Source organism: Neisseria benedictiae, assembly GCF_958267435.1.
Classification (GTDB): Bacteria; Pseudomonadota; Gammaproteobacteria; order Burkholderiales; family Neisseriaceae; genus Neisseria; species Neisseria bergeri.
Map to the genome: position 1 here is coordinate 1 of NZ_CATQFV010000049.1, position 57,671 is coordinate 57,671.

The 57,671-nt window shown below is 52.8% G+C and carries 49 protein-coding genes, 2 tRNA genes and 1 pseudogene (1 of these 52 running past the window's edge); 14 read left to right on the forward strand and 38 right to left on the reverse strand.

What is annotated here, in order from left to right; genetic code table 11:
* The 8 genes and pseudogenes from mafB to dusB all read right to left on the reverse strand — a co-directional run.
* Positions 1-1,095 (reverse strand): annotated as a pseudogene (mafB, locus tag Q3O12_RS04485) (polymorphic toxin MafB class 1); the annotation flags it as partial.
* A 160-nt stretch (positions 1,096-1,255) separates the two neighbouring features.
* A complete protein-coding gene (pepN, locus tag Q3O12_RS04490) occupies positions 1,256-3,859 on the reverse strand; it encodes an aminopeptidase N (protein WP_301669540.1) in 2,604 nt (867 codons plus the stop codon).
* Positions 3,860-4,073: 214 nt separating this feature from the next.
* A complete protein-coding gene (locus tag Q3O12_RS04495; RefSeq protein WP_301669541.1) occupies positions 4,074-4,868 on the reverse strand; it encodes a 3'-5' exonuclease in 795 nt (264 codons plus the stop codon).
* A gap of 113 nt (positions 4,869-4,981) precedes the next feature.
* On the reverse strand, positions 4,982-5,131 hold the full coding sequence (locus tag Q3O12_RS04500; RefSeq protein WP_002213096.1) for a hypothetical protein: 150 nt from the start codon (positions 5,129-5,131) through the stop codon (positions 4,982-4,984).
* A gap of 484 nt (positions 5,132-5,615) precedes the next feature.
* Positions 5,616-6,485, reverse strand: coding sequence for a lipid A biosynthesis lauroyl acyltransferase (locus tag Q3O12_RS04505; protein ID WP_301669542.1), 870 nt, complete (start codon positions 6,483-6,485; stop codon positions 5,616-5,618).
* A 50-nt stretch (positions 6,486-6,535) separates the two neighbouring features.
* Entirely contained in the window at positions 6,536-7,072 is a 537-nt protein-coding gene (gene ruvC / locus Q3O12_RS04510) for a crossover junction endodeoxyribonuclease RuvC (protein WP_301669543.1), read from the reverse strand.
* 2 nt (positions 7,073-7,074) lie between these two features.
* Entirely contained in the window at positions 7,075-7,314 is a 240-nt protein-coding gene (locus Q3O12_RS04515; protein WP_003711291.1) for a Fis family transcriptional regulator, read from the reverse strand.
* Between the two features lie 30 nt (positions 7,315-7,344).
* On the reverse strand, positions 7,345-8,355 hold the full coding sequence (gene dusB / locus Q3O12_RS04520) for a tRNA dihydrouridine synthase DusB (RefSeq protein ID WP_301669616.1): 1,011 nt from the start codon (positions 8,353-8,355) through the stop codon (positions 7,345-7,347).
* 368 nt (positions 8,356-8,723) lie between these two features.
* Between dusB and Q3O12_RS04525 the strand changes: the two genes are divergently transcribed.
* Both Q3O12_RS04525 and Q3O12_RS04530 read left to right on the forward strand, forming a co-directional pair.
* A complete protein-coding gene (locus Q3O12_RS04525) occupies positions 8,724-10,097 on the forward strand; it encodes a DEAD/DEAH box helicase (protein ID WP_004467465.1) in 1,374 nt (457 codons plus the stop codon).
* A 178-nt stretch (positions 10,098-10,275) separates the two neighbouring features.
* Positions 10,276-11,514, forward strand: a complete 1,239-nt coding sequence (locus Q3O12_RS04530) for an NAD(P)/FAD-dependent oxidoreductase (protein WP_301669544.1) — start codon at positions 10,276-10,278, stop codon at positions 11,512-11,514.
* Positions 11,515-11,586: 72 nt separating this feature from the next.
* Here Q3O12_RS04530 and lysS read toward each other — a convergent pair whose 3' ends face one another.
* On the reverse strand, positions 11,587-13,098 hold the full coding sequence (gene lysS, locus Q3O12_RS04535; protein WP_301669545.1) for a lysine--tRNA ligase: 1,512 nt from the start codon (positions 13,096-13,098) through the stop codon (positions 11,587-11,589).
* A 154-nt stretch (positions 13,099-13,252) separates the two neighbouring features.
* On the reverse strand, positions 13,253-14,506 hold the full coding sequence (locus tag Q3O12_RS04540; protein ID WP_025457551.1) for an NRAMP family divalent metal transporter: 1,254 nt from the start codon (positions 14,504-14,506) through the stop codon (positions 13,253-13,255).
* A 316-nt stretch (positions 14,507-14,822) separates the two neighbouring features.
* On the opposite strand from Q3O12_RS04540, the gene Q3O12_RS04545 reads away from it, so the two are divergent.
* Positions 14,823-16,619 carry an aminopeptidase P family protein gene (locus tag Q3O12_RS04545; protein WP_301669546.1) on the forward strand — a complete coding sequence of 599 codons (1,797 nt, stop codon included), beginning with the start codon at positions 14,823-14,825 and terminating at the stop codon, positions 16,617-16,619.
* 848 nt (positions 16,620-17,467) lie between these two features.
* Here the strand turns inward: Q3O12_RS04545 and pntB are convergent.
* The 3 genes from pntB to Q3O12_RS04560 form a co-directional block, all read right to left on the reverse strand.
* Positions 17,468-18,853: a Re/Si-specific NAD(P)(+) transhydrogenase subunit beta gene (pntB, locus tag Q3O12_RS04550; protein WP_301669547.1), complete on the reverse strand. Its 1,386-nt coding sequence runs from the start codon at positions 18,851-18,853 to the stop codon at positions 17,468-17,470.
* A 79-nt stretch (positions 18,854-18,932) separates the two neighbouring features.
* Entirely contained in the window at positions 18,933-19,316 is a 384-nt protein-coding gene (locus Q3O12_RS04555; protein ID WP_301669548.1) for an MAPEG family protein, read from the reverse strand.
* 3 nt (positions 19,317-19,319) lie between these two features.
* Positions 19,320-20,861, reverse strand: coding sequence for a Re/Si-specific NAD(P)(+) transhydrogenase subunit alpha (locus Q3O12_RS04560; protein ID WP_301669549.1), 1,542 nt, complete (start codon positions 20,859-20,861; stop codon positions 19,320-19,322).
* A 289-nt stretch (positions 20,862-21,150) separates the two neighbouring features.
* On the opposite strand from Q3O12_RS04560, the gene serB reads away from it, so the two are divergent.
* The 3 genes from serB (at position 21,151) to purH (ending at position 25,078) form a co-directional block, all read left to right on the forward strand.
* Positions 21,151-21,984 carry a phosphoserine phosphatase SerB gene (gene serB, locus Q3O12_RS04565; RefSeq protein WP_301669550.1) on the forward strand — a complete coding sequence of 278 codons (834 nt, stop codon included), beginning with the start codon at positions 21,151-21,153 and terminating at the stop codon, positions 21,982-21,984.
* 63 nt (positions 21,985-22,047) lie between these two features.
* Positions 22,048-23,271, forward strand: a complete 1,224-nt coding sequence (locus tag Q3O12_RS04570) for a chloride channel protein (protein ID WP_301669551.1) — start codon at positions 22,048-22,050, stop codon at positions 23,269-23,271.
* Positions 23,272-23,497: 226 nt separating this feature from the next.
* Positions 23,498-25,078, forward strand: coding sequence for a bifunctional phosphoribosylaminoimidazolecarboxamide formyltransferase/IMP cyclohydrolase (purH, locus tag Q3O12_RS04575; protein ID WP_301669552.1), 1,581 nt, complete (start codon positions 23,498-23,500; stop codon positions 25,076-25,078).
* A 171-nt stretch (positions 25,079-25,249) separates the two neighbouring features.
* On the opposite strand, the gene Q3O12_RS04580 is transcribed toward purH, so the two are convergent.
* Positions 25,250-25,870 carry an L-threonylcarbamoyladenylate synthase gene (locus Q3O12_RS04580; RefSeq protein ID WP_107863058.1) on the reverse strand — a complete coding sequence of 207 codons (621 nt, stop codon included), beginning with the start codon at positions 25,868-25,870 and terminating at the stop codon, positions 25,250-25,252.
* A gap of 186 nt (positions 25,871-26,056) precedes the next feature.
* Between Q3O12_RS04580 and Q3O12_RS04585 the strand changes: the two genes are divergently transcribed.
* Positions 26,057-26,446 carry a UCP019853 family protein gene (locus tag Q3O12_RS04585; protein ID WP_301669553.1) on the forward strand — a complete coding sequence of 130 codons (390 nt, stop codon included), beginning with the start codon at positions 26,057-26,059 and terminating at the stop codon, positions 26,444-26,446.
* A gap of 100 nt (positions 26,447-26,546) precedes the next feature.
* Here Q3O12_RS04585 and Q3O12_RS04590 read toward each other — a convergent pair whose 3' ends face one another.
* The 19 genes from Q3O12_RS04590 to mraZ form a co-directional block, all read right to left on the reverse strand.
* A complete protein-coding gene (locus tag Q3O12_RS04590) occupies positions 26,547-27,857 on the reverse strand; it encodes an NCS2 family permease (protein WP_301669554.1) in 1,311 nt (436 codons plus the stop codon).
* Between the two features lie 137 nt (positions 27,858-27,994).
* Positions 27,995-29,173 carry a cell division protein FtsZ gene (gene ftsZ, locus Q3O12_RS04595; RefSeq protein ID WP_107819919.1) on the reverse strand — a complete coding sequence of 393 codons (1,179 nt, stop codon included), beginning with the start codon at positions 29,171-29,173 and terminating at the stop codon, positions 27,995-27,997.
* 118 nt (positions 29,174-29,291) lie between these two features.
* Positions 29,292-30,536, reverse strand: a complete 1,245-nt coding sequence (gene ftsA / locus Q3O12_RS04600) for a cell division protein FtsA (protein ID WP_301669555.1) — start codon at positions 30,534-30,536, stop codon at positions 29,292-29,294.
* Positions 30,537-30,621: 85 nt separating this feature from the next.
* On the reverse strand, positions 30,622-31,350 hold the full coding sequence (locus tag Q3O12_RS04605; RefSeq protein WP_301669556.1) for a cell division protein FtsQ/DivIB: 729 nt from the start codon (positions 31,348-31,350) through the stop codon (positions 30,622-30,624).
* Positions 31,340-32,254, reverse strand: coding sequence for a D-alanine--D-alanine ligase (locus Q3O12_RS04610; RefSeq protein ID WP_301669557.1), 915 nt, complete (start codon positions 32,252-32,254; stop codon positions 31,340-31,342). Before Q3O12_RS04610 ends, Q3O12_RS04605 begins: the two co-directional genes overlap by 11 nt.
* Positions 32,255-32,404: 150 nt before the next feature.
* Entirely contained in the window at positions 32,405-33,811 is a 1,407-nt protein-coding gene (murC, locus tag Q3O12_RS04615) for a UDP-N-acetylmuramate--L-alanine ligase (protein ID WP_301669558.1), read from the reverse strand.
* An 83-nt stretch (positions 33,812-33,894) separates the two neighbouring features.
* A complete protein-coding gene (locus tag Q3O12_RS04620) occupies positions 33,895-34,074 on the reverse strand; it encodes a hypothetical protein (RefSeq protein WP_301669559.1) in 180 nt (59 codons plus the stop codon).
* Positions 34,075-34,099: 25 nt separating this feature from the next.
* A complete protein-coding gene (gene murG / locus Q3O12_RS04625) occupies positions 34,100-35,167 on the reverse strand; it encodes an undecaprenyldiphospho-muramoylpentapeptide beta-N-acetylglucosaminyltransferase (RefSeq protein ID WP_301669560.1) in 1,068 nt (355 codons plus the stop codon).
* 3 nt (positions 35,168-35,170) lie between these two features.
* Positions 35,171-36,496 (reverse strand): FtsW/RodA/SpoVE family cell cycle protein, encoded by a 1,326-nt coding sequence (locus Q3O12_RS04630; protein WP_301669561.1) that lies wholly within the window; start codon positions 36,494-36,496, stop codon positions 35,171-35,173.
* Positions 36,497-36,621: 125 nt separating this feature from the next.
* Positions 36,622-37,959, reverse strand: a complete 1,338-nt coding sequence (murD, locus tag Q3O12_RS04635; protein WP_301669562.1) for a UDP-N-acetylmuramoyl-L-alanine--D-glutamate ligase — start codon at positions 37,957-37,959, stop codon at positions 36,622-36,624.
* A 44-nt stretch (positions 37,960-38,003) separates the two neighbouring features.
* Positions 38,004-38,711, reverse strand: coding sequence for a tetratricopeptide repeat protein (locus tag Q3O12_RS04640; protein ID WP_301669563.1), 708 nt, complete (start codon positions 38,709-38,711; stop codon positions 38,004-38,006).
* A 125-nt stretch (positions 38,712-38,836) separates the two neighbouring features.
* Positions 38,837-39,919, reverse strand: coding sequence for a phospho-N-acetylmuramoyl-pentapeptide-transferase (mraY, locus tag Q3O12_RS04645; RefSeq protein WP_301669564.1), 1,083 nt, complete (start codon positions 39,917-39,919; stop codon positions 38,837-38,839).
* A gap of 93 nt (positions 39,920-40,012) precedes the next feature.
* On the reverse strand, positions 40,013-40,189 hold the full coding sequence (locus Q3O12_RS04650; RefSeq protein ID WP_003676729.1) for a hypothetical protein: 177 nt from the start codon (positions 40,187-40,189) through the stop codon (positions 40,013-40,015).
* Positions 40,190-40,191: 2 nt separating this feature from the next.
* Positions 40,192-41,550 (reverse strand): UDP-N-acetylmuramoyl-tripeptide--D-alanyl-D-alanine ligase, encoded by a 1,359-nt coding sequence (locus tag Q3O12_RS04655; protein ID WP_301669565.1) that lies wholly within the window; start codon positions 41,548-41,550, stop codon positions 40,192-40,194.
* A 64-nt stretch (positions 41,551-41,614) separates the two neighbouring features.
* Positions 41,615-43,093 carry a UDP-N-acetylmuramoyl-L-alanyl-D-glutamate--2,6-diaminopimelate ligase gene (locus Q3O12_RS04660; RefSeq protein ID WP_301669566.1) on the reverse strand — a complete coding sequence of 493 codons (1,479 nt, stop codon included), beginning with the start codon at positions 43,091-43,093 and terminating at the stop codon, positions 41,615-41,617.
* Positions 43,094-43,117: 24 nt separating this feature from the next.
* A complete protein-coding gene (penA, locus tag Q3O12_RS04665) occupies positions 43,118-44,866 on the reverse strand; it encodes a peptidoglycan D,D-transpeptidase PBP2 (RefSeq protein ID WP_301669567.1) in 1,749 nt (582 codons plus the stop codon).
* 60 nt (positions 44,867-44,926) lie between these two features.
* Positions 44,927-45,190, reverse strand: a complete 264-nt coding sequence (gene ftsL / locus Q3O12_RS04670) for a cell division protein FtsL (RefSeq protein ID WP_002220363.1) — start codon at positions 45,188-45,190, stop codon at positions 44,927-44,929.
* Between the two features lie 23 nt (positions 45,191-45,213).
* Positions 45,214-46,173: a 16S rRNA (cytosine(1402)-N(4))-methyltransferase RsmH gene (rsmH, locus tag Q3O12_RS04675; protein WP_003750280.1), complete on the reverse strand. Its 960-nt coding sequence runs from the start codon at positions 46,171-46,173 to the stop codon at positions 45,214-45,216.
* Positions 46,170-46,625, reverse strand: coding sequence for a division/cell wall cluster transcriptional repressor MraZ (gene mraZ / locus Q3O12_RS04680; RefSeq protein ID WP_211709491.1), 456 nt, complete (start codon positions 46,623-46,625; stop codon positions 46,170-46,172). Before mraZ ends, rsmH begins: the two co-directional genes overlap by 4 nt.
* A gap of 348 nt (positions 46,626-46,973) precedes the next feature.
* On the opposite strand from mraZ, the gene Q3O12_RS04685 reads away from it, so the two are divergent.
* From Q3O12_RS04685 to Q3O12_RS04700, 4 genes are all read left to right on the forward strand, one after another.
* The gene (locus Q3O12_RS04685) at positions 46,974-48,122 is read left to right on the forward strand and encodes a class I SAM-dependent methyltransferase (RefSeq protein ID WP_196428677.1); all 1,149 of its coding nucleotides are present in this window, start codon (positions 46,974-46,976) and stop codon (positions 48,120-48,122) included.
* A gap of 131 nt (positions 48,123-48,253) precedes the next feature.
* A tRNA-Met gene (locus Q3O12_RS04690) sits at positions 48,254-48,330 on the forward strand.
* A 6-nt stretch (positions 48,331-48,336) separates the two neighbouring features.
* Positions 48,337-48,412: transfer RNA gene (locus Q3O12_RS04695), tRNA-Ala, on the forward strand.
* A 307-nt stretch (positions 48,413-48,719) separates the two neighbouring features.
* Positions 48,720-49,088: a hypothetical protein gene (locus Q3O12_RS04700; RefSeq protein WP_003712418.1), complete on the forward strand. Its 369-nt coding sequence runs from the start codon at positions 48,720-48,722 to the stop codon at positions 49,086-49,088.
* A 772-nt stretch (positions 49,089-49,860) separates the two neighbouring features.
* Here the strand turns inward: Q3O12_RS04700 and Q3O12_RS04710 are convergent.
* From Q3O12_RS04710 to Q3O12_RS04730, 5 genes are all read right to left on the reverse strand, one after another.
* The gene (locus Q3O12_RS04710) at positions 49,861-50,682 is read right to left on the reverse strand and encodes an undecaprenyl-diphosphate phosphatase (RefSeq protein ID WP_301669568.1); all 822 of its coding nucleotides are present in this window, start codon (positions 50,680-50,682) and stop codon (positions 49,861-49,863) included.
* Positions 50,683-50,716: 34 nt separating this feature from the next.
* The gene (locus Q3O12_RS04715) at positions 50,717-51,361 is read right to left on the reverse strand and encodes a thiol:disulfide interchange protein DsbA/DsbL (RefSeq protein WP_301669569.1); all 645 of its coding nucleotides are present in this window, start codon (positions 51,359-51,361) and stop codon (positions 50,717-50,719) included.
* Positions 51,362-51,363: 2 nt separating this feature from the next.
* On the reverse strand, positions 51,364-52,227 hold the full coding sequence (gene ftsN / locus Q3O12_RS04720) for a cell division protein FtsN (RefSeq protein WP_301669570.1): 864 nt from the start codon (positions 52,225-52,227) through the stop codon (positions 51,364-51,366).
* A gap of 105 nt (positions 52,228-52,332) precedes the next feature.
* Positions 52,333-53,829, reverse strand: a complete 1,497-nt coding sequence (locus tag Q3O12_RS04725; protein WP_301669571.1) for a YifB family Mg chelatase-like AAA ATPase — start codon at positions 53,827-53,829, stop codon at positions 52,333-52,335.
* A gap of 13 nt (positions 53,830-53,842) precedes the next feature.
* Positions 53,843-54,163 (reverse strand): accessory factor UbiK family protein, encoded by a 321-nt coding sequence (locus Q3O12_RS04730; protein ID WP_301669572.1) that lies wholly within the window; start codon positions 54,161-54,163, stop codon positions 53,843-53,845.
* Between the two features lie 54 nt (positions 54,164-54,217).
* Here Q3O12_RS04730 and Q3O12_RS04735 point away from each other — a divergent pair, with 54 nt between their 5' ends.
* From Q3O12_RS04735 to putA, 3 genes are all read left to right on the forward strand, one after another.
* On the forward strand, positions 54,218-54,388 hold the full coding sequence (locus tag Q3O12_RS04735; protein ID WP_301669573.1) for a hypothetical protein: 171 nt from the start codon (positions 54,218-54,220) through the stop codon (positions 54,386-54,388).
* A 260-nt stretch (positions 54,389-54,648) separates the two neighbouring features.
* The gene (gene putP / locus Q3O12_RS04740; RefSeq protein WP_301669574.1) at positions 54,649-56,175 is read left to right on the forward strand and encodes a sodium/proline symporter PutP; all 1,527 of its coding nucleotides are present in this window, start codon (positions 54,649-54,651) and stop codon (positions 56,173-56,175) included.
* Positions 56,176-56,425: 250 nt separating this feature from the next.
* Positions 56,426-57,671: the 5' end (the start) of a bifunctional proline dehydrogenase/L-glutamate gamma-semialdehyde dehydrogenase PutA gene (gene putA / locus Q3O12_RS04745; RefSeq protein WP_301669617.1), read on the forward strand. It continues 2,360 nt past the right edge of the window; only the first 1,246 of its 3,606 coding nucleotides appear in the window; it begins with the start codon at positions 56,426-56,428; its stop codon lies off the right edge, out of view.

Consider the following 57,671-nt stretch of genomic DNA (forward strand, 5'->3'; position numbering starts at 1 on the left):
ATGGGCGATGGCTTTGTAGCCGTCTGCCGTTTTGACCAAGGTGCTGCCGTGGAAGGAGCAGGTGTAGGATTTAGAAAAATCCCTGCTAACCGCAGCTTTCCCCGGTTTTGCCGCCTTTGCCAACTTTGCGACTTTGGCTGCTGCGGCAACGTTGAAGACGGCTTCGACGGTTTCGGCGGCATTGGGATTTTCCTGTATCCACCGGTCAACGGCTTCGCGCGTATTCTTTTCAAAGCCCGCCACGCTGCCCAAGCCGCCGATGGCGGCGAATTTGCCCTCGGCGGGCAAGGGGGCGATGTTGCGCATCGCGGCTTTGTCTATGGCATAGCCTGTTCCGTACAGTATGTCGCCTATGCCCAAGGCTTCGCCCGCGCTGATAAAGGGGTTGAGCGCGCCGGCGGCGACGCCGTTGATAAACTCCATGCTGTTGCCCCAGCGGTCGAGCTTGGCATTGTGCTCGAACATTTTTCTGTTGGCTTCATCGGCGCGGTCAGAGAAATTGCTGCCGAGATTGTTGTAGTTGTCGGATATGCGTTGCCGGATGCTGCGGGTGTCGGTCGGATTGAGTTTGATACTGCGTGCTGTGCCGTTGACGTGATAGGTGTATTCGTCTCGTGCGCTCGTAGGTTTGGGGTAATTGATGCCTTTGGGCCCGTCGTAGGCATCGGCAGGATGGTGTTCGTGTCCTTCCCAGTTGAGCCGGTACACGGTAAAGCCTTCGTCAACGTTGCCTTTTTCTTTGCTTGCGCTGTGGCCGGCGTGGTTGTCGAAGGGGGCGTGTTCTTCGTATCCGTGTCCGGAAAAGCGGACGGTGTAACCAAGATTGTCTTGGATTGCCGCCTGCTGGATGAGCAGGTTGCCCATCTGGTGGGTATAGTCTTGGATGACGTTGATTTGACCGGTGCGGTCGGAAACGCTGCCGCGCGGGTCGCCGAAGAGGTGGTATTTGCCGCCTGGTTCGAAATTTGTCCGATCGATATTCTGCCTGATGAACGGGTCTTGCGCCAATTCTGCGGCGAGGGCGGGCTGTATGAGTGCGGCCGCCGCTACGGCGCAGGCGGCAAGGAGGTTTGTCAGTCTGCGTAGCGGTTTCACGGTTTATCCTCCTTTGCGGCGTGTGTTGACGGGATATTTGTTTTGTTTTGAACGGGTTTGAGTGTAAGGGATTTTAAGATTTTGTAAACAAAAGGAGCGAAAATGCCGTCTGAAAGCCGAATATCGTTTCAGACAGCATTGTTTTTTCTGTTTGACGGCCTCAATCCAAAATCTTGCCGACGATTTCACCCACGTCTTTCGACAATCCTTCCTGCGCCCGAATGCGCTGCAATGCTTGTTTCACCAAGTTTTTGCGGTGCGGTTCGAGCTTGTTGCAGAGGTTGAACGCCTGCACTAGGCGGGCGGCGACCTGCGGGTTAAAACGGTCGATTTCGATGACTTTGTCGGCGATGAAGCGGTAGCCGCTGCCGTCTTCTGCGTGGAAATGCGGGACGTTGCGGCTGAAGCTGCCGATGAGCGAGCGGGCTTTGTTGGGGTTTTCGAGGCTGAACTTCGGATGCTGCAAGGCGGTTTGAACCTGTTGCAGGGTGTCGCTGCGGCGGCTTGAGCCGACGAGGGCGAAATATTTGTCCATCACCAGCGCGTCGTCTGAAAACTTGTCGGCAAACTGCGCCAGCAGACGGTTGCGCGTATCGCTTTCGTTACCGTTGACGGCGGACAGGATGCCCCATTCGTGGGTCATGTTTTGCGCCATTTCGCCGTATTTTTCGGCAACGGTTTCGATGTGCGCGGGGTCGGCGCGCAGGACGAAGGCGCGGCAGACATTGCGCAACGTGCGCCAGCCGGCGGCTTCGGGGCTGTACTCGTAGTTTTGGTTTTCCTGCTTCGCCGCCTGACGGTTCAATTCGTGCCATTTCGGCAGGAAGCGGACGGCGATTGTATCCAACAAGGCTTCGCGCGCCTGATGGTAGCGCAGCGGGTCGATGTTTTCCGTGCCGTCCCACAATTCGGCTTCAGACGGCACGCCCAAAAGCAGGGCTTTGAAGGCGTTGTCCAAGAGGTCGTCTGAAATGACTTTTTCGACGGCGGCAAGCAGTTTTTCATGTTTCGGCAACTCGACGCCGTCTGAAAGCGCGGCAAGGTTGGCGGCGACGGCGCGGCGGTAGAGCGTTTGGGCGGCTTCCCAGCGCGTGAAGGCGTCGCTGTCGTGGGCGAGCAGGAGCAGCAGGTCGTCGTCGCTGTACGGATAGTTCAGATGTACCGGCGCGCTGAACCCGCGCAGCAGTGAGGGAACGACGGCTTCGGTTACGCCTTCGAGCGGGAAGGTCTGTTCGGCTTCGGTCAGCAGCAACACGGCTTCGGTCGCGCGTTTGCCCTGATAATCAAATGCCACCGCTTCGCCGTTGCGGTTCAGCAGCCCGATTTTGACGGGAATCATCATCGGCTGTTTATCCGCCATATCGGGCGTGGGCGGCACGGTTTGTTTGACGGTCAACTCGAAAATATTGTTTTTCAGACGGCCTTCCGCTTCCAAAACGGGCGTGCCTGCCTGACTGTACCACAAGGCGAACTGGTCGAGATTGATGCCGTTCGCGTCCGCCATCGCCGCGCGGAAATCGTCGCAGGTCACGGCCTGGCCGTCGTGGCGTTGGAAATAGAGCTTCATGCCTTTTTGGAAGCCCTCTTCGCCGAGCAGGGTGTGATACATCCGCACCACTTCCGCGCCTTTTTCATAAACGGTCATGGTGTAGAAATTGTTCATCTCCTCATAGCTGGCGGGGCGCACCGGATGCGCCGTCGGGCCTGCGTCTTCGGGGAACTGGTGCTGGCGCAAAAGGCGGATGTTTTCGATGCGGCGTACGGCGCGGCTGGCGCGGTCGCCGGAAAATTCTTGGTCGCGGAACACGGTCAGCCCTTCCTTCAACGAAAGCTGGAACCAGTCGCGGCAGGTCACGCGGTTGCCCGTCCAGTTGTGGAAATATTCGTGTCCGACCACAGATTCGATGCCTTCGAAATCAGTATCGGTGGCGGTGCGGCTGTCGGCGAGGACGAACTTGGTGTTAAAGATGTTCAAACCCTTGTTTTCCATCGCGCCCATATTGAAATCGCCCACGGCGACGACCATGAAAATATCCAAGTCGTATTCCAAGCCGAAGCGCGTTTCGTCCCACTTTATCGCGTTTTTCAACGATTCCACGGCAAAGCCGACCTTGGGCTTGTCCGCCTCGGTGGTGTAAAACTCGATTTTGACGTTTCTGCCGCTCATGGTGGTGAAACGGTCTTCCGTGACCGCCAAATCGCCCGCGACCAAAGCAAACAGATAACTCGGTTTGGCAAACGGGTCTTCCCATTTCACCCAATGGCGGCCGTCTGAAAACCCGCCGCCGTCGATTTTGTTGCCGTTGGAAAGCAAAACGGGATAGCGTTTTTTGTCCGCGACGATGGTGGTCGTGAACTTGGACATCACATCAGGACGGTCGATGTAAAACGTGATTTTGCGGAAGCCCTCCGGCTCGCACTGGGTAAACAGATTGCCGCCGGAAGCATACAGCCCCATCAGCGATTTGTTTTCCGCCGGCAGAATTTCGGTTTCCACTTCGACGGTGAAGCGTTCGGATGGCACGCCTGCAATCGTCAGCGTCTCACCTTCCAACACATAATCCGCCGCCGCCCCGTTGATTTTGACGGACAAGAGTTTCGCCGAACCGTCCAACACCAGTGGCTCCCCCACCCTCTGCGGCTCGACCGTCAAACGGGATTTCACGACGGTTTGCGGTTCGGCAATATCGAAATGCAGGTCGGTTTCGAGGATGCGGTAGGCAGGCGTTTGGTAATCTTTCAGATAACGGACGGTTTTGCTCATTTTTTTCTTTCAATATTGTTTGGTTTGATAAGGAAAACCGGTTTCAGACGGCACGGATACAGCTTTTAAAGCGGATTAACAAAAATCAGGACAAGGCGACGAAGCCGCAGACAGTACGGATAGTATGGGCTGTACCAGTTTGAATTTAATCCACCATATGCCGTCTGAAACCGAAACGGAGGCACAAGCGCACCGCCTTCGGACAGCAGTTTTTCTATTTCCACGCTTGGACAAATTCTGCCCAATGCGGTTTATCTTCTGTTTGGACGGAAAGATAGTTTCTGATCCGCTTGATTTCCATTTCGTATTCGTCCGCGTCGAATCTTCCGCTGACCAAACAGAAACGCAGGTACATCAGATAGGTATTTACCGCATCGGTTTCGCAATAATTGCGGATTTCCTTCAGCCTGCCCGCGTGGAACGCCTCCCAGACCTTGCTGCCGTCCATACCCAATTTACCCGGAAAACCGCACAGTTTCGCCATATCGTCCAGCGGCACATTCGCCCTCGGCTGGTAAAGCGCGAGCAAATCCATCAAATCGCAGTGGCGTTGGTGATAACGGCTGATGTAGTTGTTCCACTTGAAATCGCGGCTGTCGCCGAAATCGCCGTCGCCCATATCCCAATAGCGCGCGGCGTTGATGCCGTATATCAGGGAGCGGTAATGCAGTACGGGCAGATCGAAACCGCCGCCGTTCCAACTGACCAGTTGCGGCGTATGTTTTTCAATCAATTCGAAAAATTTAGCAATGACCACTTCCTCGCCGTCATCCATCTCGCCGATGGTGCCGACATGTACTTTATCCTGCCCCCAACGCATGCAGCACGAAATCGCCACAACCTGATGAAGATGATGCTGCATAAAATCGCCGCCCGTCTGAGCACGGCGTTTTTGCTGGGCAAACAGCACCACTTCATCGTCGGGCAGCGAGGACGGCAGCTCGTACAATGTTCGGATACCCTGGACATCAGGTACGGTTTCAATATCGAAAGCCAAAATCGTGGTCATGACAGCACCTTGTATTTAAAACGGATGCGCCTATTGTGTCATTAAAAGGCGGATAAAAAAAGAGGCAACCCCCCACAGGATTGCCCCAATACCTCAAATCAGAGATTTACGCTTCACAAACAATACAGGCTTTCGCCTGCGGCTTTGCCCGCGTAGCTCAACTCTACGCCGGCAAACTTTCGTTTCACCGTTTCCGATGAAACCCCCGACCAATCGCAAGACTGACCGGAAAATCCTTTCAGACGGCATTTCCTGCCTGTCATGTAATTCCATGTAGCGAAATGTACGCCATTTTCTACGCTTTGCCAAGCATTTTTTACAATATAAATGTCAAAACATTAATTTTATAAAATTGCTGAAAATATTAGATATATGAATTTTTATTTTTTATATTTTAATAAATATAAATTTAATTTTGATTTATATTTAAATTTAAGCATAAAATGTCAAATATCAAAGTTAATATGAAAGGCATATATTAAATATTTATTTACAACGCTATGTTTTTAAAGAAAATTAATTTTAATATATTAACTAGATTGTCTGCATATATTCATGGGCTTGCGGTATTTCTTCCAAAACCTGCTTCGAATTTCCCGACCAAGTCTTAAAAATATTGTTTTTGAGATACTTAAATAGCAGCGATTATCAAATGAAATCTGTTCATATAATCTGCCATTTCGCATTTAAAAAAACAATCAGGAATTTCAACTCGAAACGCCTGATATGTTTTGTAATTTTACGTAGTCAGTAAAAATCGGGGCTGCCTTCCGGTCGAGTTTTGAAACGCTTGTGCAGCCAAAAATACTGCTCGGGATGTTCGCGCACGCGTTCCTCGATAAAGCGGTTCATACGTTGCGCGTCGGCTTTCGCGTCTTCACCCGGAAAGGATTTCCAAGCCGGGTAGAATTGCAATGTAACCGTATTGTCCGCCTCGCGGACAGGGATGGCGGGTATCACTTTTGCATTTGCAAGCGCGGCAATGCGGCTCAATCCGGTAATCGTTGCCGTCTGAATACCGAAAAAATCCACAAAAACCGAATCGTTGCGTCCGAAATCCTGATCGGGCAGATACAGAAACGGCGCGCTGCTTTTGCGGAACTGTTTGACGAGGGCGCGCAGCCCTTCGGTGCGCCCGATGAGGAAGACGTTGTGATAGCGGTTGCGGCCTTTCAAAATCTGTTCGTCCAATATCTTGTTTTTTTGGTGGGAATACATACTGATCAGCGGTACATCCTGATTAAGCGCGTACACCGCCATCTCGAACGCGGTAAAGTGCGGGTACAGGATAATGACTTTTTCCCCTGCCGCCAGAGCGTCGTCCAAATAATGTTTGTTGCGGTAGCGCACCAGTGATTTCAAACGCCCGGCGGGCGCGTACCAATATAAACCGTATTCCAACATCAGTTTCGCCATATGTTTGAAATGCTGTTTCAACACGGTTTTACGCTTTTTTCCGTCCCACTCGGGAAAGCATTTTGCCAAATTGATTTCGCCGATACGGCGGCGGGGTTTGACCAAAAGGTAGGCGAGCAAGCCTGTCAGATCAGCAAGTTTGTGCAGCAGCGCAAACGGCAGAAACTGCAAAACATACAGTACAAAAAATATAAATTTCATCTCGATACACATTTTCTTTTCAGGCGGCAAAATACAAATGCCGTCTGAAACTATTGAAACCTGCCGCGCTTGACCTGCATCCCCGAAGGATTGAGTTTGGCGGCAAGCCCGTGGTTGCGTAAGGCGTGGGTCAGCGCGACGGCAAGACCATCCGCCGCATCCGCCTGCGGCGTTCCCGATAAGCCGAGCATCTGCACCACCATATGCTGCACCTGTTCTTTCGCTGCCTTACCCTTGCCGACCACCGCCTGTTTGACCTGCAAGGCGGTGTATTCCGAAACGGGCAGCTTATGGCTGACCAATGCCGCCAATGCCGCGCCCCTAGCCTGCCCCAGCATCAGCGTCGATGCCGGATTGACGTTGACGAACACCTGTTCCACCGCCGCCTGTTGCGGCTTGTAAACGGCAACGACTTCGCCGATATGCCGCACAATCACGGCAATCCTGTCTGCCAGAGGCGCATCGGCAGGCGTTTTGATGCAGCCGGAGGCGACGTAAGAATGATCGCGCCCCCTGACATCGATGATGCCGAAACCCGTTACACGGCTGCCCGGGTCGATGCCCAAGATACGGACGCTTGCAGCCATATTCACAACAAACCGTGTTGAATCAGCTTCTTACGCAGGGTATTGCGGTTCAGCCCCAGCATCACGGATGCTTTGGACTGGTTGCCGCCGCATTGCCCCATCACGCACACCAGCAGCGGTTTTTCCACCTGATGCAAGACCATATCGTACACGCCGCAAGGTTCGGTACCGTTCAGATCTTTGAAATATTGTTCCAAATTTTGTCTGATACATTGGGAAATATCGGGAAGGGTATGGGGCATAATCGCGCTTTCAAAAGGATAATCGGGTGTTCAGACGGCATTTTGGCGGTAGGCGCACGCCCAACCGTCGGTTTTTTCGGCAACTCTTTCAAGATAACCGGCAAGTGTGTCGTATTGCGCCGCCGCACTGTCCAATCGGTTGATGTCGCGGCGCGTCTGCTCGCCGTCGGGCATTTCGCCGATGTACCAGCCTATGTGTTTGCGTGCGATGCGCACACCGGCGGTCTCACCATAAAACGCGTGCATGGCGCGGATGTGGTTCAAAATAGTGGCGGTGCATTCTGCCAAACTCAAGGCAGGCGGCAAAACACCGTGTTCGGCATAATGTTTCAAATCGCGGAAGAACCACGGCCTGCCTTGCGCGCCGCGCCCTATCATGATGCCGTCTGCGGCGGTTTGTTTGAGGACGGTTTGGGCTTTTTGCGGCGAGGTAATGTCGCCGTTGACCCAGACCGGGATGTTCAGACGGCATTTGGTTTCGGCGATGAGTTCGTAACGCGCTTCGCCTTTGTACATTTGCGTACGCGTGCGTCCGTGGACGGCAAGGGCGGCGATGCCGCAATCTTCGGCGATTTTGGCGATAACGGGCAGGTTTTTGTGGTCGTCGTGCCAGCCCAAACGGGTTTTGAGGGTAACGGGTACACCCGCCGCTTTGACCACCGCCTCCAAAATGGCGGCAACCAGCGGCTCGTTCTGCATCAGCGCGCTGCCGGCTTGGACGTTGCACACTTTCTTGGCGGGACAGCCCATATTGATGTCGATAAGCTGCGCCCCGAGGCTGACGTTGTAACGCGCGGCATCAGCCATCTGCTGCGGATCGCTGCCGGCAATCTGCACGGCAACGATGCCGCCTTCATCGGCAAAATCGCTGCGGTGCAGGGTCTTTTTGGTATTTCTGAGCGTCGGGTCGCTGGTCAGCATTTCGCACACCGCCCAACCTGCGCCAAACGCCCGGCAAAGGCGGCGGAACGGCTTGTCGGTAATGCCTGCCATCGGCGCAAGTGCGATGGGGTTGTCGATAAAATAGCCGCCGATGTGCATAATGGGTCCGCGTTCCAAAAAAGTGCGACATTGTACATTTTTTAAGCAAAATTTCCAATCTCTGCCTGCATCCGCGATTGGGGCAGACACCGTTTTATGGCATAATCCGCACACAGATTCCCTGCCCCGCCACTTACAGGAAGGCAGTTTATAGTGGATTAACAAAAACCAGTACGGCGTTGCCTCGCCTTAGCTCAAAGAGAACGATTCTCTAAGGTGCTGAAGTACCTTAGAGAATCGGTTCCGTACTATTTGTACTGTCTGCGGCTTCGTCGCCTTGTCCTGATTTTTGTTAATCCACTATACTTTCCCCATCCTATCAGTTTCCCGCTTCAGACGGCATAAGGTCTGAAAGAAAGACTACAATTATGAGCAACCCATTTTCCTCTTTAGGCCTGGGTACGGAACTGGTTTCCGCACTCGCGCTTCAAGGCTATGAAACCCCGACCCCCATTCAGGCCGCAGCCATTCCGAAGGCGCTGGCCGGACACGACCTGCTTGCCGCCGCCCAAACCGGCACGGGCAAAACCGCCGCCTTTATGCTGCCCTCGCTCGAACGCCTCAAACGTTACGCCACCGCCAGCACCTCGCCCGCGATGCACCCCGTGCGTATGCTCGTCCTCACCCCCACGCGCGAACTTGCCGACCAAATCGACCAAAACGTGCAGGGCTACATTAAAAATCTGCCGCTGCGGCATACCGTCTTGTTCGGCGGTATGAATATGGACAAACAGACCGCCGATTTGCGCGCCGGCTGCGAAATCGTCGTCGCCACCGTCGGACGGCTGCTCGACCACGTGAAACAGAAAAACATCCATTTGAACAAAGTCGAAATCGTCGTTTTGGACGAAGCCGACCGTATGCTGGATATGGGTTTTATCGACGACATCCGCAAAATCATGCAGATGCTGCCCCGCCAACGCCAAACCCTGCTCTTTTCCGCCACCTTCTCCGCCCCGATACGCAAACTGGCGCAAGACTTCATGAACGCGCCCGAAACCGTCGAAGTCGCCGCGCAAAACACCACCAACGCCAACGTCGAGCAGCACATCATCGCCGTCGATACCTTCCAAAAGCGCAACCTGCTCGAACGGCTGATTGTCGATCTGCATATGAACCAGGTTATCGTCTTTTGCAAAACCAAACAAAGCGTCGACCGCGTAACGCGCGAACTGGTGCGCCGCAACCTGTCCGCACAGGCGATACACGGCGACCGTTCCCAACAAAGCCGGCTCGAAACGCTCAACGCCTTCAAAGACGGCAGCCTGCGCGTCCTCGTCGCCACCGACATCGCCGCGCGGGGGCTGGACATTGCCGAACTGCCCTTCGTCATCAATTACGAAATGCCCGCCCAGCCCGAAGACTACGTCCACCGCATCGGGCGCACGGGGCGCGCGGGCGCGGACGGCGTGGCGATTTCCCTGATGGACGAATCCGAACAGAAAATGTTTGAAGCCATTAAAGAACTGACCGGCAACAAGCTGCTCATCGAACGCATCGAAGGCTTTGAGCCCCGATGGTGGGAACAGGAAGGCTCAAAACCGGAAAAAACCGAAACAAGCGAACCGAGACAACGCAACCGCTACGAATCCGCCAAAGCGCAACGCGAAAAAAACACCCGGCCGGAAAATGCGGCAAACGATGCGGGCGCGGCCTGCGGAAAAATTGCCGGACGCAGCCGCCGAAGCCGCCGGGAACACCGGACGTGCGCCCTGCTCCAACCGCGTTACGGCGTAAAATAGTCCTGAAAATCAAATGCCGTCTGAACATTCCCGTTTCAGACGGCATTTTTCAAACCGGACTGACGCATTGGGCGCAACCGCCCATACCGGATAAATTTCTTCCGCAAACAGTTTCAGACGGCATTTGCTGTCTGTACAATATCATTTCCTTTTCCACTCAAACCATCAGGATTTCCCAATGTCCACCCAATTCGATGTCGCCGTAATCGGCGCAGGTCCGGCAGGCTCGGTCGCATCCGCCCTGCTCCGCAAAAAAGGTTATCAAGTCTGCGTGTTGGAAAAACAGCACTTTCCGCGCTTCGTCATCGGCGAAAGCCTGCTGCCGCACTGTATGGAAATGCTGGAAGAAGCCGGATTTACCGATGCCGTGCGCGCCGAGCCCGGCTTTCAGTTGAAAAACGGCGCGGCGTTTTCGTGGGGCAGCCGTTATACCGAATTTGATTTTACCGATAAATTTTCAGACGGCCCCGGCACGACTTATCAAGTGCGCCGCGCCGTGTTCGACAAAATCCTAATTAACGAAGCCGCCAAACAAGGCGTTGAAGTACGTTTCGGGCACGGCGTAACCGCGTTCGACAACAGCGGCGATTTTGCCCGCTTGAACATCGAAACCGACACCGGCGAGAGCTATGAACTGACCGCGAAATTCGTCTTGGACGCAAGCGGTTACGGACGCGTGCTGCCGCGCCTGCTGGATTTGGAAACGCCCTCGCACCTGCCGCCGCGCCAAGCGCATTTCACGCACATCGACGACAACATCACCAACCCGAAATTCGACCGCAACAAAATCCTGATTACCACCCATCCGCAACACCGCGACGTGTGGATTTGGCTGATTCCCTTCGGCGACAACCGCTGTTCCGTCGGCGTGGTCGGCACGCCCGACAAACTTGTCGGCGAATCGGAAACGGTGTTGAAAAAATTTGTTTACGAATGCCCGATGCTGAATGAAATTCTGGATAAAGCCGTTTGGGAAAACGATTTTCCGTTCCGCTCCATCCAAGGCTATTCCGCCAACGTCAAATCGCTGCACGGCAGGCATTTCGCGCTGTTGGGCAATGCTGCCGAGTTCCTCGATCCCGTGTTCTCGTCGGGCGTAACCATCGCGCTGCACTCCGCCAAACTGGCTGCCGATTTATTGGCGAAGCAGCTTGAAGGCGGCACGGCGGATTGGGATACTGAGTTTGCCGAACCCTTGATGATCGGCGTGGACACATTCCGCACCTATGTGGACGGCTGGTACGATTTCCGCTTCCAAAACGTCGTGTACGCGCCCGACCGCAGCCCGGAAATCAGCCGTATGCTTTCTTCGATTTTGGCAGGCTACGCGTGGGATACCGAAAACCCGTTCGTGGCGAAATCCGAACAACGCCTGTCGGCCTTGTCCGAATGGGTCGGTCAGTTGGAAAGCGAATAAATCCTGCCATACAAAATGCCGTCTGAATCCAATCGGGTTCAGACGGCATTTCTATTTCAACTGTTTTTATGATTACTCGGGACGCATCTGCGGAAACAGAATCACGTCGCGGATGGTTTGCGAATCGGTCAGCAGCATCACCAGGCGGTCGATGCCGATACCGCAACCGCCGGTCGGCGGCAAACCGAATTCCATCGCGCGGATGTAGTCGGCATCGTAGTGCATCGCTTCGTCGTCGCCCGCGTCTTTTTGCGCCACTTGCGCTTTGAAGCGTTCGGCTTGGTCTTCCGGATCGTTCAACTCGGAATAGCCGTTTGCCAGCTCGCGGCCGACAACGAACAATTCGAAACGTTCGGTCAGACCTTGTTTGGTATCGGAAGCGCGTGCCAACGGGGAAACCTCAACCGGGTAATCGACGATAAAGGTCGGGTTCCACAATTTGCCCTCGGCACAACCTTCAAACAGGGAGAGTTGCAGGCTGCCGATGCCGGGAGACGGCGGCAGGCTTTCGCCGTGTTTGACGATTTCTTTTTTCAGCCATTCCGCATCGTTCAACTGCTCGTCGGTGTAGTGCGGATTGTATTTTTTGATGGCTTCGAGGATGGTCAGACGCTCGAACGGGCTTTCCAAATCGACTTCTTTGCCGTTGTAAGTGATGTTTGCCGTACCGTTTATCGTGCGCGATGCGTTGCGGATGATGTCTTCCGCCATCTGCATCATACGTTCGTAATCGGAGAAGGCTTCGTAAAATTCAATCATCGTAAATTCGGGGTTGTGGCGCACGGACATACCTTCGTTGCGGAAGCTGCGGTTGATCTCGAACACGCGTTCCAAACCGCCGACCACCAGGCGTTTCAGATACAGCTCGGGCGCGATACGCAGGTAGAGCGGGATGTCCAAAGCATTGTGATGGGTAACGAAGGGTTTCGCCGTCGCGCCGCCGGGAATCGGGTGCATCATCGGGGTTTCGACTTCGAGATAATGCTCGCCCACCATAAAATTACGCACGGACTGGATGATTTGGCTGCGTTTGATAAAGGTATTGCGCGATTCTTCGTTGGCAATCAAATCAACGTAGCGTTGGCGGTATTTGGTTTCCTGATCGCTCAAGCCTTTGTGTTTGTCGGGCAGCGGGCGCAGGGATTTGGACAGCAGGCGGATGTCGGACACGCGCACGGTCAATTCGCCGTGGTTGGTTTTGAACAAAGTACCTTCCGCGCCGACGATATCGCCCAAGTCCCAATGGTTGAAATCGTCCAAAACTTCCTGACTCACGCCTTTGTTGTTCAGATAAAGCTGGATTTGACCGGTAACGTCTTGAATGGTGGCGAAGCTGGCTTTGCCCATTTGACGTTTGAGCATCATGCGGCCGGCAATTTTGACGGGAATGCCTTGCGGGTCGAGTTCTTCTTTGCCGATTTCGCCGTATTGGGCGTGCAAATCGGCGGCAAAGCTGTCGCGTTTGAAATCGTTAGGGTAGGCGTTGCGCTGTTGGCGGATGTTGTGCAGTTTTTCACGGCGCAGGGCGATGATTTGGTTTTCGTCCAACTGCGGCTCGGTTTGCGGATGGTTTTGTTCGCTCATAGGGTTTTCCGAAAAAATAAATCAGGCGCAGTCTGTTTCAGACGACCTGATTGAATCACAAAATTTGCGCATATTTTACGCGATGTCGGTGTTTTTTTCTAGGAAAGGGCAATGCCGTCTGAAAATATTACAGACGGCATTCAGATTTTGAAACCTATGCCAAAAGTCCGCTAAGGTTCAACAGGAACAAAACGGCAAATCCGGTCAGGTAGAGCAAGCCGACAATGGCAAGGAAATTCATACCGGCGGTAAGCTTGTGCCGTTTGTCTCCTTTGACCAGACGGTAGTTGAGCCATGCGAACACAGGGGCGGACACAAAGGCGGCAATCATGGCAAATTTGAGCAGATTCGCCATTACGCCGTCAAACCAGAAAATCACCGCCAAACCGCTGCCCGCCACCCAAATATTCCAGGCAAAGAGTTCGGCGTTGCCGGTTTTCTCACTGCCGCGCAGCAGGCGCACAGGTTCCGCAATGGCGCGTGCATAACCGTCAACAACGGTAATCGTCGTACCGTACATGCAGGCAAAAGCGATAAACGCCACCAGCGGACGCGACCAGTCGCCGATGGTTACCGCATACATATTGATCAGTTGTCCGATATATTTGCCGCCGGCCATCTGCACTTCTTCACCGTTGCCGTATTGCACGTACGCACCCAGGGCAAGGAAGACGACGGCAAGCACGGCACTGGTGATGTAACCGACGTTGAAATCAAAAATCCCGTCATGATAAGAGGAAGGTTGGAGGCGCTGTTTCTCCGTAACCCACAAAGAATTGATGGCGGAAATTTCAATCGGCGCAGGCATCCAGCCCATCAGCGCGATCAGGAAGCCCAAACCGGCCAGCGTCCACGGTGTCGGCTCGATAAAATCGGGTTTCATCTGCATACCGCGCGACATGGCGATACCGGCGGCGGCAACCGTGGCAACCGTCAGGCTGACGATGATGATTTTGGAAACATTGTCCAAAGCCTTGTAGCGTCCGCTCGCCAGGATAATCAGGCAGGAAGCCATAATCAGCGCGGAGATTGCGCCGATACCCAGTGTCAGCGAGGGAATCGCCATTTTAACGATGGCGGCAGTTACAATGGCAACCGCACCCGCGTTAATCGTCGCGGCAGCAATACACAAAATCAAAAAGACCCACAGGTAGATGCGGCTTTTCTCCGCATAACCTTCAATCAGGCTTTTACCCGTATCCAGCGTGTAATGCGCGCTGAAGCGGAAAAACGGGTATTTGAAGAGGTTGGTTAGGACGATAATCAACGCGAGCTGCCAGCCGTAAAGCGCACCTGCCTGTGTGGAGGCAATCAGGTGCGAACCGCCGACTGCCGCCGATGCCATCATAATACCCGGACCCAATGCATTGATTTTACTTTTCCAAGTCGAAATATGTTGTTCGGACATGATTTTTCCGTATTGCTGATATAAAAATGCGTATTTTAACGTAATCTAAATACACGCCAAACCGGCTTATTGAAACTTTACACCCTAATATTCCTGATTTTTCCCAATTATTTTCAGAAAAACATGCAATATGGCATTTTATGCCTGAAAGTTTACAACAAATAGCCTTGCATCGCTTTTTACCGTACAAAATATACTTTCAAATTCCCAAACGCGTTTTGCAGTCGGCAAACGATTTGATAAGATGGTTACGTTTCCCCAGCCGGTACGCCGCCATGCCGTCTGAAACCTTACACTTTCTCTGGAGAATCCGTTCATGAATACCGTATCGAATTACTTGTCCGCATTGTGTGAAGCCATGAAGGCGCAAGGCTTGGACGCACTCGTCATCCCTTCCGCCGACCCCCACCTGTCCGAATACCTGCCCGAGCATTGGCAGGCGCGGCGCGAATTGTCGGGCTTTACCGGCTCGGTCGGCACATTCGTCGTTACCGCCGATGAAGCGGGCGTATGGGTGGACAGCCGCTATTGGGAACAAGCCGCCAAACAGCTTGCGGGCAGCGGCATTGAGCTGCAAAAAAGCGGTCAAGTGCCGCCGTACAACGAATGGCTCGCGGCAAACCTGCCCGAAAACGCCGCCGTCGGCATCCCTTCCGATATGGTGTCGCTCACCAGCAAACGCACTTTGGCGCAATCCCTGACCGCCAAAAACATCCGCATCGAACACCCCGACAACCTGCTTGACCAAGTGTGGACAAGCCGTCCCGCTATCCCCGCCGAAACTGTGTTCATCCACGACCCCGCCTACGTCTCCGAAACCGCCGCCGAGAAACTCGCCCGCGTGCGCGCAGTTATGGCGGAAAAAGGTGCGGATTACCACTTGGTTTCCTCGCTTGACGACATCGCCTGGCTGACCAACCTGCGCGGCAGCGATGTGCCTTTCAACCCTGTTTTCGTGTCCTTCCTGCTGATTGGCAAAGACAATGCCGTCCTGTTTACCGAACAATGCCGTCTGAACGCCGAAGCCGCCGCCGCGCTGCAAACCGCAGGCATCACGGTCGAACCTTATGCCCAAGTTGCCGACAAACTCGCGCAAATCGGCGGCGCGCTGCTCATTGAGCCGAACAAAACCGCCGTCAGCACGCTCGTGCGCCTGCCCGAAAGCGTGCGCCTGATTGAAAGCACCAACCCGTCCACGCTGTTCAAATCCTGCAAATCCGAAGCCGACATCGCCCACATCCGCGAAGCGATGGAACAAGACGGCGCGGCGTTGTGCGGTTTCTTCGCCGAGTTTGAAGACATCATCGACAACGGTGGCAGTCTGACCGAAATCGACGTGGACACCATGCTCTACCGCCACCGCAGCGCGCGACCGGGCTTCATTTCATTGAGTTTCGACACCATCGCAGGCTTCAACGCCAACGGCGCCCTGCCGCATTACAGCGCGACACCCGAAAGCCATAGCACCATCAGCGGCAACGGGCTGCTGCTCATCGACTCCGGTGCGCAATACAAAGGCGGCACAACCGACATTACCCGCGTCGTCCCCGTCGGCACGCCGAGTACCGAACAAAAACGCGACAACACGCTCGTCCTCAAAGCTCATATCGCACTTGCCGAAGCCGTGTTCCCAGAAAACATCCCCTCACCGCTGATCGACGCGATTTGTCGCAAACCCCTGTGGCAGGCGCAATGCGACTACGGTCACGGCACCGGCCACGGTGTAGGCTATTTCCTCAACGTCCACGAAGGCCCGCAACGCATCGCCTTCGCCGCCCCCGCCACGCCCGAAACCGCGATGAAAAAAGGGATGGTAACGTCCATCGAACCCGGACTCTACCGCCCGGGAAAATGGGGCATCCGCATTGAAAACCTCGCCGCCAACCAAGCCGTCGCCAACCCCCAGGAAACCGAGTTCGGCAGCTTCCTCTACTTCGAAACCCTGACCCTCTGCCCCATCGACACCCGCCTGATGGACACCGCCCTGATGACCGACGGCGAAGTCGACTGGGTCAACCGCTACCACGCCGAAGTCCGCCGCCGCCTCGAGCCGCTGACCGAAGGCGCGGCAAAAGCGTGGCTGATCAAACGCACCGAACCGCTGGCGCGTTAAACGGCACGGCGCAACAAATGCCGTCTGAAAGCCCTTCAGACGGCATTGGTTTCCCAAAACATCCCGCACCGTTTTCATCTTGCCGCAAGCAAATATAGTGGATTAACAAAAATCAGGACAAGGCGACGAAGCCGCAGACAGTACAGATAGTACGGAACCGATTCACTTGGTGCTTCAGCACCTTTAGAGAATCGTTCTCTTTGAGCTAAGGCGAGGTAACGCCGTACTGGTTTAAATTTAATCCACTATACCAATCCGTTTTGTGGCAAATGCACAAAAAGCCCGATGCCGTCTGAAACGCCAAACAGGCTTCAGACGGCATTTATCGCGGATGAAAACAGAAAATACCCATATCGTTATTCCCGCAAAAACAGTTGCGCAGGGCGGGCTTCGGCCCGCCGGCTCCCGCCATCTTCATCCTAAAATCCCGTCATTCCCACGAAAGTGGGAATCCGATTTGTTCGGTTTCAGTTTTTTTGAGATTTTGGATAACTTTTAAACCGTCCTTACCGCCTACGCGGGAATGACGAGATTTCAGGTTTCTGTTTTTGACTTTCTGTTTTTGCGGGAATAACGAATTTCAAAGTTACAGTGTTATTAAAAGGTTGTGTTTTAGTAATCTGTTGATTTCAATTATTTACAAGGGAAAAAACAATTATTTTTTCGGTTAGGAAGAAACCTATCCTGTTGAATACATTGAAACCAAATACGCCTATCAACAATATATTAAAATACAGCCTATTAAAAAACAGGAATCTCTCCACCACCATTCCTACCTTCGCAAAATAGCGCAAAATGCCGTCTGAAACCCGTGTTCCCGGGTTTCAGACGGCATTGCGCCATGCGGATTATTTTTTCAGTTCGGACAGAATGTCATCTACGGTTTTCTTCGCATCTCCGAAACACATCACGCTGTTTTCGTTGAAGAACAGTGGGTTTTGTACACCTGCGTAGCCGGTATTCATCGAGCGTTTGAAGACGACGACTTCTTTTGCCTTCCACACTTCCAACACGGGCATACCCGCAATCGGGCTGTTCGGGTCGGTTTGGGCGGCAGGATTGACGGTATCGTTCGCACCAATCACCAAGACCACATCGGTTTCGGGGAAGTCGTCGTTGATTTCGTCCATTTCCAAAACGATGTCGTAGGGGACTTTGGCTTCGGCGAGCAGTACGTTCATATGACCGGGCAGGCGGCCGGCGACGGGGTGGATGCCGAAGCGTACTTCGGTGCCATTTTTACGCAAAAGCTCGGTGATTTCGGCAACGGGGTATTGCGCTTGTGCGACTGCCATACCGTAGCCCGGGGTGATAATGACGCTGTTTGCGCCTTTCAGCATTTCGGCAACATCGGCGGCTTTGACTTCGCGGTATTCCCCTATCTCTTGGCTGCCGGAAGATGATGTGCCGCTGTCGCTGCCGAAACCGCCGGCAATCACGGAAACAAACGATCGATTCATGGCTTTGCACATAATGTAGGACAGAATCGCGCCGCTTGAGCCGACCAGTGCGCCGGTAACGATGAGCAGGTCGTTGGAGAGCATGAAGCCTGCCGCTGCGGCCGCCCAGCCGGAGTAGGAGTTGAGCATGGACACGACCACGGGCATATCCGCGCCGCCGATGGAGGCAACCAAGTGCCAGCCGAATGCGAGGGCAATCAGGGTCATAATCAGCAGGATGAAGCCGCTGCCGTCAATGCCGACAAATACGAGCAGCAACACAAACGATACGCCAAGTGCCAGTGCGTTGAGCTTGTGTTTGGCGGGCAGTTGCAGTGGGCTGCTGCTGATTTTGCCGTTGAGTTTGCCGAATGCGACCAGCGAGCCGGTAAAGGTTACCGCGCCGATGAAAATGCCCAAATAGACTTCGACCAGGTGGATGGTGTGCATATCAGGCGAAACGTTGTCCGGCTCGATATAGCTGTTGAAGCCGACCAAAACCGCCGCCAAGCCGACGAAGCTGTGCAAGAGCGCAATCAGTTCGGGCATTTCGGTCATTTCTACTTTTTTGGCTTTGTAGATGCCGATTGCCGCGCCGATGAGCATGGCGATGATGATCCAGCCTAATCCGTGGGTATTGTCGGAAAAGACCGTTACGAAGAGGGCGACCGCCATACCGGCGATACCGGAATAACAGCCCTGCTTGGCGGTTTCCTGCTTGGACAGCCCCGCCAGTGAGAAGATGAATAAAATTGCGGCAACGATATACGCCGCTGTTACGAGTCCTGAAGACATAGAAATTCTCCGATTTTCGATGATTTGTTTTCAATGCCGTCTGAAAAATTGACGTTCGTGTTTTCAGACGGCATCTGTTTCAAGCAGCCACGACAAACAGCCCGACGGTGCAGACAAATCCGCCCGCCCACATCAGCGAGCGCAATGCTGCTTTGTCTGCGATATAGCACCAGATAAAGGCGAGGCGGAACAGGATGAACAGGCCCGCAAGCGTGTTGATGGTCGATTGCGCCGCATTGCCGGTTGCGTGTGCCGTCAAAACGGCGGCGGCAAACGGTGCAAAGACTTCAAAACCGTTTTGCTGCGCGGCGTGGGCACGGGCGGCTGTGCCTTGCGTATGTGCCAGAAAATCGCGCGGATTGTGGTTGTCTTTAAACTGGAATCCGCCCGCTTTTTTGGCATACGCTGCACAAAAAAGCGGCAATAAGCAGGCAATCAGGATGCACCAATAGGCAAAAGTCATGCTTTATCCTTTCCTAAACATATTCAACATGCGGCGCGTTACAAAGAAGCCGCCGAAGATATTGATGCTGGCAATTAGGATGGCGATGAAGGCAAGCAGGGTCACGAAACCGTTGCCTTGGCTGATTTGCAGCAGCGCGCCGACGACGATGATGCCGGAGATGGCGTTGGTTACCGACATCAGCGGTGTGTGCAGCGAGTGGCTGACGTTCCAAACGACATAGTAGCCGATGACGCAGGCGAGGACGAAGACGATAAAGTGGTTCAGGAATGCTGCGGGTGCGACCGCGCCGACCCAAAGCACCAATACGGCGGCGATGACGGCGGGCGCGAGTTTCTTCCACAGGGGAACGGGTTTCGGCTCGGGCTTGGCGGCAGGCGCGGCTTTTTCAGACGGCGTTTGCTGCGGCTGGGCGGAAACCTGAATCGGCGGAGGCGGGAAGGTGATTTCGCCGTCGCGGGTAACGGTCATGTTGCGGATAATCACGTCTTCGAAGTCCAGCGTGATTTCGCCGTCTTTGTTCGGGCTTAACAGCTTGGTCAGGTTGACCAAGTTGGTGGCGTAAAGCTGGGAAGACTGTCCGGCAAGGCGGTTTGCCATGTCGGTGTAGCCGATGATTTTCACGCCGTTGCCGGTTACGGACAATTCGCCCGGGCGGGTGAGTTCGCAGTTGCCGCCCGTCGCCGCCGCCAAATCGACGATGACGGAGCCGGATTTCATGCTTTCCACCATTTCTTTGGTAATCAGCTTGGGTGCGGGTTTGCCCGGAATGGCGGCGGTGGTGATGATGATGTCCACTTCTTTCGCTTGCTCGGCAAAGAGCTTCATCTCGGCGGCGATAAATTCGTCGCTCATCACTTTGGCATAGCCGTCGCCGCTGCCGCCCGATTCTTGCGGGAAGTCGAGTTTCAGAAACTTGCCGCCCATCGATTCGATTTGTTCCGCCACTTCCAAGCGGGTATCGAATGCGCGCACCACTGCGCCGAGCGAGTTTGCCGTACCGATCGCCGCCAAACCCGCCACACCGGCACCGATTACCAACACCTGCGCGGGCGGCACTTTGCCTGCGGCAGTAATTTGACCGGTGAAGAAACGGCCGAAGGCGTTGGCGGCTTCAATCACGGCGCGGTAGCCGCTGATGTTTGCCATCGAAGACAAAGCGTCCAAAGCCTGCGCGCGCGAAATGCGGGGCACCATGTCCATCGCCAGCGCGTTCACTTTCTTGGCGCGCAAGGCTTCGACCAAAGCCTCGTTTTGGCGCGGCCACAGGAAGCTGACGATAGTTTGCCCTTCTTTGAGCAGCGGCAGCTCGCCTTCGGACGGCGCGTTGACCTTATAAATCAAAGGGCAGGCCCAAACCGTGGCTTTGTCGGCAACGGTCGCGCCTGCTGTTTGGTAAGCGGCATCGTCCAAACTTGCCGCCAAACCTGCGCCGCTTTCGACAACGGTTTCAAAGCCCAGTTTGCCCAGCAGGGCGACGGTGGCGGGCGTGCAGGCGACGCGGGTTTCGCCGGATAATGACTCGCGTGGGATACCGATTTTCATCTCTGAATCCTTTTTCAGGTTGTTTATATGTATCGTGGGTTAAATTTAAATCAGGGTAGGGCGGAGCAACGCCGTACCGGTTTAAAGCCGATTCACTTCAAATGTTAATATATTTTAGATAATCCCCTTATAACGAATTTTCATCAGGCTGGCAATAGTTGCGGCATTTCCCCGTGTTGTCCGACACATACTGCCGTTTGCGTTTGAAGTCATTTTCCGATTGCAGTCCCGCCCGCCGTAACATTCTTTGCCGTTTCACTATATAATCCGCATTTTTTGAGCCGCCGTTATGCCGCAAGCCCTCGTCCTCCAATTTCCCTCCGTCGCAGCCCTGCCTTCCGACTTCCCCTCACGCCTGCCCGAATCTGATTGCGCCGATGAAAAGCGTATGCGTTTTATCGTTGAAGAAGGGTTTTCTTTAAGCGAAAAAGACGCGGCGTTGCTTGGCAGCCGTCAAATCGACCACGCCGTGTTGCCGGATATGGATTTCGACGAACTCGGTTTGATTGTCAGCGATATGGATTCGACGCTGATTACCATCGAATGCGTCGATGAAATTGCAGCAGGCGTGGGTTTAAAAGACAAAGTAGCGGAAATTACCGGGCGTTCGATGCGCGGCGAACTCGATTTCGAACAGTCTTTACGCAGCCGCGTTGCGCTGTTGGCGGGATTGGACGAACGGGTTTTGGCGGATGTTTATGAAAACGTTTTGAAGCTCTCGCCCGGTGCGGAATTTTTGTTGGACGAATGCAAAAGGCACGATGTGAAATTCCTACTGGTGTCGGGCGGCTTCACGTTTTTTACCGAAAGGCTGCAACAACGCCTCGGCTTCGAATACCAGCACGCCAATGTTTTGGAAATTGAAAACGGCAGGCTGACCGGCCGTCTGAAAGGCAGAATCATCGACGCGCAGGCAAAGGCGGATTTATTGCGCGAATACCGCAGCCGCCTCGGATTGCAGCCGCATCAGGTGTTAGCGATGGGCGACGGTGCGAACGATATTCCGATGCTCAAAGAAGCGGGCGTGGGCGTGGCTTACCGTGCCAAACCGAAAGCGCAGGCAGCCGCCGATGCCTGTATCAACTTCGGCGGTTTGGAGCGTGTACGCGGCCTGTTCAGGTAGGCGGATAGGAAACGGATGCCGTCTGAAAGGTTTTCAGACGGCATTTGAACGGCAGGAACGACAGTGGGACGCAGAAAACTTTGGTTTGCCCTGGCAGCAGCGGGCGTTATCGGCGGTCTGGTCGGCATTGTGCTGACGGAACTGATGCACTTCATACAGCATACCGCCTACGGTTATGGCGCGGACGGCGTGTACACTTCGTTCCGCGAAGGCGTGGCACAGGCTTCCGGTATGCGGCGCGTTGCCGTGCTGACGCTGTGCGGCGCGGTCGCAGGAGTCGGCTGGTGGCTGCTCAAACGTTTCGGCAAGCCGCAAATCGAAATCAAAGCCGCCTTGAAACAGCCGTTGCAGGGGCTGCCGTTTCTGACGACGGTTTTCCATGTTCTGCTGCAAATCATAACGGTCGGACTCGGTTCGCCGCTCGGACGGGAAGTCGCGCCGCGCGAAATGACTGCCGCGTTTGCTTCCGCAGGCGGCAAACGCTTGGGGTTGGACGAAGGCGAAATGCGGCTGCTGATTGCGTGCGCCTCGGGCGCGGGCTTGGCGGCGGTGTATAACGTGCCGCTCGCCTCCACGCTGTTTATCCTCGAAGCGATGTTGGGTGTGTGGACGCAGCAAGCCGTCGTCGCCGCATTGCTGACTTCCGTCATCGCCACCGCCGTCGCACGCATCGGCTTGGGCGACGTGCAGCAATATCATCCCACCAACCTTGCCGTAAACACTTCATTTCTTTGGTTTTCCGCCGTCATCGGCTCGATATTGGGCGCAGCCGCCGTCTTTTTCCAGCGTACCGCCCAAAAGTTCCCCTTCATTAAACGCGACAATGCCAAAATCATTCCCTTGGCAGTCTGTATGTTTGCACTCATCGGCGTGATTTCCGTTTGGTTTCCCGAAATTTTGGGCAACGGCAAAGCAGGCAACCAACTGACCTTTGGCGGTTTGACCGACTGGCAACACAGCCTTGAGCTGACCGCCGTCAAATGGCTGGTTGTTTTGATGGCACTTGCCGCCGGTGCATACGGCGGACTGATTACGCCGTCGATGATGCTCGGCAGCACCATTTCTTTTGCTGCCGCCGCCGCGTGGAACAGCGTCTTCCCCGAAATGCCGTCTGAAAGCGCGGCAGTCGTCGGAGCGGCGGTGTTTCTCGGCGTATCGCTCAAAATGCCGCTGACCGCCATTGTGTTCGTATTAGAACTGACCTACGCGCCGCTGTCCCTGCTGCTGCCTTTGTGCATCGGCATGGCGGGGGCATTGGGAACATCGGGAAAAATGGGCTTCAAATGAATGCCGACAAATGCCGTCTGAAAGGTTTTCAGACGGCATTTCTTTGTATAGTGGGTTAACAAAAATCAGGGCAAGGCGAGGCAACGCCGTACTGGTTTTTGTTAATCCACTATAAATTGTCAACAATATCTGCAAAAACCTACTGCCAAAAAACTGAAAATAGCGGATAATACTGCCCCGAAAAAGTTCCCCTTTCCCCATCCAACTGTCAGAAAAGGAAGCCCCAATGTCCGTCATCAAACGCGCCCTGATCAGCCTGTCCGACAAGGCAGGCGCGGTCGAATTTGCCCAAACCCTGCACAAGCTCGGTGTCGAAATCCTCTCCACCGGCGGCACGGCGAAACTGCTTGCCGATGCGGGCGTTCCCGTGATTGAAGTTGCCGACTATACCGGTTTTCCCGAAATGCTCGACGGCCGCGTGAAAACCCTGCATCCGAAAATCCACGGCGGTATTCTCGGTCGTCGCGATTTGGACGAACACGTCGCTAAGATGGAAGAACACGGCATCGGCAACATCGACCTTGTGTGCGTCAACCTTTACCCCTTCGCCGCCACCATCGCCAAGCCCGGCTGCACACTGGAAGACGCGATTGAAAACATCGACATCGGCGGCCCGACTATGGTGCGTTCCGCCGCGAAAAACTGGAAACACGTCGCCATCGTTACCGACACCGCCGACTTCCCCGCCATCGCCGCCGAAATGGAAGCCAACGGCGGCGCGTTGAGCGACAAAACCCGTTTCAACCTTTCACGCAAGGCGTTCAGCCATACCGCCCAATACGACGGCATGATTTCCAACTACCTAACCTCGCTTTCAGACGACGTCTTAAGCGGCCAGCCCCAAATCGGCGAATTCCCAAGCCGGTTCAACCAAAGCTGGATTAAAGTGCAAGACATGCGTTACGGCGAAAACCCGCACCAACGCGCCGCGTTCTACCGCGATATTGACCCCGCCGCAGGCAGCCTTTCCGCCTACAAACAGCTGCAAGGCAAAGAATTGTCCTACAACAACATCGCCGATGCCGATGCCGCGTGGGAAGCCGTCAAATCCTTTGACGCACCAGCTTGCGTGATCGTGAAACACGCCAATCCGTGCGGCGTCGCCGTTGCAGCCGATACATTGACCGCCTACAAACTCGCCTACGCTACCGACACTACCAGCGCATTCGGCGGCATCATTGCCTTCAACCGCGAAGTGGACGGCGAAACCGTCAAACAAATTACCGACAACCAATTTATGGAAGTCCTGATGGCACCGAAGTTTACCGCCGAAGCCCTCGAAATCGCCGCAGCCAAGAAAAACGTGCGCGTATTGGAAGTGCCGCTTGAAGCAGGCGCGAACCTCTTTGAACTCAAACGCGTCGGCGGCGGACTGTTGGTGCAAACCCCCGATATTCACCGCCTCAACCGCGCCGATTTGAAAGTCGTTTCCAAACGCCAACCGACCGAGCAGGAATGGAACGACCTGATGTTTGTTTGGAACGTTGCCAAATACGTCAAATCCAACGCCATCGTCTTCGGCAAAGGCGGTCAAACCTACGGCATCGGCGCAGGCCAAATGAGCCGCGTGGACAGCACCCGCATCGCCGCCCGCAAAGCGCAAGATGCCAATCTCGACCTCAACGGCGCATGCGCTGCCTCTGATGCCTTCTTCCCGTTCCGCGACGGCGTGGACGTAATTGCCGAGCAGGGCATCAAAGCCATCATCCATCCGGCAGGTTCGATGCGCGATCAGGAAGTTTTCGACGCGGCAGACGAACACGGCATCGCCATGGTCGTAACCGGCGTGCGCCACTTCCGCCATTAACGCAGATGAACAAGGCAATGCCGTCTGAAGGGCTTTCAGACGGCATTTTGTTTGATGTTCCGAACAGACAATCCGCCTGAAACAAAATGTGCGGCGGCATTTCGAACTTCCGTAAACGGCCAAACACCCGATACGTTTGGACGGCTGATGCTTCAGACGGCATCGGTTTCCCTACAAACCGAACACCGCCGTATCGCCGCAACCTTGGCGCACCAATTCCGTACCGTCGGTCATGTCGATGACGGTAGTCGGATCGGTTCCGCACCAGCCGCCGTCAATCACCAAATCGACGGCGTGTTCCAGCCGGTCGCGGATTTCATAAGGGTCGGTCAGCGGTTCGCCGTCTTCGGGCAGCATCAGGGTGCAGCTTAAAAGCGGTTCGCCCAATTCCCCCAGCAGGGCTTGTGCAATGGCATTATCGGGAATACGCAGCCCGATGGTTTTGCGTTTCGGGTGCAGCGTGCGCGCCGGCACTTCCTTCGTCGCCTGTAAAATAAAAGTATAAGGTCCGGGTGTGGCGGCTTTAAGCTGACGAAACTGTACGTTGTCGATTTTGGCGTATGTGCCCAACTCGCTCAAATCGGCGCACATCAAGGTCAGGTGGTGTTTCAAATCGATTTTTCGGATGGAGAGTATGCGTTCCATCGCCGCCTTATCGCCAAGTTTGCAACCCAAGGCGTAACACGAATCGGTCGGATAAACCACCACGCCGCCTTTATTGACGATTTCAACCGCCTGCTTGATGAGGCGTTCCTGCGGGTTGTCGGGATGAACAGCGAAAAATTGTGCCATAGTTTGTGTCCTTATCGTTATGTTTTCCGTTGGGTACTGATTCCAAAGGTCAATCTAAATTTATTTTTGTTGGAACCAATGAAAATGGTAGTATTACCACGATACATACAAAATCAGGAAAAGACTTTTGGAGAACTTTGAATAACAATCCAAAAAACAAAACAATTTATCCAAAGGCAAGATAAAATGTTATATAAATGTAAAATCAAAAAGTTAGATAACACCATTGAAGAGGCAGTATTGATTGAAATAAATGGTTATGAACTACATTGTTTTATATCATACTGCCCATTCAAAATATTTGAAAATCAATTTTATGAAGTGGAATTATCCTATGAAATCTTTAATGATTACATACTGGATAAATCAACTTCAAATATTGGATTTAGAAAAATAGATGATAGTTTCAAGTATGAAATAACGGCAGAATTAAAAAATAATCATCTAACCCTACAAAATATACAATTTGAAGAAGATGAGTATTTAATAAACTACTCTTATCTTGATAATTGTTTGGTTACATTAACGGTTGATAGAATAAGTGTTTTATTTATTAGAGAAATTCAGGAAACCTGAAACCTGTTGTGGATACCGTTGGCAGTTTATTGTACGCCCAAAATCCAAACAAAATGCCGTCTGAAAATTTCAGACGGCATTTGATTGATGCTTCCAACCATCAACCCAAATACCAGAATTTCAATGCCCACAATACGGCAACAACCCATACCATAGGCGGCACGTCTTTAGTTCGGCGGCACAAAAGCTTGACCACGGCATAGCTGATGAAGCCGAAGGCGATGCCGTCTGCAATCGAATAGGTAAACGGCATGAAGACAATGGTCAGGAACGCGGGCGCGGCTTCCGTCATATCGTCCCAATCGATGTCCCTCGCGCTGCGGAGCATCTGCGTGCCGACGTAAAGCAGGGCGGGCGCGGTGGCAAAAGCGGGAACACTTTTCGCCAATGGGGAGAACATCAGACAGGCGAGCATCAATACGCCGACGGTAACCGCCGTCAGACCGGTCCGTCCGCCTGCCGATACGCCCGCCGCGCTTTCCACATAAGGCGTGGTTGAAGAAGTACCCAAAGCCGCACCCGCCACAATGGCGGTAGAGTCTGCAAGCAGTGCGCGTTTCAGGCGGGGCAGCTTACCGTCCACCAGTAGTCCGGCACGGTGGGATATGCCGACCAGCGTTCCGGTACTGTCAAACAGATCGACCAAGAAGAAGACGAAAATCACACTGACCATGCTGACGGTAAACAGGCCTTTAAAATCCATCTGCATAAAGGTCGGCGCAATGCCCGGTACTTCGCCGATGATGCCGTGAAACTCGTTCAAACCCATCAGGCTGGCAATGACGGTAATCATCAGAATGGTGATGATGATTGCGCCTTGAACGCGGAAATGCCCCAATACGACCACCATAGCAAAACCGAACAACGCCAACAGTGCGCTGGGCTGATGAATATCGCCCAAACCGACCAAGGTTGCCGAATTTGCCACGATAATGCCTGCGCCTTTCAGGGAAATCAGTGCCAAGAACAGACCTATACCGGCAGCAATCGACATTTTCAAACCCATAGGCAGTGCGTTGACCAGCATTTCCCTGACTTTAAAAAAGCTGAACAGGATGAAAATCAGACCGGAGATGAACACCGCACCCAACGCAACCTGCCAAGGCACGCCCATACCTTTAACGACCGCAAAGGTAAAATACGCGTTCAAACCCATACCCGGGGCAAGCGCAATCGGATAGTTGCCGATAAAACCCATGACAAAACAGCCGATGGCGGATGCAATACAGGTGGCGACGAATACCGCCCCCATATCCATGCCGGTCTCGCCCAAAATCAACGGGTTGACGATAACGATGTAGCACATCGTCAAAAAAGTCGTCAAACCCGCCATCAATTCGGTGCGAACCGTTGTACCGTTTGCCCGAAGATTGAAAATCCTGTCCAACAGTGTTTGTTTTGAAGTGTCCATATCTGAAAGTCTGTATCAAGTGGAAAAATCTGAATCCGCCGACCGCAAACCGTACGGAATTGCAACATCTTGAAAAACATACCTCCCAAACCGGACAAACCGGTTCGGGAGGCAATGGGTTTACGGCACACGGAGCATTATTTGTCTGAATTGTACTGACGGCGCAAAATCGCAGGGATTTCAAAGTCGTCAAGTACGGACTGATTGTCGAAATCCGCTGCTGTCAGATTCATGGTGCGGATACCGCGATTGGTGCGGATCATACCTTCGACATTGTGGCTTTGCTCCTGTTTGGACGGGGCAACCGGTTCTACCTCCCTTGCCGGAGCAGGATCGACCGCGCCTTTTTCTTTCAGACCGGTAGCGATAATGGTAATCCGGATGGCATCTTCGCTCATGGTCTCGTCTTCAGCAGCACCGAATTTGCATTCCAAATCGGGATGCGCGCTTTGGTTGACGATTTTCATGACTTCAGACAACTCGGACATTTTCAGGCAACCCGGAGCAGTCGTAATATTGACCAGCACACCGCGCGCACCATCCAAAGTTACATCGTCCAGCAGCGGACTGGAAATGGCCTGGTCGGTCGCCATACGCGCACGGTCGATACCTTGGGCATAACCCGAACCCATCATAGCGATACCGCGGTTGCTCATCACGGTTTTCACGTCGGCAAAGTCGAGGTTGATGATTTCGCTCGGACAGGTAACGACTTCGGAAATGCCGGCAACCGCATCGCGCAATACATTGTCGGCGGCGCGGAAAGCTTCACGCATGGTTACGTCTTCACCCAATGCGGTCATCAGTTTGTCGTTCGGGATGATGATCAGCGAATCGACGTGTTCTTTCAACTGTTCCAGACCTGCCTGTGCGACATGGACGCGTTTGCCTTCATAAGAAAACGGACGGGTAACTACGGCAACGGTCAGAATGCCCAAAGACTTGGCAATCTCAGCAACAACCGGCGCGGAACCGGTGCCGGTACCGCCGCCCATACCGGTCGTAATAAAGAGCATGTTTGCACCGCGAATGGCTTCTTCAATGGCTTCCCTATCCTCTTGGGCGGCCGCGCGACCGATATCGGGATTGGCACCCGCACCCAAACCGCGTGTCAGATTCGTACCCAATTGGATTCTCTTCGCCGCATGGTTTTTTGCCAAAGACTGTGCATCCGTATTGGCACTGATAAACTCCACACCGCGCACATTGTTGGCAACCATGTTATTGATTGCATTGCAACCGCCGCCGCCCAAGCCGATTACTTTAATTACCGCAGGGCTGACTGCCGATTCTGCCACGTCGTAAACAAATTCCATTCAAAAACTCCTGCTCGCCCCGTTCAGAGGACGGTTTAAATAAATCATTATTTATTATATAAGAAGTATCTTGCTGCTGGCAAAATACTTCTCACCTGTCAAACGGCAATCCACCTGTTCAGAGGTTGTTTTCAATCCACCGCTTCAATCTTGCCAACAAACCGCCGCCCTCTTCCCTCTCTTGCACTGCACCGTTTTCCGGCTGCGGCAAGTTTCCTTCCAGCTTGCGTGCTGCATGAAGCAGACCGATAGCGGTAGAAAAGCGCGGTGTGCGGACACGGTCGGACAAACCGCCCATTTCTTGGGGCGCACCGGTGCGTACAGGCAGATCGAAGATTTTTTCGGCAAATTCCACAATCCCGGTCATCATGGACACACCGCCGGTCAGAACGATACCCGCATTCAGCACTTCTTTGGGGAAACCCGATTTTTGCAGCTCGCCCAGCACTACGCCAAAAATCTCCTGAATGCGTGCGCTGATGATTGCTGCCAAAACCTTACTGGAAACCTGACGCGATGTCCGGTCACCCACGCCCGGAACTTCAATCATCTCACCCAAGCCTTCCGTATCGCATGATGCCACGCCATAATGGATTTTAATGTACTCGGCGGCATCGAGAGGTGTTCTCAACGATTTGGACAAATCTTTGGTAATCAGATTACCACCGGCCGGAATGACGGACGTATGGCGGATGGCGCCGTTCATATAAACGGCAATATCGGTCGTTCCGCCACCAATGTCGATGACGCATACGCCGAGGTCTTTTTCATCTTCAGTCAGCACCGCCTGCCCGCTTGCCAACGGCTGAAGCATGATTTGATCGCTTTTCAAGCCGCACCGCTCGATACATTTTTGGACATTCTGCACTGCCGTACTTGCACCGGTAATGATGTGCACCCGCGTATCCAGACGCACACCGCTCATACCGATGGGCTCCCTCACGCCAAGTTGGGTGTCGATAATGTAGTCTTGAACCACGGCATCGAGAATTTTTTGATCGGGTGGGATATTGATTGCCTTTGCCGTTTCAATAGCGCGGTCGATGTCTGCCTGCGTTACTTCCCCGTCTTTGATTTTAACCACACCTTGCGAATTGAGGCTGCGGATGTGGTTGCCTGCGATACCTGTGGTAACGTGGGTAATTTTGGTATCTGCCATCAGCTCGGCATCATTGACCGCCTGCCTGATGGCTTGGACGGTGGCATCGATATTGGTTACCATGCCCGCGCGCAAGCCCCGTGAAGGAGCCTGCCCCAAACCGACGATGTTGATTTTGTCGTCATCTTGAACTTCCCCGATCAGTGCGAGGACTTTAGACGTACCGATATCCAGTACGCTGATATATCTTTTCTGCTGTTCCATTGTTCGTCTGCTCTTAAAACTGATTGAAATTTGCGTCGCACCGTTTCAGACGGCACGGCCGTAATCTGTCCGATACCTGTTCCCACTATTCTTCGGATTCTTTTTCGGGTAAACCGTCGGAAGCATAGCGGACTGAAAATCCGTCCTTATACCTCATATCCACATAGGATAACCGATTTTTATTTTTACGCAACAGATGTTGCCACGCTTCGGTAAAAAGCCGGAGGCGTTTCATCTCGTTTTCCCGTCCGAGCCTGACGGTGATGCCGTTGTCCAAAACGACATTCCACGCCGAACGTGCCGTATAGGTCATCTCTTTGATGCCCAAACCCTGTTTTGCCAAAACAGTCGAAAATTCGTCATAACGGCGGAGCATTTCGGCAGACGTTCCCTCACCGCCTCTGAATACCGGCATTCCGGGTCTGTCCAAACGGGCTTCAAAAACATTGCCTTCGCTGTCCACCAGTGCACGGTCGCCCCAACGTGCAACCGGCTTGCGCTCGGTCAGGACGATTTCAACCGTATCGGAAAAACGGCGGCGCACCATGACTGACGCAATCCACGGATACCGGCGGTAGGCCTCCTGTGCGCCATTGATGTCCGTCCTTAAAATATTCCCATGGATGTATTCTTTCGCCAAACTGCCCAATGCCTTCTTATCGGAATAAACCAGGTTGCCCTTCAGCGACACCTGCTTGACGGGCAGATGATTCGAATTGTAAAACCAAACCAGCCCGGACGCGGCAAGCAGCATCGCCATCATGACAAGCAGCCAGCGCGTCAGCCGTTCCATCGCTTCGGCATTATCCCACATGTGCGGTCTTCAAAATTTCAATACATAAATCGGCAAAACCCACACCCGTAACGGCAGCGGATTTCGGTACTAAACTATGGCTCGTCATACCGGGCAGGGTGTTGATTTCCAACAGATAGAGTTTGCCGTCGGTATCTTTGAGGAAATCGACGCGCACGCAGCCTTCCGCACCGATTGCCTGCGCGCCGCGAACCGCCAGTTCGCGCATCAGGCTTTCTTCGGCTTCGGTCAAATCTTCCGAAGGACATTGATAAACAGTGTCGTCTCGGTTGTACTTGGCTTCGTAGTCATAAAACTCGGTTGCAGGAATGATGCGTATGCCGGGCAGACCTTTGCCGTTCAGGACGGGGCAGGAATATTCGCCGCCACCGATGAATCGCTCGGCAATGATTTCACCTTGAAGGTGTTTCAATTCTTCGTAAACGCTTTTCAGACGGCCTTTTTCTTTCACTTTCACCACGCCAACGCTGCTGCCTTCGGCTGCCGGTTTAACGAACATGGGCAAACCGAGCTGCTGCTCGACAGCATCAAAATCGGAGTCTTCATGTAAAACGGCGAACTCAGGAACAGGCAGCCCCAAGGCTTGCCAAATCAGCTTGCAGCGGTATTTGTCCATGCCGATGGCGGAAGCGGCGACACCGCTGCCGGTATAAGGAATGCCCAACAATTCCAACGCGCCCTGAACGGCACCATCTTCGCCGTAAGTACCGTGAAGGATGTTGAATGCCGTCTGAAAACCTTGTGCCTTCAATTCAGACAATGGGGTTTCCTTGGGATCGAAGGCGTGTGCATCTATGCCTTTGCTTTTTAAGGCATTCAAAATGGCGGCACCACTATCCAGCGAGATTTCGCGTTCGCTGGAAAAGCCACCCATCAATACGGCTACTTTGCCAAAATTCTGCATTGTTTTTGTTCTTTCTTGATTGCTTTTTTGTTTGATATAGGTCGTCTGAAAACAAATCGGGTTTTCAGACGACCTTAATCTCGTTTGCCCTACCTGATAAAACATCACTTCATCGAGCAGCTATCGCGGCATCACGATAAAAGTTGCGCCTCAGGTTTTCGACAACTCCAACATCGCAGCAGGCACACGGTTGATGCTGCCTGCACCCATATTCAACACGACGTCGCCATCCTGTAAAACGTTCAACAGCATTTCAGGCAAGTCGGCAACGTTTTCGCAGTAAATCGGCTCAAGTTTGCCCAATACGCGGATAGCACGCGCCAAGGCGCGGGAATCGGCCGCGGCAATCGGCTCTTCACCGGCGGCATAAACTTCGGTCAACACCAGCGCGTCAACGGTATTGAGGACTTTGGTGAAGTCTTCAAACAAATCGCGTGTACGGGTATAGCGGTGCGGTTGGAAGGCCAATACCAAACGTTTTTCCGGATACGCGCCGCGTGCAGCGGAAAGGGTTGCCGCCATTTCGATGGGGTGGTGTCCATAGTCGTCCACCAAGAGCGCGGTTCCGCCGTTTGGCAACTTGATGTCGCCGTATTTTTGGAAGCGGCGGCCGACACCCTCAAAGTCAAGCAGCCCTTTTTGGATCGCTTCGACGGATGCGCCGACTTCAAGTGCCACGCCGATGGCTGCCAATGCGTTCAGCACGTTGTGTCTGCCGGGCATATTCAGCACGACTTCAAACGGCTCCTGCTCATGTCCTTTCATTTGGACATGGACAGTAAACTTCATTTGCGCGCCGACGTTTTCGATGTCGGTGGCGTAGATGTCGGCGGTATCATCCAAACCGTAGGTGGCGTAGGGTTTGCTCACTTTGGGCAGAATCGCGCGGACGTGTTCGCTGTCAACACACAAAAAAGCTTTGCCGTAGAACGGCATACGGTGGATGAAGTCCACAAACGCCTGATGCAGTTTCTCAACGCTGTGTCCGTAAGTGTCCATATGGTCTTCGTCGATATTGGTTACGACGGACATAATCGGGGTCAGATGTAGGAAAGAGGCATCGGATTCGTCGGCTTCGGCGACGATGTATTCGCCTTTGCCCAAACGGGCGTTGGTACCTGCGGCATTGAGTTTGCCGCCGATAACGAAAGTGGGGTCGAGTCCTGCCGCGCCGAGGATGGAAGCGGTCAGGCTGGTGGTCGTGGTTTTGCCGTGCGTACCGGCGATGGCGATGCCGTCACGGAAGCGCATCAGTTCCGCCAGCATCAAGGCGCGCGGAATAACGGGAATTTGCTGCTCCAGCGCAGCGACAACTTCGGGATTTTCTTTTTTGACGGCGGTAGAGGTAACGACAACATCCGCACCGTTAACGTGTTCTGCGGTATGGCCGGGATAAACTTGAATGCCCAGGCTGCTCAAATGCTCGGTAGCGGCATTTCGCGCCTGATCCGAACCGGAAACTTTAAAGCCCAAATTGTGCAAGACTTCGGCGATACCGCTCATGCCGACGCCGCCGATACCGACAAAATGGATGTTGGTAACTCGATTTTTCATCATAATGTTGCGTTCCGGTGGATTTCGATGCGTAAAGGCGTTATTTTAAAGGGCTATCCGCTTCTACGCCATAGTTTTCTTGTAAATTACAGATGTTTCGGCATACAGGATTTCACATTGGTTGCAATATGGGTAAAAATGAGGCTGCGTTCGGCGGTAAACCCTGCTTTCCTGCCCATTTTCATACTCGATTTCATATACCGAAACACCCGAAAAAACAAAATATAAGGCCGTCTGAAACCGGTTTCGTGGTTTTCAGACGGCATCTGTTTCGTTTATCGCATTATATCATCATGCCGTACACGCGATGGCGGCTTCCGCCACATCGTCCGCGCTGTGCGGCAGTGCCAAAGTACGGGCGTTCTCTGCCCATTTGAGACATTTTTCGCGGTTCAGGCTGCCGAGGATTTCGGCGAGTTTTTCCGCCGTCAACTGGGTTTGCGGCAACAGCAATCCCGCCTCCGCCTGCACCATAAAACGCGCGTTGGCGGTTTGGTGGTCGTCAACGGCGTGAGGATACGGCACTAACAACGCGCCCAACCCTGCCGCAGTCAACTCGGCAATTGTCAGCGCGCCGGCACGGCAAATCACCAAATCGGCATCGCGGTAGGCGGACACCATGTCGGTAATAAATTCCACGCATTCGGCCTTCACGCCCAGCGCGTCGTAATCCGCCTGCAAGCTGCCCAACTTGCCTCGACCCGATTGGTGGTACATCTGCGGACGCGCATCATCGGGCAGCAAAGCCAATGCCTGCGGTACGGTTTTGTTCAAAACGTCTGCACCCAAACTGCCGCCGACCACCAAAATTTTCAGACGGCCTTCGCGCCCTTGGAAGCGTTCGGCAGGCACGGGCAGCTTAGCAATATCGGCGCGGACGGGGTTGCCGACCAAGCCGCCTTCGTGGTTAAACGCTTTGGGGAAGGCGTACAGCACGCGTTTCGCCCAGCGCGACAGGTGGCGGTTGGACAAACCGGCCACGGCGTTTTGCTCGTGAATCACAATCGGCACGCCCAATAGCTTCGCCGCCAAACCGCCGGGGAAGGTAACGAAGCCGCCGAACCCGATAACGCACTCGACACGGTGTTTGCGGATAATCCGCTGCGCTTCGCGGACGGTTTGATACAAAGTAAACGGCAGCATCAGCTTGCGTTTGATGCCGTTGCCGCGCACGCCTTTAATCGCCAGCGTTTCGAGCAGGATGTCATATTGCGGCACGATGCGCTCTTCCATCGAATCCTTGCTGCCCAGCCAAATTACATGATGGCCGCGCGTGCGCAATGAATCCGCCACCGCCAGCGCGGGGAAAATATGTCCGCCCGTTCCGCCCGCCATCAGCATAAAGGTTTTACCGCCCATGATTTACTCCACCCGGTAACCGCGCATTTTCTGGCGGTTTTCATAATCTATACGCAACAGCAGCATCATGCTGATCAGCATGAAAAAGACTGACGAACCGCCATAGGACATCAACGGCAGCGTCAGACCTTTGGTCGGCAAAGCACCGATGTTCACACCGATATTGAAGAAACTTTGGATACCGATCCAAATGCCGATACCCGAAGCGATATAGGCGTTGAAAGTCAAACCCAAATCGCGCGACTGCTTGCCGATGGAAAACGCCCGCACCACCAGCCAGCCGTAACAGAATATCAGCACGCACATGCCGAAGAAGCCGAATTCTTCGGCGATGATGGCAAAAATAAAATCGGTATGCGCTTCCGGCAGAAAGCCGCGTTTGCTCAAACTCGCACCCAAACCCATACCGAACCACTCTCCGCGCCCGATTGCCATCAGAGAGTGGGTAAGCTGGTAGCCGGCACCCTGCGGGTCTTTCCACGGGTCCAAAAATGCCACTACCCGCTGCACACGGTAGGGAGCGGCGGTAATCATCAGCACCATCCCACCCAAGACGCTGCCTACCAGGACGAAAAAATATTTCCACGGCAATCCTGCCAGAAACAGCATTCCAACGGTAATGACGGTAATGACGACAAACGAACCGAAATCCGGCTGTACCATTATCAGCACCAAACCGAACGCCACCAGCATAATCGGCAGGATGATCGCCCGGAAACGGCCGTACATTTCTAATGTTTCACGACGTGCCTGCGGATTGGTGGCGGACATAATCAGGTTGGCCGTCCCCCGCCAAATCGACTGCCAACCCAAACTTTCCATGCTGCGCAACACTTCTTCACGGCGCGTGAACAGGCTTGCCAAATAAAGGATGACCGCCAGCTTGAACAGCTCGGTCGGCTGGAAATTCAACGGACCCAAAGGTATCCAACGGGTCGCGCCATTGATTTCGCGCCCGGCAATCAATACGACTACCAGCAACAGGCCGGATAAGGCAAAAATCCACGGCACAAGCCGCCGCCATGTCCTCATCCTGCAAAGAAACCATAAAAAACCGCTCGCTATAAGGCCGGCAACAACGAACCCCGCCTGTCTGGTCAAATAGAAAAACTGATCGCCGCCTTCCTTCGATGCCAAATACACAGAAGCCGAATAAATCATCAGCAGGCTGAACGCCGTCATCAGCACCACCATCCACAAAAGCGGCGCGTCGAATTTCCTGCCGTCGCGCACAATCGGCCTGTCGAGCAGCAGAGTGTGGACACCGTCGCCCACTTTTACCAATACTTCCGAAATCTTCAAAAAAACCACCTGCCAGTCTGTTTGCACCTGCCGCAAAGGGCAAAAATTTCAGACGGCAGACAATGCCGTCCGAACATACGATACATCCCAAATCGGTATTCTAAATCTTTACTTGCCGCCCAACAATGACGGCGTTTGCGTTTCAGACGGCATCACAAAGCCTTGAACGCTTCGATAAACACTTCCGAACGGTGCGCGTAGCCTTTAAACATATCGAAACTCGCGCAAGCCGGGCTGAGCAACACGATGTCGCCCGCTTCGGCTTGGGCGTATGCCGTCTGAACGGCTTCTTCCAAAGTGGCGCAGTCGGTCATATTCAAGCCGCAGCCGTCCAAATCGCGGCGGATTTGCGGCGCATCGACACCAATCAGGAACACGCCTTTTGCCTTGCAGGCAAGCGCGTCGCGCAGGGGCGTGAAGTCCTGCCCTTTGCCCATGCCGCCCAAAATCACGAAGAGCGGATTTTGCAAACCGGCAATCGCGGCGGCGGTCGCGCCGACGTTTGTGCCTTTGCTGTCGTCGATGAACACCACGCCGTTTTTCTCGCCGATTTTTTCCACGCGGTGCGGCAGGCCTTGGAAGGTTTTGACGTGTTCGAGCAATGCTTCGCGCGGCAAACCGACGGCTTCGCACAAGGCAACAGCAGCCATAACGTTGGCGGCGTTGTGCAAGCCTTGTAACGGAATGTCTTGCGTGGCAATCAAATCTTCATCGCCTTGTTTCAGACGACCCGTTTCGCGTTCCAACCAAAAATCGGCTTGGTGTTCCAACGAAAACCATTTTACTTCGCGCCCTGCCCGTTTCATCGCGCGGCAGAACGTATCGTCCGCATTCAAAACCTGCACGCCATCGCCACGGAAAATCTTGTCCTTGGTATGCGCATAATCAAGCAAGTCGTCGTAGCGGTCGAGATGGTCTTCGGAAATGTTCAGCACCGTCGCCGCAGTCGGGCGCAGGCTTTCGGTGTTTTCCAGTTGGAAGCTGGAAAGCTCCAACACCCACACGTCCGCCTTTTTGCCTTCACGCTGCAATTCTGCCTCCAAAACCGGCGTGCCGATATTGCCCGCGATAACGGTATCCAGCCCGCACTTGATGCAGAGATAGCCGACCAGGCTCGTTACCGTGGTTTTACCGTTGCTGCCCGTAATCGCAATCACCTTGTCGCCGCGGCGGTTCACAATGTCCGCCAGCAATTCGATGTCGCCCAACACGCGCCCGCCGTTTTGCTTGAACGCCTCGATATCCGGCTGCCGCTCGCTGATGCCGGGACTGAGCGCCAGAATATCGAAACCGTTGTCCAGCGCATCTTTCAGACGACCCGTGTAAAACACCAGCCCGTCAAACATCTTACCGATTTGCGACACGCGCTCCGGTTTCAGCTCCGCATCATAAGCGGCAACCTCCGCGCCGTTTTTGCGCAGGTAGGCAATCATGGAAATACCCGTGCCGCCGAGTCCGGCAACGAGGATTTTTTTGTTTTGGAAAGTCATTTTGGTTTTATCCTAAGTTTTTCAGACGGCCTTGGGATAAAGATTCAATATCCTGCCTGATTCAATTTTCGATAAGCATCACAACCTTGTTGCAGTCCATTATCACAAGCCTTACCAAACCACTCTTTGGCAATCTTATAGCTCTGATGAATACCTTCTCCGTTGGCATACATCACACCCAAATTATATTGGGCATTGGCCAATCCTTGCTCTGCCGCCTTGCCAAACCACTGCACTGCCTGTGTATAGTCCTGAAGAACTCCTTCACCTTTTTCATACGCAACACCTAAATTATATTGGGCTTGAGCATACACTTGTTCTGCCGCCTTGCGATACCACTGCACTGCCTGTGCATAGTCCTGACGAACTCCTCGCCCATTGGCATACATCACACCCAAATTATATTGGGCATCGGCTAGTCCTTGTTCTGCCGCCTTGCGATACCACTGCACTGCCTGTGCATGATCTTGACGGACTCCTTGACCGTTAGCATACATCACACCCAAATTAAATTGAGCTTCAGCATATCCTTGTTCTGCCGCCTTGCGATACCACTGCACTGCCTGTGCATAGTCTTGACGGACTCCTTGACCATTGTCGTACATCAAACCCAAATTAAATTGGGCTTCTGCATTTCCTTGCTCCGCAACTTGAAGCGTTTCCTTAAAATCCGATACGTCATCCGCCCACACCGCTTGTTTCAAGCCCAAGGCAATCAGGGCGTCTGCAAGCCATTTGACTGTCTGTTTCATGGTTTTACTCCTGTTTCAGTATAAGGCAGGTTTCAGCCGCCGTTAACGATAAGGCGGGGCGGATTGCCGCCGCAGGTTTATTGCGCGTTCAAATGCCGTCTGAAAGGTGTTCAGACGGCATAGGTTCAGCGGATTTTGAGGGTACTCAAACCGATCAGCACCAAGACGATGGTGATAATCCAAAAGCGGACGACGACTTGGGTTTCTTTCCAGCCTTTTTGTTCGTAGTGGTGGTGGATGGGCGCCATCAGGAAGATGCGTTTTTTGGTTCTCTTATACCAGCCGACCTGAAGCATAACGGATACGGCTTCGACGACAAATAATCCACCCATAATCACTAAAACAAATTCTTGACGGACGATGACGGCGACGGTACCGAGCGCGGCACCTAATGCCAATGCACCGACATCGCCCATAAAGACTTGCGCGGGATAGGCGTTGAACCACAAAAATCCGAGGCACGCGCCGCACATGGCGGTGCAGAATATAGCGACTTCGTTCGCACCGGCGACATAGGGAAGCTGGAGGTATTGGGAAAATTGGTAGTGTCCGCTGGCGTAGGCGAAAATGGCAAGACCGGCGGCAACGAGGACGACGGGGAAGGCGGCAAGGCCGTCCAAGCCGTCGGTAAGGTTGACGGCGTTGGATGTGCCGACGATGGTCAGGTAAGACAACACCAAAAAACCGACCACGCCCAGCGGCAGGGCGATTTGTTTGAAGAACGGGACAATCAAAATATTGTTGGCGGAATTGGCGGCAAGGTAAAACAATGCCAAACCGGCGATAATGGCAACGCTTGACTGCCACACCATTTTGAATTTGGCGGACACGCCGTTGGGGTCTTTATAGACGACTTTGCGCCAGTCGTCGTAAAAACCGAGCGCACCGGTGGCAAGCAGTACGCCCAAGAGAATCCAGATATACGGGTTCGCCCAGTTGCCCCACAACAGGGTGGACACGGTAATGGCAGTCAGAATCAGCGAACCGCCCATCGTCGGCGTGCCGTTTTTGACGAGGTGGGTTTGCGGACCGTCGGTACGGACGGCTTGGCCGACTTTAAGCGCAGTCAGCCTGCGTATCGTCCACGGGCCGAACATCAGGGAAAACGCCAAGGCGGTCAACGCCGCCATGACGGCGCGGAATGTGGTGTATTGAAAAATATTCAGGCCGGTTAACCAGTTGCTGAAATGTGCGAGCCATAAAAACATGGGGCTTCCTTTTTTTGTTTTTGTCGTTACATGGGCTTGCGCCCGTTTGAGGTTGGCTTGCCGCCCGGCAAGGTTTCGGACGGCTTTTGCTGATTAACGTGCAGGGACTTTCTCAATCACGCAAATCGGGTAACTCCCCGGATTTTTGCCGCCGCCCAAGTCTAAACATAAATCTTCATAAAGATACGCCTGCGTCCGCATTCCGGCATAGAACGCGCCGACCAGCGAGGCAATCAGCAATAAGGCTTTAAAAAAACGTCGGCTTTTCATTTTCACTTATCCTCCAATGCCTCGACCACTTCTTCCATCTGCATAAAGCGCGAACCTTTCACCAACACGGTGGCGCGTTCGGGCAAATCGTGGCTCAACACTTGAATCAACGGGTCTTTGGCGGCGAACCACAAACCGTCCGCGCCAAATTTTTCCGCCGCTTCGACGCTGTTGTCGCCGACAAAATAAGCCGCTTCGATGCCTTGGTCGCGGGCATACGCGCCGACTTCGGCGTGCATGGCAGCGGCTTCGTCCTCGCCCAGTTCGCCCATATCGCCCATTACGAAAATACGCGGCGCAGGCATACGCGCCAACACGTCAATTGCAGCCTTCATGCTGTCGGGGTTCGCATTGTAAGTATCGTCAATCAGGGTCGCGCCCTTGATGCCGGATTTGACGTTCAGACGGCCTTTGATATTGCTGAAACCTTTCAAACCTTCCGCCACATCGTTCAAACTCAAACCCGCAGCCAAAGACAGCGCGGCGGCAGCGGCGGCGTTGTGGATATTGTGGCGGCCGGGAACAGGCAGCACCACGGCTGCGCGCTCGTCGCCGCACACCAAATCAAATTCGCACGACAACGGTTTCAGCACGATATTTTCCGCGTGGACATCGCCGCTATCGACGCCGAAAGTGCGCGTATTCAAATTAAGCGTTGCCATTTTGAAGACAGCCATATTGGCATCTTCTTGAGGAATCAGTGCAATGCCGTCTGAACATAAGCCTTGATAAATCTCGCTTTTCGCTTTGGCAATATCGCCCACTCCGTCGAAACCGCAGCCGACATGGGCACGCATGGCGTTGTTAACCAATGCGGCATCAGGTTTGGCGATTTGCGTTAAAACCGCCAGTTCGCCGAAATGATTCATGCCCATTTCAATCACGGCATAGCGGTGTTTTTCGTTTAATTTCAATAAAGTCAGCGGCAGCCCGATATGGTTGTTGAAATTACCCGCAGTCGCCAACACGGCATCATCGCCGAAACGGCGGCGCAATACCGCAGCCAGCATCTCCTTCACCGTCGTCTTGCCGCCTGAACCGGTAATGCCGAACACAAACGGGTTCACATTTTCACGCCACACCTTCGCCAGCGTTTGCAAGGCGGCAAGCGTATCATCGACTTTCAACGCGCCTTTCAAAGCCGCACAATCTTTGCGCGAAACCACAACCGCCGCCGCACCTGCGGCCAATACGTCTTCAACAAAATCATGCGCGTCAAACCGCTCGCCCGCCAATGCGAAAAACACATCGCCTTCCTGAATATCGCGGCTGTCGGTTACGATGCGCGACACGGGTTTGTTTTCAGACGGTATCGGAAGCTTGAGGGCTTGGCAGATGAAATTTAAATCTAGTGGTTTCATGATTTCTTCCGTTTGTTTTTTCAGATGGTTTTAATTAAGACCGCCTGAACATTTTTGATATGGCCTAGCCCAGCTCTGCCAATGCTTTTTCTGCGATTTCAAAATCGGAAAAATGATGCTTCACGCCTTGTACATCCTGATAGTTCTCATGCCCTTTACCGGCAATCAGAATAATGTCGTTTGCGGCGGCACGTTCGACTGCGTATCGGATGGCGGCAGCGCGGTCGGCTTCAACGCATTCGGGCGCAGGTACGGCAGGCAGGATGTCGTTGATGATGTCTTGCGGATTTTCCAAACGCGGGTTGTCGCTGGTAACGACAACTTTATCCGCGCCCTGTACGGCTGCCGCGCCCATCAGCGGGCGTTTGCCTCGGTCGCGGTTACCGCCACAACCGAATACGCACCACAAAGCCGCACCCTGCGGTTTGATTTCCTGCAAGGTGGCGAGTGCTTTTTCCAATGCGTCGGGCGTGTGGGCGTAATCGACAACGACCAAAGGTTTGCCGCTGTTCATAATGCAATCCATACGGCCCGAAGCAGGACGGATTTTTGCCAGCACATCCAATACCTTATCAAGCGGATAGCCGTTAGCGCACAGCAAGGCGATGCAGGCGGCGAGGTTTTGCGCGTTGAACCGTCCGAGCAGGCGCGTGCGGCAGCGACCTTCGCCCCACGGGGTTTGGAATACGGCTTCCATGCCGTCTGAAGAAGCGGTGAAATCGGTAATGCGGATGTCGGCTTGCTCGCTGAAGCCGTAACTGTAAACGGCCAAATCAGGACAGTCTTTTTTCAGACGGCATACGAGTTCCGCGCCGTATTCGTCATCCACGTTGATAATGGCGTGCTTCAAGCCATGCCAGTAAAACAGGCGCGACTTGATGGCACCGTAGGCTTCCATGGTGCCGTGGTAGTCGAGGTGGTCTCGGGTGAGATTGGTAAAGATTGCGCTGCGGAATGGCACGCCGTTGACACGCGATTGGTCAAGGCCGTGGCTGGAGACTTCCATCGCGGCGGCTGTTGCGCCTTGTTGACGGAAACGGTAGAGCAGGGTTTGGACATCGACGGGGGCGGGGGTGGTGTGCGTGGTTTCTTTCAATGCACCCCAAAAGCCGTTGCCGACCGTGCCGATAATGGCGGTTTTTTCTCCCAACAAATCGGCGGCTTGCGCCAGCCATTGTGTGATGGAGGTTTTGCCGTTGGTGCCGGTTACGCCCCAGACTTTGAGGCCGCCTGAAACGTTGCCGTAAACTTGCGCCGCCAACATACCGGCACGGTGTTTCAAATCTTTAATACCTTGATTGGGGACTTTCCATTCAGGATTCCACGCAAATTTGCCGTCGTCGTCCCAAAAAACAAAAGCCGCGCCGTTGGCAATGGCTGCGGGGATATAACTGCGGCCGTCGGTATATTCGCCCTGACAAGCAACGAAAATATCACCTTGTTTAATTTGACGGCTGTCTGAATGCAACAAACGCCCTGCTGCGTTTGCACACAGCAGAGGCGGGATGCCGGTTTCAGCTAAAGGGGTTAACTTGCTGAACATAAAATAATCTCGTTGATACTCGGATTAAGACGGTGTTTTGACGGCTGCAACATTGGTCAGAGGTTTGGTCGGGGAAACGCCCAAGATGTTCAGGCTGCCGCCCATGACTTGCTTGAAGACCGGACCTGCCACTACGCCGCCGTAGTAACCGTTTGCAGTCGGCTCGTCGATGGTTACCGCCACAATCACACGCGGATTTTTGGCAGGAGCAAAACCGATGAAAGTGGCAACGTGTTTGTTATCGACGTAACGCCCGTTGACCAACTTACGCGCCGTACCGGTTTTTGCGCCGACGTCGAAACCATCTACCGCACCCGCCGTACCCGTACCGCCGGGTTCGGTTACAGAAACCATCAACTCACGCACCTGACGTGCGGTCGATGATTTAAATATGCGTTTGCCTTGCGGCGCAACCGCCTGCTTCTCAAAGCTGACCGGCAACAAAACACCGTCATGTGTCAACACGGTATAGGTCCGTGCCAATTGCAGCAGGCTCAACTGCAGACCGTAACCGAAAGACATGGTTGCCTGTTCGATAGGCCGCCATTTTTGCCAATTGCGCAACGCGCCCGCACTTTCTCCCGGAAAACCGGAATGCATACGCACACCGATGCCCAACTCATGATACAAATCATACATTTCTTTCGAACTGAATCGTGCAGACAGTTTGCTTGTACCGACATTGGACGATTTCTGCATGATACCGCGCACATCCAAAGAAGGATAAACATGGGTATCGCGCACCTGAGCCGGACCAATTTTATAAGGCTGCGTATTCAACCTCTCGTTCAAATTGGTTTTATCCGCATCCAGTGCTTTCGCAATGACAAAGGGCTTTATTGCCGAACCGGGCTCGATCATGTCGGTAACGGCACGGTTACGCCTCTGTTCGCTGTCTGCCTGACCGGGTTTGTTGGGCTCATAGGCAGGCGTATTGACCAAGGCGAGGATTTCCCCAGTACGGGCATCCAACACCACCACCGTTCCGGCTTTTGCCTGATGGTATTCGACCGCCTTATTCAACTCTTCATAAGCCAAAGTCTGAATCCTCTGATCCAGAGAAAGAATAATGTCTTTGCCGTTTTGCGGGGCTTTATTGCGCGGGGAGTCCAAGCTATCCACAATATTGCCCTGCCGGTCCCGCAAAACGACTTCCGCGCCGTCTTCGCCATGCAGGCTGTCTTCAAGCGAAAGTTCCAAACCTTCCTGACCTTTGCCGTCAATATCGGTAAATCCGATGACGTGTGCAAACAGGTTGCCCATCGGGTAATGGCGTTTTAATTCTTTTTCAAATACAAAGTTTTCCAAACCCAAGGCTTTAACCTCTTCGGCAACCTTGGGATCGAGCTGCCGCTTAATCCAGATAAACGACTTGCCTTTCTGTTCGAGCTTGTTCCTCAAAACATCAACCGGCACATCGACAAGCTCGGACAGGCGTTCCAATTGTGCGGCAGACGGCATTTCCTTCATATCTTTAGGCACGGCAAACAGGGACTCCGTCGGCGCACTCAACGCCAAAACCGCACCGTTCCGGTCCGAAACCGTACCGCGTGTAGCCGGCAATGTTTGAGTCCGCACAATCCGGTTGTCGCCCTGTTCTTTCAAAAATTCATACGTTACCGTCTGCAGATACAGTCCGCGGGCAATCAAACCGGCAAACAAGACCGCCATTGCCATCAGGACGAAGCTGATCCGTCCGTTACTGGTCATCGGCTTTTTGACCTGCTCTTCTTTGGGCAGCATCCGGGGCTTATATTCGCTCTTAATCAACATTTTTACTTCTCGTTATTATTATCCTGACGCAGGAATCCGATTCCGGCACACAGGCTGCTTCTATCTTTGATGTTCCACCATAAAGGTATTGCCCGAAACCGGCGGATGGAGGTTTTGTTTTTCTGCCGCCGCCCTGATCGCTTCGTGGTTCGCCAAACGCGCCTGTTGCAGCCTCATTTGCGCATAATCCTGCTCCAAGGCGATTTCCTGTTTTTTCGCCTTGTCCAAAGCTGTGAAGTTGAGCCTGTACTGGTTTTGCTGCATCACAACGGAAAAAGCGGAAACACACACCGCAAGCAGCAGAAGGAAATTCAATTTGTTCATTGCCGTTCAGACGTTTTTCTCTGTTATTGTTCCGGTATCGGACCGGCAGTCCGCTCCGCCACACGCAAAACCGCACTTCTCGCCCTCGGATTGGCGGCAATTTCCGCCTCACCCGGCTTTAATGCCCTGCCCACGATTTTCAGGGGCGGCTCGGGCAAATCCGCTTCCCTGACCGCCGCCCAGCGCGGTAGGGGCGCGTGTTGCGAATATTTTTTGACAAACTGCTTCACAATGCGGTCTTCCAACGAATGGAAAGCAATGACCGCCAAACGTCCGCCCTGTTTCAGACGACACATGACCTGCGGCAATACTGCCCCTACTTCTTCAAGCTCGCGGTTAATAAAGATGCGGACCGCCTGGAAAGTACGTGTTGCAGGATCTTGCCCCCGCTCACGAGTACGGACGTTTTGTGCCACGATCTGCGCCAGCTTGCGGGTTGTATCGATTGGACTTTCCGCCCGTTGCGCAACAATGGCGCGCGCAATCTGGCGGCTAAACCGCTCTTCACCATAATTCTTGATTACCTCGTGCAAATCCTGTTCCGACGCAACCGCTATCCACTCTGCGGCAGACATACCGCGCGTCGTATCCATACGCATATCCAAAGGGGCATCGAAACGGAAGCTGAAACCGCGGCTGCCGTCATCGATTTGCGGAGACGAAATCCCCAAATCAAACAACGCACCGTCCACCTTGCCGATACCCAAATCATCCAATGCCGTCTGAAACGAAACAAAACCACCATGCACGACACCGACCCGTTTGTCCGAACGCGCCAGCTCTTCTGCCACAGCAATCGCCTGCGGGTCTTTATCGAAAACAATCAGCCGCCCCGCATCGCCCAAACGCGACAAAATCAGCCGGGAATGCCCTCCCCTGCCGAACGTACCGTCCACATAGATACCGTCTTCGCGCACGGCAAGCGCATCCACCGCCTCATTCAGCAAGACCGTGATATGCCGGTAACTTTCTGCTCCAATCACAATTGCAAATCCGTCTGACTCAACTGGAAGGCAAGTTCGTCAGGATCGTCATCCAAAGCCTGAACCATCTCAGCCTCCCACTGCTCGCGACCCCAAAGCTCCAAACGGTTGGCCCGCCCGACCAGAACAACTTCACGGTCAAAAACCACCCTCTTCCTCAGCCCGGCAGGAACCAATACCCGACCGGCACTATCCCATTCCAAAATTTCCGCGTTATGCAGCAGAAGATTTTGAAACCGTCGTAAAACAGGGTTATCCGCCACTTTTAAGTTCAAAAGTTGCGCCGCGACCTTTTCCCACTCTGCAACAGGATACATCAACAGCTTATGCTTCGACTCGAGCGTTACCACTACGGCAGGCGTATAGAGGCGCGACAGAATATCGCGGAATTTGGCAGGAACCGCCAACCGCCCCTTACTGTCGATGCTTAATTCGTGTGCGCCGCCGAACATAACATGTCCCAAGCCGAAATCAAAATCACAAGGGTAAAAGAGACACTTTGCCCCATAATTCCCCACCAATCGACACTATAAGAAATTTTAAACACTCGGTCAAATCAGGGTATGAAAACTCATTAACATATCTGAAATTTTTATTCCTTTTAAAAACAATAAGATAAAAAATGGCGACAACGGCACGGCGGGTGCGGTACAGAGTGACCGAACCAATAAACAACTATATATGATTAATTTAATAATATAAACACAATATATAGTATTAAGGATAAAGCCATGACAGCACCCGTACCAACGTGTAATATGTCGGGAAATCCAATAAATTTACACAAGCTAACACTTATCATGCCCCTCCCCATCCCCTCTCCCGAAGCACGGCAATCCTCGCTCAAACTGCAAACCCTCATTGCCGAAGAAATCGGCAAACACGGCAACTGGATTCCATTTTCACGTTTTATGGAATTGGTTTTATACACTCCGCAATACGGCTACTACACCGGCGGCAGCCATAAAATCGGTAACGACGGGGATTTTATTACCTCCCCAACCCTTACCCCCCTGTTTGCCCGAACACTGGCGCGCCAACTTCAAGAACTCCTACCCCAAACCGCAGGCAATATCTATGAATTCGGTGCAGGAACCGGTCAACTCGCCGCCGATTTGTTGGGCAGCATTTCGGACGGCATCAACCGTTACTATATTATTGAAATATCGCCGGAGCTGGCAGCTCGCCAGAAAGACCTGATTCAGACCCTCGCACCTCAAGCCGCCCAAAAAATTGTCCACTTATCTGCACTTCCGGAAACATTTGACGGCATCATCATCGGTAACGAAGTACTCGATGCCATGCCTGTCGAAATCATCCGTAAAGATGAAGGCGGCTCATTCGAGCATGTCGGCGTTTGCCTGGATAACGACCGTTTCGCCTATTCGGCAAGACCCTTGAATGACCCGTCGCTGTCAGCTTCGGCTTCCCTTTATTTCCCCCAAACAGATTTCCCCTATACCGGCGAACTGCACCCGCAACAATATGCCTTTATCCGCACCCTTGCCTCAAGGCTTGAACGCGGAGGTATGATATTCATCGACTACGGTTTTGATGCGGCGCAGTATTACCACCCGCAACGCAATCAAGGCACATTGATCGGACACTACCGACACCACGTTATCCACAATCCTTTCGACTTCATCGGATTGGCAGACCTGACCGCACATGTCAACTTTACCGACATTGCACAAGCAGGGACGGATGCCGGATTAGATTTGATAGGTTACCTTCCCCAATCCCATTTCTTATTGAACCTGGGCATTACCGAGCTATTGGCACAGACGGGGAAAACGGATTCGGCAGCCTATATCCGTGAAGCCGCCGCTGTTCAAAAACTAATCGATCAACATGAAATGGGAGAATTGTTTAAAGTCATCGCATTCGGTAAAAATATCAATATTGATTGGACAGGATTTTGTTTTGGCGACATCTGCCACAAACTCTAATCCTCATGCCGTCTTAACCATTTTCAGACGGCATAAAATTTTTAATATTTAAAAACAGGACACTAATTTAAAATTAGAAAATACGGCTTGTCAAAAAAACAAAAAAACATATAATAGCGACTTCACGAAACGGCGAATTAGCTCAGTCGGTTAGAGCAGAGGAATCATAATCCTTGTGTCCGGGGTTCGAATCCCTGATTCGCCACCATATTTCGGGGGTATAGCTCAGTTGGTAGAGCGCTTGCATGGCATGCAAGAGGTCAGCGGTTCGATCCCGCTTACCTCCACCAGATAAAAAAGCACAGACCGTAAAAAGGTATGTGCTTTTTTATTTTGTTTTTTTATTTCGGCTGTGTTTAAATACCTGCCCGATTCCATCCCTTTGCAAGGGAAAGCCGTATTTCCGTTTGTGCAGAAATCGACCCCATTAAATAAAATGGCATTTGTACGGCTAATTAGAGCTACATCAACGGAATATTAAAACACAGCCTTTTATTTTCAATCCTTAGATAAAGGGAAAATTAAAATAGTTAACCCTAAAACGTATAATAAAACAAATGAAAAAGCAACTATCTTATATAAATGAAAGGATTATTTATGGATGAGTTATCAAATTTGCGTTGGTCTGTTGTTGCCATGACTCAAGATCCTGATACTCAGAAAAAAATTACAGGATCTAGGCATACTGCTGGGGAGGAAATTGTTTTGGAATTCACTGATGCATTTGAAGAGTGTTTAGATAAAGGAAGTATCTTGACAACTAGACAAAAAGAAATGCTATTAAATTTAAATGCATATATATCTAGCATTAGTGGAGATGGATTCGATTTCATTTGGCTTGATGAATCAGGATTATATAGTCAGGAATGGGGAAATATACGTACATTAGCCAAGCAGGTGCTTAAAGAGTTTGGTTGGGAAAATATTTGTGCTTCTCCCTTGTATGAGAAAATATATATAAAATAAAAATTAGAGCTTAATTGCAAAAACGAAGAAACATCATAGGCCAAAAGCTAAATCGACAGCCTGAAAGCCGGCGGCGACATCAATATCCGCAGCCGCGAGGGCGACATTACCGTCCAAGGCAGCAACATTGATAAACCGGCAAACAGGCTTAATTGAATGAGATTATTGTGGCAAATGCCGTCTGAAACGGCTTTTAATCGGGTTTAAAACTTATTTCGGCATATGTTTGCCGGAGGCGGTAAAAAACCGCCCCGAGGCGGGGCGGTACAGGCTAAATAAGGGAGAATAAAATCTTGAATATGCAGAGATAGGGAAGAACCCACAACCACCGCTGCCGGCGGCAGAAGAACCACATACCGAATAATGCCGTACAAAGTATCAAAACAAAAAACCCGTCTCCCATAACGAGCGTTCGGACAATCTCTTTGTCCGCCGATACCCAATAGGCGGTAAACGGCAGGCAGTACAGGTAGGCATGCCATTTGCGGTTTACTGTCAACCTGTTCGCAAGCAGTTGGATCAGTTGGATAAATTCCATGATTCTCTCCGGCATATTGCGTTTAAATGCCCATCAAAGCCATTTCGAGGCGGCTTCTCCAGTTCAAAGCCGCTGTAACGATGCAACTGCGGTAACATTGATTAGTTAGTGCAATAGAAAGTATTTTCTTTTAAACTCTGAAACAAATCAGGGTACTGATTAATCTAACATCATCTCTCTGCCGTCCGACATAAATCCGACCCGAAAATATATTCTCAAACCGGATACATGACTTTATTCCCAACTTATCCAGCCTGACAGCCACAATATAATGATGGCAATACCAAAAACAATACGGTAATAGGCAAACGGGATATAGTTTTTTTTGGAAACAAACTTCAGCAGTGCTTTGACCGCTACTAAACCGGAAACAAAAGCGGCAATAAAGCCTATCAGAATCAAACCGACATCATGCAGGGTGAAAAACCGGTAATGTTTCAGGACATCATAAGCCGTTGCTGCAACCATCATCGGAACGGCCAAGAAAAATGAAAACTCCGTTGCCGTTTTCCGCTCGATTCCCCAAAGCATCCCGCCCATAATCGTACTACCCGAACGGGACGTACCCGGAACCAGTGCAAACACTTGGGCAACGCCGATCATCAACGCATCAATCGGACGCAATGCATCAACATCGGCAATTTTAGGCTCTGCTCGGCTTTGGCGTTTCTCCACCCACAAAATAAAAAAACCGCCCAAAACCAGCATGACTGCAACACTCAAGGGGTTAAACAGATACTCTTTGATTTGTTTGCCGAACAACAGCCCCATCACGGCGGCAGGTATAAAAGCAATGGCAAGATTGAGGACGAAACGGTTGGCTTTCCGGTCTTTTCCTAAGCCGTGCAACACATTGCTGAAACGCTGCCGGTATTCAAACACTACTGCCAAAACTGCACCGAGCTGGATGGCAATTTCAAAAACCTTGTGATTGCTGTGAAAACCAATCAGATTGCCGAACACAATCAAATGCCCGGTGCTGGAAATAGGCAGGAATTCGGTAAAACCTTCTACCAAACCCATCATCAGGGCTTTCAGGACAATCATAAAATCCATTGCTTGGTTTCTTTCAGGTGTATGATGGATAAGGTTATTTTTGCGTAGAACGGTTTGACAGTTTGCGTTCTTCCCTGACTTTGGCAACCAATTCTTTAATCGTATGAACGCCGCCGTCAAAGCCATTATTGAAGATAACGCGGTATTTTCCGCCGACAATAACGGTCGGCGTGCTGTCAATACCGTATTGTTCCGTCAGTTTCTGCATTTTTAATGCTGCGGCGGCGGCCTCGGGAGAATCATAGGCGCACATCAGTTTTTTGCCGTCAAAGCCTTTTTGAGACAAAGCCCATTTTCCGGCAACCGACCTGTTTTCCAAGCGGATTTTTTGTTCGTAAACTGCTTTAAACACGGCAGGGTTTGCCTGATATTTCAAACCTGACAAATTGACGGCGGCCGCCATTCTGGCCAATCCGAGCATTTCAGGCCGCCAAACCACGTGTTCCGTCCTCAAATAGGCATCAGACGGCAATGCCTTGCCCAGCTTCAATAACAAGGGGTCGAAATGATGGCAATGTACGCAAAAATAGTCGAAAAATTCCAAAACTTCGATTTTTCCCGATTGTTGCTGCGGGACATGCTTATCCAAAACAATATAGTCTTCCCCCTCCGTCAGGGCATATGCCTGTGCGGACAACACTGCCGACAGCAACAGCGGCAACAGATGTTTGAGCTTCATAATTATTTGCCTTCAATAGCACGGATCAGGCTGGCAACCCCGTGCTTTTTCAAATCGTCCTGCATTTTTTTCACCGCATCGGCAGACATATTGCCGCTTTGCACCCGGTAAAGCGTTTTATGTCCCGCCTGATAGCCGACCACTTTGGAAGGCACGCCCAAAATTGCCAGTCTGGCACGCTGCCCTTCCGCGCTCTGACGGTCGGCATACGCGCCCATTTGCAGATAATGCGTTGCTTCCGCCTTGGCGGGCGTGTTCGGCTTCTGCCCTTCTTTGGCGGCGGCACTGCGCGCTTTTTCGATGCTGCCGCTGTTGAGGATTTGTTCCGGGGTCGGTTTGGGTGCAACTTTTTCCTTTTCCGCCTTTTTCTCTTCTTTTGAAGCTTTTTTCTCTGTTTCTTTAGACGGTTTTACCGCTTGTTTTTTAACCGTTTCGGCATCTTTCTTCTGCGCTTTTTCCCCAACGGTTTGTTCACGCTCTTCCGTCAGTGCTTTCTTGCGCACTGCCTGTCCGTCCGACTTTTCCCGCTCCGACTCGCCCGCCTTTTCCTCAACCTCGTCGGCTTTGTCGGCAACGGGCTGCTTGTCGGCAGCTTTTTCCGCATCCGACTGCTCTGCCTCTTTCGCAGCATCCAGTTCGGACAAGGCGTTTTGATCGGCCGGTTCAGGTTGGATGTCTTCCTTAGGCTGGTTTTTCGGTTTCAGGATTTCCGTTTCTGCAGGCTGCTTCGACGGAATCGGGATTTTGAACGCATTTTGACCGCTCTGGTTCAGATAAAACAAAATACCGACAATAATGACCGTTGCCAGTATCAAACCGAAGAAAAAACCGGACAGACCTTTTCCGGATTGGGAAAATTTGTTCATAAACATACCTTAATGTGTTTCAGACGGCATTAACGCCGTTTGCTTACGGGCGGATATTCTAACAATATCGCCATATTTGGGCAAAACCTGCTTCCATTCCCGTTCCTATAAAGCACGGCGGAAACCTATGGCTTTCATGACGTGGCTTCTGCCGACTTCTTCGTCGCCCGACAGGTCTGCCAGCGTCCGTGCAACACGCATGATGCGGTGAAAACTGCGGGCGGAAAGAGACAATTTTTCCAGCAGGCTGCCCAAGGCTTCCTGCGCTTCTTTTTGGATGCGGGCGGACGTGTCGAGTTCACTGACACTCAAGGCGGCATTCACTTTGCCTTGCCGCGCGTATTGTTTGTCGCGGGCGACGATCACGCGCGCCAACACGCGTGCGCTGCTTTCCCCTGCTTCCTGCTGCATCAGTTCGGCGGCGGACAGGCTGGGGACTTCGATGGTCAAATCGATGCGGTCAAGCAGCGGACCGGAAATCTTGCTGCGGTAACGCGCGACGCTTTCGGGCGTGCAGCGGCAGGGCTTGACGGGATGCCCGAGATAACCGCACGGACAAGGGTTCATGGCGGCGACAAGCTGGAATTTCGCCGGATAGACGGCTTGACGCGCCGCGCGGGAAATGTGGATTTCGCCGTTTTCCAAAGGTTCGCGCAAAACTTCTAAAACTTTGCGGTCAAACTCGGGCAGCTCGTCCAAAAACAAAACGCCGTGATGCGCCAATGAAATTTCGCCCGGACGCGGATCGGAACCGCCGCCGACCATGGCTGCCGAACTGGCACTGTGGTGCGGGCTGCGGAAAGGACGGTGGCTGTCGAGTTGTTGTTGGTGGTTGGGCAGGAGCGAACGCAACGCCCATACTTCGACCAATTCGTCTTCGGTCAAAGGCGGCAGAATACCGGGCAGCCGTTGGGAAAGCATGGATTTGCCCGTTCCCGGCGGCCCCATCATCAAGAGGCTGTGTCCTCCTGCGGCAGCGATCTCCAAAGCAAGGCGGGCAGTATGTTGACCCTTGACATCAATGAGGTCTGGCAGTTTGGCGTTTTCAGACGGCATCTGAGGAACTTGGTATTCGGTTTGCGCCAAAGGTTCGATACCGTTCAAATGGGCGGCGACTTCGCCCAAAGAGCGCGCGCCGTAAACGGTAATGCCGCGCATTACGGCGGCTTGTTCTGCGTTTTCTTCAGGCAAAACAAATGCACGTTTTGCCTGCATACCCTGCCACGCCATCGCCAACGCGCCGCGCACGGGGCGCAACATACCGGAAAGCGCCAACTCGCCGGCAAACTCGTATTGCGCGAGCTTTTCAGGTGCGATTTGTCCGGATGCGGCGAGGATGCCCAATGCAATCGGCAGGTCGAAACGTCCTGATTCTTTGGGCAGGTCGGCCGGGGCGAGGTTGACGGTGATTTTTTTGGCGGGAAAGTCGAAACCGCTTTGGATGATGGCGGCGCGCACGCGGTCGCGGCTTTCTTTGACTTCGGTATCGGGCAATCCGACGATATTGAAATGAGGCAGGCCGTTGGCAAGATGGGCTTCTACTTCAACCAACGGCGCATTCATGCCGCTCAAGGCGCGGCTGTAAACCAAGGCAAGCGACATGTTTCAGACGGCCTTATTCGACAGCTTCGGTTTGTTGTTTGATTTCTGCAACAGCTTCTTCCGCAGCAGCTTCGGCGGCTTTCAAAGCAGCTTCTTCAGGCTCTTGAGCGGCTTCGAGTTTCGCCAGTCGCTCTTCCAAAGCTGCCAGTTTGGTACGGGTTTTAATCAAAACCTGCTGCTGGATGTCGAATTCTTCGCGTGTGACCAAATCCATACGGTTGAACGCACTGCCCAACATAGCTTTAATATTTTTTTCCATATCTTTGGCAGGGCTGTTGGCGATGGTTTCGCTAATCTTCGAGCCGACTTCCTCAAAAAGCTGTTTGCCGAACATAATCTGTATCCTTCCTGAACATATTAAATTCAAACGGCTATTGTATAAGGAAAAATGCCGTCTGAAAACGGGCGGCAGGTTATCCGCGGTAAATCTGCCTCACTTCCTTTGCAGTTTCTAAATTACACTTCAAGACACCTGCCGGCAGAAAACGGATTTCATATTCAGCACCCCTTTTTGACTACAAGACACTACAAAATAACATACTGTTTTAAAAATATTTAATGCCGAGAGATGGATTTTCCTCATCTTTTTTGAACCATAAATGCTTTGCAAACAAAAAAATTTGGGTTATGCTGAGTCAAATTATTTACAATTTCATATAGTTTCATTACATATCTTGTTGTGATTGAAAATAATTTATCCGAATATCTTTACAGATTCCCCGGATTTTCCGTTGTACTTTTATTAGAAAAACATTTCAGGCATGAGTTGCTTGCAATTTCAAAGCCTGTAATTTTGAAGTTTTAGACGAGGAATAGCACATGAATCCCATGTACATTACTTTTGCAATCTATCTGATCGCAGTCCTTCTGATCGGACTTGCCGCCTATTTTTCTACGCGCAATTTCGACGATTACATTTTGGGGGGGCGCAGCTTGGGCCCGTTTGTTACCGCGATGTCGGCGGGTGCGTCCGATATGTCGGGCTGGCTTTTGATGGGGCTGCCCGGCGCGATTTATTTGAGCGGTTTAAATGAAGCGTGGATTGCCATCGGCTTGGTGATCGGCGCATATTTCAACTGGCTTTTGGTGGCAGGCCGTCTGCGCGTACATACCGAATATGCCAACAATGCACTGACCCTGCCGGATTATTTCTTCCACCGCTTCGGCGCAGGCGGACACTTGATGAAAGTGGTTTCCGCACTAATTATCTTGTTTTTCTTCACAATTTATTGCGCCTCGGGCATTGTGGCGGGCGCAACCCTGTTCCAAAGCCTGTTTGAAGGTATGACTTACAATCAGGCAATGTGGCTGGGTGCGGGCGCGACCATCGCCTATACCTTCTTGGGCGGCTTCTTGGCGGTAAGCTGGACGGATACGCTGCAGGCTTCTTTGATGATTTTCGCGCTGATTTTAACGCCGGTGATGGTCTATCTGGGCTTGGGCGGCGCGGAACAAATGTCTGCCGCGATTCAAAGCGTCGCCGCAGGCACGGGCAAAGAATACGGCAGCCTGTTTGCCGGTACGACCGTCATCGGCATCATTTCCACCGCCGCCTGGGGCTTGGGCTATTTCGGACAGCCGCACATTTTGGCGCGCTTTATGGCCGCCGAAAGCGCGAAATCGCTGGTATCCGCACGCCGCATCGGTATGACTTGGATGGCGTTGTGCCTTGCAGGCGCGGTAGCGGTCGGTTATTTCGGCATTGCGTATTTCGGCGCAAACCCCGACAAAGTTTCTTCTATGAGCGGCAACCACGAACGCATCTTCATCGCGCTTTCTACTTTGCTGTTCAACCCTTGGATTGCCGGCATTATTTTGAGCGCGATTTTGGCAGCGGTGATGTCCACCCTGTCCTGCCAGCTTTTGGTTTGCTCCAGCGCGATTACCGAAGACTTCTACAAAGGCTTTTTGCGTAAAAACGCGCAACAGTCGGAATTGGTATGGGTCGGCCGCCTGATGGTCTTGGCGATTGCCGTCATTTCCATCCTGATTGCCTCCAACCCCGACAGCAAAGTATTGGGCTTGGTTTCTTATGCGTGGGCAGGTTTCGGCGCGGCGTTCGGCCCGATTGTGATCCTGTCCGTATTGTGGAAACGCATCACTGCCTACGGCGCGTTGTCGGGTATGGTTGCAGGCGCGTTAACCGTTGTCGTGTGGGCGGAATGGGTGAAAAAACCGGCTCAAGCGGCAGGCGAAAGCGGCTTGTTGACGATGTACGAAATCGTGCCGGGCTTTATTGTCTGCTTAATCATTGCCGTGTTGGTTTCTCTGTTCAACAAAGAACCTTCCCGAGAAATCCAAGAACGTTTTGAAAAAGCCGACGCAGACTACCGCGCCACCCGATAAACCCCTTTCAGACGGCACGGCATCCCGGTTCGTGCCGTCTGAACCCGTTTCCGGGTCAAACACAAATAAACCTTGCCTGCATACAGGCCTTATTTGTGTTTTACCCGTTTCATTTTCAAAGAAACGGAAGCACCTACCCTGCCCGCATTTGAAGCCTTGTATTTCATCTGCGGATTTATTACGATATTACCGTACTCAGGCCGCACCGATGCCGTCTGAACCCCCCGAAAAACTTTGGAGAATCCAAAAAATGTTTCATTTTGCATTTCCGGCACAAACTGCCCTGCGCCAAGCGATAACCGATGCCTACCGCCGTAATGAAATCGAAGCCGTACAGGATATGCTGCAACGTGCACAGATGACCGACGAAGAACGCCAAGCCGCCTCCGAGCTTGCCCGCCGTTTGGTTACCCAAGTCCGCGCCGGCCGCACCAAAGCCGGCGGCGTGGATGCGCTGATGCACGAGTTCTCACTCTCCAGCGAAGAAGGCATCGCGCTGATGTGTCTGGCGGAAGCCCTGCTGCGTATTCCCGACAACGCCACGCGCGACCGCCTGATTGCCGACAAAATCTCCGAAGGCAACTGGAAAAGCCATCTGAACAACAGCCCTTCCCTCTTCGTCAACGCCGCCGCCTGGGGCCTGCTGATTACCGGCAAACTGACCGCCACAAACGACAAACAGATGAGTTCCGCACTCAGCCGCCTGATCAGCAAAGGCGGCGCACCGCTCATCCGCCAAGGCGTGAATTACGCCATGCGCCTCTTGGGCAAACAGTTCGTCACCGGACAGACCATTGAAGAAGCCCTGCAAAACGGCAAAGAACGCGAAAAAATGGGCTACCGCTTCTCCTTCGATATGTTGGGCGAAGCCGCATACACTGAAGAAGACGCCAACCGCTACTATAACGACTACGTTCAAGCCATTCACGCCATCGGCAAAGATGCGGCAGGACAAGGCGTTTACGAAGGCAACGGCATTTCCGTCAAACTCTCCGCCATCCATCCGCGCTACTCGCGCGCCCAACACGGCCGCGTGATGGGCGAACTGTTGCCGCGCCTGAAAGAGCTGTTCCTTTTGGGTAAAAAATACGATATCGGTATCAACATCGATGCCGAAGAAGCCAACCGTCTGGAGCTGTCTTTGGATTTGATGGAGGCACTCGTTTCCGATCCCGATTTGGCAGGCTACAAAGGTATCGGTTTCGTTGTCCAAGCCTACCAAAAACGTTGTCCGTTCGTTATCGACTACCTGATCGACCTTGCTCGCCGCAACAACCAAAAACTGATGATCCGTTTGGTTAAAGGTGCATACTGGGACAGCGAAATCAAATGGGCGCAAGTGGACGGCTTGAACGGCTATCCGACCTACACCCGCAAAGTCCACACCGACATCTCCTACCTCGCCTGCGCGCGCAAACTGCTTTCCGCGCAAGATGCCGTCTTCCCGCAATTTGCCACCCACAACGCCTACACTTTGGGCGCGATTTACCAGATGG

Coding starts and splice junctions, on each gene's coding strand:
- pepN (WP_301669540.1), bottom strand. CDS start 3,859: ATGAGCAAAACCGTCCGTTATCTGAAAGATTACCAAACGCCTGCCTAC.
- Q3O12_RS04495 (WP_301669541.1), bottom strand. CDS start 4,868: ATGACCACGATTTTGGCTTTCGATATTGAAACCGTACCTGATGTCCAG.
- Q3O12_RS04500 (WP_002213096.1), bottom strand. CDS start 5,131: ATGACAGGCAGGAAATGCCGTCTGAAAGGATTTTCCGGTCAGTCTTGC.
- Q3O12_RS04505 (WP_301669542.1), bottom strand. CDS start 6,485: ATGAAATTTATATTTTTTGTACTGTATGTTTTGCAGTTTCTGCCGTTT.
- ruvC (WP_301669543.1), bottom strand. CDS start 7,072: ATGGCTGCAAGCGTCCGTATCTTGGGCATCGACCCGGGCAGCCGTGTA.
- Q3O12_RS04515 (WP_003711291.1), bottom strand. CDS start 7,314: ATGCCCCATACCCTTCCCGATATTTCCCAATGTATCAGACAAAATTTG.
- dusB (WP_301669616.1), bottom strand. CDS start 8,355: ATGCACATCGGCGGCTATTTTATCGACAACCCCATCGCACTTGCGCCG.
- Q3O12_RS04525 (WP_004467465.1), top strand. CDS start 8,724: ATGAGCAACCCATTTTCCTCTTTAGGCCTGGGTACGGAACTGGTTTCC.
- Q3O12_RS04530 (WP_301669544.1), top strand. CDS start 10,276: ATGTCCACCCAATTCGATGTCGCCGTAATCGGCGCAGGTCCGGCAGGC.
- lysS (WP_301669545.1), bottom strand. CDS start 13,098: ATGAGCGAACAAAACCATCCGCAAACCGAGCCGCAGTTGGACGAAAAC.
- Q3O12_RS04540 (WP_025457551.1), bottom strand. CDS start 14,506: ATGTCCGAACAACATATTTCGACTTGGAAAAGTAAAATCAATGCATTG.
- Q3O12_RS04545 (WP_301669546.1), top strand. CDS start 14,823: ATGAATACCGTATCGAATTACTTGTCCGCATTGTGTGAAGCCATGAAG.
- pntB (WP_301669547.1), bottom strand. CDS start 18,853: ATGTCTTCAGGACTCGTAACAGCGGCGTATATCGTTGCCGCAATTTTA.
- Q3O12_RS04555 (WP_301669548.1), bottom strand. CDS start 19,316: ATGACTTTTGCCTATTGGTGCATCCTGATTGCCTGCTTATTGCCGCTT.
- Q3O12_RS04560 (WP_301669549.1), bottom strand. CDS start 20,861: ATGAAAATCGGTATCCCACGCGAGTCATTATCCGGCGAAACCCGCGTC.
- serB (WP_301669550.1), top strand. CDS start 21,151: ATGCCGCAAGCCCTCGTCCTCCAATTTCCCTCCGTCGCAGCCCTGCCT.
- purH (WP_301669552.1), top strand. CDS start 23,498: ATGTCCGTCATCAAACGCGCCCTGATCAGCCTGTCCGACAAGGCAGGC.
- Q3O12_RS04580 (WP_107863058.1), bottom strand. CDS start 25,870: ATGGCACAATTTTTCGCTGTTCATCCCGACAACCCGCAGGAACGCCTC.
- Q3O12_RS04585 (WP_301669553.1), top strand. CDS start 26,057: ATGTTATATAAATGTAAAATCAAAAAGTTAGATAACACCATTGAAGAG.
- Q3O12_RS04590 (WP_301669554.1), bottom strand. CDS start 27,857: ATGGACACTTCAAAACAAACACTGTTGGACAGGATTTTCAATCTTCGG.
- ftsZ (WP_107819919.1), bottom strand. CDS start 29,173: ATGGAATTTGTTTACGACGTGGCAGAATCGGCAGTCAGCCCTGCGGTA.
- ftsA (WP_301669555.1), bottom strand. CDS start 30,536: ATGGAACAGCAGAAAAGATATATCAGCGTACTGGATATCGGTACGTCT.
- Q3O12_RS04605 (WP_301669556.1), bottom strand. CDS start 31,350: ATGTGGGATAATGCCGAAGCGATGGAACGGCTGACGCGCTGGCTGCTT.
- Q3O12_RS04610 (WP_301669557.1), bottom strand. CDS start 32,254: ATGCAGAATTTTGGCAAAGTAGCCGTATTGATGGGTGGCTTTTCCAGC.
- murC (WP_301669558.1), bottom strand. CDS start 33,811: ATGATGAAAAATCGAGTTACCAACATCCATTTTGTCGGTATCGGCGGC.
- Q3O12_RS04620 (WP_301669559.1), bottom strand. CDS start 34,074: ATGCCGTCTGAAAACCACGAAACCGGTTTCAGACGGCCTTATATTTTG.
- murG (WP_301669560.1), bottom strand. CDS start 35,167: ATGGGCGGTAAAACCTTTATGCTGATGGCGGGCGGAACGGGCGGACAT.
- murD (WP_301669562.1), bottom strand. CDS start 37,959: ATGACTTTCCAAAACAAAAAAATCCTCGTTGCCGGACTCGGCGGCACG.
- Q3O12_RS04640 (WP_301669563.1), bottom strand. CDS start 38,711: ATGAAACAGACAGTCAAATGGCTTGCAGACGCCCTGATTGCCTTGGGC.
- mraY (WP_301669564.1), bottom strand. CDS start 39,919: ATGTTTTTATGGCTCGCACATTTCAGCAACTGGTTAACCGGCCTGAAT.
- Q3O12_RS04650 (WP_003676729.1), bottom strand. CDS start 40,189: ATGAAAAGCCGACGTTTTTTTAAAGCCTTATTGCTGATTGCCTCGCTG.
- Q3O12_RS04655 (WP_301669565.1), bottom strand. CDS start 41,550: ATGAAACCACTAGATTTAAATTTCATCTGCCAAGCCCTCAAGCTTCCG.
- Q3O12_RS04660 (WP_301669566.1), bottom strand. CDS start 43,093: ATGTTCAGCAAGTTAACCCCTTTAGCTGAAACCGGCATCCCGCCTCTG.
- penA (WP_301669567.1), bottom strand. CDS start 44,866: ATGTTGATTAAGAGCGAATATAAGCCCCGGATGCTGCCCAAAGAAGAG.
- ftsL (WP_002220363.1), bottom strand. CDS start 45,190: ATGAACAAATTGAATTTCCTTCTGCTGCTTGCGGTGTGTGTTTCCGCT.
- mraZ (WP_211709491.1), bottom strand. CDS start 46,625: ATGTTCGGCGGCGCACACGAATTAAGCATCGACAGTAAGGGGCGGTTG.
- Q3O12_RS04685 (WP_196428677.1), top strand. CDS start 46,974: ATGCCCCTCCCCATCCCCTCTCCCGAAGCACGGCAATCCTCGCTCAAA.
- Q3O12_RS04700 (WP_003712418.1), top strand. CDS start 48,720: ATGGATGAGTTATCAAATTTGCGTTGGTCTGTTGTTGCCATGACTCAA.
- Q3O12_RS04710 (WP_301669568.1), bottom strand. CDS start 50,682: ATGGATTTTATGATTGTCCTGAAAGCCCTGATGATGGGTTTGGTAGAA.
- Q3O12_RS04715 (WP_301669569.1), bottom strand. CDS start 51,361: ATGAAGCTCAAACATCTGTTGCCGCTGTTGCTGTCGGCAGTGTTGTCC.
- ftsN (WP_301669570.1), bottom strand. CDS start 52,227: ATGAACAAATTTTCCCAATCCGGAAAAGGTCTGTCCGGTTTTTTCTTC.
- Q3O12_RS04725 (WP_301669571.1), bottom strand. CDS start 53,829: ATGTCGCTTGCCTTGGTTTACAGCCGCGCCTTGAGCGGCATGAATGCG.
- Q3O12_RS04730 (WP_301669572.1), bottom strand. CDS start 54,163: ATGTTCGGCAAACAGCTTTTTGAGGAAGTCGGCTCGAAGATTAGCGAA.
- Q3O12_RS04735 (WP_301669573.1), top strand. CDS start 54,218: ATGCCGTCTGAAAACGGGCGGCAGGTTATCCGCGGTAAATCTGCCTCA.
- putP (WP_301669574.1), top strand. CDS start 54,649: ATGAATCCCATGTACATTACTTTTGCAATCTATCTGATCGCAGTCCTT.